Source organism: Streptomyces sp. NBC_00090, from assembly GCF_045160815.1.
Lineage (GTDB): Bacteria > Actinomycetota > Actinomycetes > Streptomycetales > Streptomycetaceae > Streptomyces.
On sequence record NZ_CP108224.1, the window covers coordinates 4964792 to 5021083 of the forward strand.

Genomic DNA, 56292 nt, shown 5'->3' on the forward strand with positions numbered 1-56292 from the left:
GCGATCCGGCCGTCCGCCGTGCGCTGCGCGTACATGTAGGCGTGCGCCATGTCCCCGAGGGTCTCGCGGCCCTCCCAGCCGATCGACTCCCACTGCGCGTCGGTGAGGGGCTCGGTGGCGATCATCGACGAGTTCATCGGGAGCCAGGTGCGGCGCTGGCCGGCCAGGGAGGCCGTGAAGCCCTCGGTGCAGCGCAGTACGTACGGGGCGCGGACCGTGCCGTACGGGGTGATCGCGTGCTTCGGTCTGATCTCCGTGACGGGGGTCGATTCGTGGATCGTGACGCCGAGTGCCTCGACCGCGTCCGCGAGGCCCTTGACCAGTTTCACCGGGTGGAGGCGGGCTCCGTGCGGCGTCCATGACGAGCCGACGGCGCCGGTGACGCGGATGCGGGCGGCCGTCTCGCGGGCGCCGTAGAGCTCGCGGTCCGATTCGCCGAAGGCCGCCTCGGCCGCGTGGAAGTCCTTCAGGCGGGACAGCTGGGCGGGGGAGAGGGCTACCTCCAGGACTCCTCCGCGGTGCTGGTCGGCCTCGATCTTCTCGGTCTCGCACACGTCGAGGACCTCGTCGACGGTGGCGTTCATGGCCTGCTGGAGGCGGACGGCGGCCTCGTGGCCGTGGAGCTTGGCGTAGCGGGCGCGTCCCGCGATGCCGTTGTAGAGCCAGCCGCCGTTGCGCCCCGACGCTCCGTAGCCGCAGAACTTGGCTTCGAGGACCGTGATGTTGAGGAAGGGGACGGCCTTCTTGAGGTAGTAGGCGGTCCACAGGCCCGTGTAGCCGCCGCCGACGATGCACACGTCGGCGGCGGTGTCGCCGGGGAGCGGTTCGCGGGGAGCGGGGGCGCCCTCCTGCGCGTACCAGAACGAGATGCCGCCGTTGACCGTACTCATGTGTCGTTCCTCAGTCCGTCTTCCGGGTGCGTGGGCGGGACGTTACCCGGGCCCTGGCACTGTGGATACGGGTCCATCGGCGGCGGTTCCCGGGTGGGGGCCGGCCTGGGTTCGAGGGTGTGGTTTCCGCAGGGTCTCGGCGCGGGCTGCGCGTGGATGCAGCGCAGGCGTCGCGAGCCCGGCCTGATCGACAGGACACCCCCTAGGGTCGGGGCGTGACTCACGTAATTCACGTACCCGAGGAACTCGCGCGGTCGCAGGCGAAGTACAACGGTGAGGCGGGGCGGGCGTTCGTCGCCGGACTGCCGGGGAGAGCCGAGGAGTTCCTCGGCCGGTGGGGGCTGCGGGTCACGGGGCCCTCGATGTACGGGGTGGCCTCACTCGTACTGCCGGTGGAACGGACCGCGGACGGCACCCGTGCGGCGCTGAAGATGCAGCTCCTCGACGAGGAGACCGAGGGCGAGCCCGTCGGCCTGCGAGTGTGGGACGGGGCGGGTGTGGTGCGGTTGCTCGATCACGACGCCGCGACCGGGACCATGCTGCTGGAGTGGCTCGACGCCGCCCGGCCGCTGTCCTCGGTCGCCGACACCCGGGAGGCCCTGCGGATCGTGGCGGGGCTGCTCGCCCGGCTCGTGGCCGTCCCGGCCCCGGAAGGGCTGCGGACGCTCGGCTCCATCGCCGCCGGGATGCTGGCGGACGTGCCGGAGGCCGCCGCACGGCTCGGCGCGGCGGACGCGGCGGTCCTGCGGGACTGCGCCGCGGCCGTACGGGAGGTGGCCGGCGAGCCGGGGGACCGGCTGCTGCACTGGGATCTCCACCTGGACAACGTCCTGGCCGCGGAGCGGGAACCCTGGCTGGCGATCGACCCGAAGCCGCTCGCCGGGGACCCCGGCTTCGATCTGCTGCCCGCGTTGATGGACCGGTTCGATCCCGATCCGGGCGAGGTGCTGTGGCGGTTCGACCTGCTGGCCGAGGTCGTCGGCGACCGGCGGCGGGCGGTGGCCTGGACGCTCGGCCGGGTGCTGCAGAACGGGCTCTGGGACGTCGAGGACGGGGAGCCGGAGCTGGACGGGGAACAGATGGCGGTCGCGCGGATCCTGCTGGCCCGGCGGGGGTGAGGGGGGTGGGTGGAGTTGGTCGGACGGGAGTGTGGTGAGGGGTGGGATCGAATTCGGCCGGGCGGGGCGCGCCGAGGGGTTCCTGTTGGCCAGGCGGGGGTGATCCGGGGGAGGCTGCTCCCGTGATCCGTACCGCCACGCCCGCCGATGTCCACGTCGTCTTCGCCATGATCCGCGACCTCGCGGAGTACGAGAAGGCCCTCCACGAGGTCCGTACGACCCCGGATCAGCTCCACGAGGCCCTCTTCGGCGACCGGCCCGCCGCCTTCGCGCACATCGCGGAGACGGAGACCGGCGAGGTGGCCGGCTTCGCGCTCTGGTTCCTCAACTTCTCGACCTGGCGCGGTGTCAACGGCATCTACCTTGAGGACCTGTACGTCCGCCCGGAGGCGCGCGGCGGCGGCCACGGGAAGGCCCTGCTGCGCGAACTGGCCCGCATCTGCGTCGACCGCGGCTACGAGCGCCTGGAGTGGTCCGTCCTGAACTGGAACAAGCCCTCGATCGACTTCTACGAGTCCCTGGGCGCCCGCCCGCAGAACGACTGGACGGTGTACCGGCTCACGGACGGGGCGCTGGCGGAACTCGGCGGAGCGGGAGTGTTGTAGGAAGGGGGGTATGGATATCGAGCAGCGGTTTCAGCGGATCACCGACTTCATCGAGGCGCGGTTGACGCCCCTCTTCGACCCCGCGAACGGGAAGGACCACGGGTTCGGGATGGACGACACGTCCCGGGCCCTGCGCGCCCTGCGCTACACCGTGCAGGCCGCCTCGGCGGTGAAGGGGCTCGTGGAGAAGCGGGAGTCGGCGCCCGAACTGCGGCCCGTCGTGGACCAGGCCCTTGAGCACAACTGGGACGTGCTGCGCTCCGCCGCCCGGATGTGGGAGGACCACGAGGACTTCCAGAAGGAGTTCAAGGCGCACTCCTGGGACGTCATCGGGGTCTGAGGCCCGCGACGGTCGTGGCTCCTGGGCCCGCGACGGCCGCCGCGGTCTCTACGGGACCAGGACCACCTTGCCCGTCGTGCCCCGGGTCTCCAGGGCGCGGTGGGCCTCCGCCGCGTCCGCCAGGGGGAAGCGGTGGACCGCCGGGCGGAGGCTGCCGTCGGTCGCGGCGGCGAGGGCGGCGAGTTCGAGGTTGCGGACGTCGCCGCCCGCCTTCTGGATCATGACGGGGCCGAGGACCGACTCCGAGGTGATGCCCCGCGCGGCGAGTTCCTCCGCGGTGTACGTCAGCGGCTCACCGTCGTGCAGGCCCGCGCCGGACCAGCCGAAGACGACGTGCTGTCCGCCCTTGCCGAGCAGGTCGACGGCGGCGCGGCCGGTGTCGCCGCCCACCGAGTCGAAGACGACGGTCGCGGAGCGCCCGCCGAGGTACGCGCGGACCTTCTCCGGCCAGTCCGGCTCCTTGTAGTCGACGGCCAGGTCGGCGCCGTTCGCCTCGACGAGGGCGACCTTCGCGGGGCCGCCGGCCAGGCCGATGACGGTGGCGCCGGCGTTCTTCGCGTACTGGACGAGCAGGGTGCCGATGCCGCCCGCCGCGGCGGGGACGACCGCGATCGAGTCGGGGCCGAGCTCGGTGAACTGAAGGATGCCCAGCGTCGTGCGGCCGGTGCCGATCATGGCGACGGCCTCCGCCTCGCCGAGGTGCCCCGGCAGGGCGTGCAGGCGGGTGGCGTCGGTGACGGCGAGCTCCGCGTAGCCGCCGGGGGCCATGCCGAGGTGGGCGACGACCCGCTTGCCGAGCCAGGACGGGTCGGTGCCCTCGCCGAGGGCGTCGACGGTGCCGGCGACCTCGCGGCCGGGGACCGTGGGGAGTTCGGCGGGCGCGGGGAAGGGGCCCGTCATCCCCTGGCGGAGGGCGGTGTCGAGGAGGTGCACGCCGGCGGCCGTGACGCGGATGCGGACCTGGCCGGGGGCCGGTACGGGGTCGGGCGTCTCCTCGTACGTGAGGTTCTCGGCGGGACCGAAGGCGTGGAGGCGGATGGCGTGCATGGCGGTTCCCCTGTCGTGTGCGTTGGCTGGTGGCTGGTGTCGGGTGTCGGGCGTCTGGCGGCTGGCGCGTGTCTTTGTCGTACGGGTGCGTTGCCGCGGTGCTCTTGCGGTGACAGGTAGAGCCTCTGACCTCAAGCGCGCTTGAGGTCAAGCAGTTCCGCGCGGACGGCCAGCGACACCGCCTCGATCGCGCTCGTGAACGACACCTCCGACAGCACTCCGGGCGCCGCCACCTGATCGCCCACCAGGTACACGCCGTCGCCCCGGTCGACGGCCGGCCGGTCGCGCCAGGTGGTGCCGGGCCGGTCCACCGCGCCCGTACGGCCCTGGGAAACCGCCTCGCGCCGCCACACCGTCCGCTCGCGCCAGCCCGGGAATCCCCGGTCGAGGAGCCGCTCGGCGTGGGCGACGCCGTCCGCCTTGGACTCGCCGGGGCCGATGGGCAGCTGGGCCTGGATCAGCTGCCGTCCTGCGGGGGCGAGGCCGGGGTCCTGTGCGGTGAACCGCTCGATCCAGCCGGGCGCGTCCAGGTCCGAGACGGCGAACGGGTCGCCCTTCCGGGTGCGCAGCGCCAGGTCCAGCAGGACCGTGCGGCCGCTCTCCCAGGTCAGCGACGGGTCGCCGAGGAGCCGGGCGGCGGCGGGCAGGGCCGTGGCGACGACCACCGGTCCCTCGCCGACCGGCAGGTCGTCGATCCGGGTCGAGGTCTCTATCCGGACGCCCATCTCCCAGGCGCGCGCGGCCATCCGCTCGATGAGCCGGCCCCAGCCGCCCCGGACGTACCGCGCCTCGGGCGGCAGGGAGCCGGACCGGTGCAGCCGCTCCTGCACGAAGCGGGCGGAGAGCGAGCCCGGGTCGTGGTGGAAGAGGGCGACCGCGCTGTAGGCGGCGGCGTCGTGGGCGGTCCGCTCGCCCGCGAGACCGGTGACCCAGGTGCGGAAGTCGAGGTCGACGGGGGCCTGCTCGGCGCTGCGGAGCGTCTGGCGCAGCAGGCCGAGCGGCGGGGTGCGGCGCAGGGCGCCGTCGCGGTGGAAGCGGAGGCGGAGGCTCTCGGCGGGCGGCAGCGGGGCGAGCGGGCCGAGGAGGCCGCGCTGCTTGAGCCAGGTCCAGTGGGGGCCGCCGTCGTAGAGCGCGTGCGGGCCTTCGTTGGTGCCGTACGGGCCCTCGGCGGTACGGGCCCGGCCGCCGAGCGTCCGGTGCGCCTCGTGCACGGTCACCCTGGCGCCGGCCTCGGCGGCGGTGATCGCCGCGGTCAGTCCCGCGAAACCGCCGCCGATGATCGTGAGCTTCCGCATGTCCGTCTCCCTCGTGTCCCGTTCCGTTCCCGGTCTCATGTGGGGGACGGACGGCGGCGGCGCGTTTGTGACATCGGGACGGGGGCGTTGTCAGTGGCGTGGATCACCATGGGGGCATGGCGACGACGCGGAAGAAGAAGCCGACAGCGGGAGCGGGAGCGGACACGGGAGCCAGGGCGGTGGCGGGAGCGCGGCGGCCGGAGGTGCGGCTGCCTCCCCTGGCGGTGTACGAGGGCGGGATCGAGGCGGACGGGGACTACGACGGGCTCGAACTGACCGGGCTCGACCTGGCGGGCCAGTCGGGGGCGGGCGCGCGGTTCCTGGACTGCGCGCTGCGGGAGTGCGGGCTCGACGAGGTGCGCCTCACGGGCGCGCGGTTCCTCGACTCGGTGCTGAGCGGTGTACGGGGGGTGGGCACCGATCTGGCCGGGGCGCAGCTGCGGGACGTGGAGCTCGTGGACGCGCGGCTCGGCGGGGCGCAGCTGCACGGGGCGGTGCTGGAGAGAGTCGTGGTGCGCGGCGGGAAGAGCGACTACCTGAATCTGCGGGCGGCGAAGCTGAAGGACGTCGTCTTCGAGGGGTGCGTCCTGAGCGAGCCGGACTTCGGCGGTGCCGTGCTCGAACGGGTCGAGTTCGTGGACTGCGTCCTGACCGGGGCGGACTTCTCCGGGGCGCGGCTGAAGGACGTGGACCTGCGGGGGGTGCAGCGCCTGGAGATCGCGCGCGGGGTGGAGTCGCTGGCGGGCGCGGTGATCTCGACGGCGCAGCTCCTCGACCTGGCGCCGGTGCTCGCGGCCCAGCTGGGGGTGCGGGTGGAGGAGTAGAGCGCTTGCTCCCCGGGGCCCGCTACGGGAGGCCCGCTACGGGAGGCTCGCTCCCGGGGCCCGCTACGGGACGCGGGGGAGGCCGGGGAGGCGGGGGAAGCGGGCCTGGAGGGACCAGATCGCCGGGTTGTCGGCGAGGCCCTCGTGCATGTCGGTGAGGTCGGCGATCAGGTCGTGCAGGAAGTCGCGGGCCTCGCGGCGGAGTTCGGCGTGGTTGAAGGTGACCGGCGGTTCGTCGCCGGGCATCCAGTCGGCCTCGACGTCGACCCAGCCGAAGCGGCGCTCGAAGAGCATCCGGTCCGTGGACTCGGTGAAGTCGAGTTCCGCGTACTGCGGCTGTGCGGCGCGACTGCCGCGCGGGTCCTGGTCGAGCTGCTCGACGATGTCGCACAGGGCCCAGGCGAAGTCGAGGACCGGCACCCATCCCCAGGCTGTGGACACCTCGCGGTCCGCCTCGGTGTCGGCGAGGTAGACGTCCCCGCAGAAGAGGTCGTGGCGCAGGGCGTGGACGTCCGCGCGGCGGTAGTCGGTCTGCGGCGGGTCGGGGAAGCGACGGGAGAGGGAGTAGCCGATGTCGAGCACGGGACCGATGGTGTCACGGCACCAGGCCCGCCTCGTACGCGAGGACCACGAGCTGTACCCGGTCGCGTGCGTCGAGCTTGCTGAGGAGGCGGGCCACGTGCGCCTTGGAAGTGGCCGCGCTGATGTGGAGCCGCTCCGCGATCTCGCCGTTGGACAGGCCGCGGCCGACGAGTGTGAGCACCTCCCGCTCTCGCGCGGTGACGCCGGTGAGCGGGGTGGCGGGGGCCGGGGGGTGTGCCGGCGCGCGGCCCGGTTCGGGGCGGGCCGCGAACTCCTCGATGAGACGGCGCGTGACCCCCGGCGCGATCAGGGCGTCGCCGGCGGCGACCACCCGGATCGCCGCGAGGATGTCGTCCAGGGCCATGTCCTTGACCAGGAAGCCGCTCGCCCCGGAGCGGAGCGCGCCGTACACGTACTCGTCGTCGTCGAAGGTGGTGAGGACGAGGACCCGGGGCGCGTCGGGGCCCGCCGTGACGAGCCGGGTGGCCTCGATGCCGTCCATGCCGGGCATCCGGACGTCCATCACGACCACGTCGGGCCGGAGCTCCCGGGAGAGCCGGACCGCGTCCGTGCCGGTGCCCGCCTCACCGACGACCGCGAGGTCGGGGCTGTCGGCCATCAGGACGCGAAGGCCCGCCCGGACCAGCGGCTGGTCGTCGACGAGGAGGACGCGGATCGTCGGGTTCACGGGGCGCGGGTTCCTTCCGGGGCTTCGGGGCGGGGCGTTCGGGGTGCCACTGGGGTCCCGGGTGCCTCCGAGGTCCTGGGTGCCCTGGGTGCCCCGGGTGTCTCGGGTGCCCCGGGTGTCTCGGGTGCCCCGGGTGTCTCGGGTGTGCTCAGCGTCTGCGTCCGTGCCTGCGCCTGTGCCTGCGCCTGCGCCTGCGGCAGCGGTAGTGGTAGTGGCAGTACGGCCGTCACGTGGAAGCCGCCGCCCGGGCGGGGGCCCGCGGAGAAGCGGCCGCCGAGGAGTGCCGCCCGTTCCCGCATGCCGACGATGCCGTACCCGTCCCCGACGGGCGTAGAGGGCGCGGCAGGGGCTGCGGGGGCGTCCGCCGGGCCGTCGTCGGTGATCTCGACGAGCAGCGCGTCCGCGCTCCGGTCCACCGTCACCCGGCAGGCCGGCGCCGACGCGTGGCGCACGACATTGGTCAGCGACTCCTGGACGATCCGGTACGCGGCCAGGTCGACCTCGGGCGGCAGCGGCCGGTCGGGGTCGCCGAGGTGCCGCACCTCGACCCGTACGCCCGCGTCCGCCGTGGACGCGGTGAGCCGGTCCAGGTCGGCGAGGCCCGGCGCCGGGTCGCGCGGTGCGGGGCCGTGGTCGGAGGCGTGCGCGGGGCCGTCCTTCGCGGAGGCCCGCAGCGCGCCCAGGGTGCGGCGCAGGCCGGCGAGGGTCTCCCGGCTGGTGGTCTCGATGGTGGCGAGCGCGTTGCGGGCCTCGGCCGGCTGGGTGTCGATGACCCGGCGCCCCACGCCCGCCTGGATGGCGATGACGCCGATGCTGTGCGCGATGACGTCGTGCAGCTCGCGGGCGATCCGCAGCCGCTCGGCGGTGACGGCCTCGGCCGCGGTCCGGGCGCGCAGCTCCGCCGCGTGCGTGCGCCGCTCGCGTACCGAACGGCCGAGCAGTGCGGCGGTGAGGAGTGCGAGGGCGAGCGCGACGGCCGTCGTGACGAAGACGTTCTGCCCCGAGGTCGTGTACGTCGCCGCGCCGATCTGCACGGCGAGCGTCAGCAGGGCGGCGGGCACCGCGACCCGCAGCGGACGCCGGGCCGCCAGCCACCCGACGCCGACGTCGGCGGCGAGGACCGGAAGGTAGAGCAGCTCGGGGGAAGGCCAGGTGGTCGCCGCCGCGAACAGGCCGACGAGGAGCAGACCGAGCGCCGCTTCCGGCCGGCGGCGGGCCAGGGGCAGGAGCAGGCCGACGCCGACGGCGGTGAGGAAGAGCCGCAGCTCCGTCGAGCGGTACGGGCCCGCCTGCACGCCGGCGAAGAGTGCGAAGGGGTGTGCGGCGGCCACGCACCAGGCCAGGACCGCCGACGCGCGACCGGCCGCCGGGACGGCGGTGGCGGTGGCGGCGGTGCCGGTCGCGGAGGCGGGAGGGGTGGTGGCGGGCATGGGCCGATCGTAGGCGGGGGCGCGCGGCCGGGCATCGGCCTCCGGGCGTACGCCCCGGGGCCACCCGACGGGACCGCTTGTGGCCGGCGGGCCGATGCCGGCGGGGGTGGGGTCACGGCACCGTGGGCCGGGTGATCGAAGTCCGAGAACTGACCAAACGTTATGGCCACGGCCGCAGCCGCAGCCACGGCGACGGCGACGGCCACGGCCGCAGCCCGAGCGGCCCTTCCGGCCCGGTGGGCACGAGCCTCGGCCCCGTGGGCCGCTTCCTCGCCCGTCGCGCACGCGCCGGGGACGGTGAGACCTCCGCCGGCGGCGGTCCGCGCTCCGGCGGCGAGGGCCCGGCCGCTGCCCGGGACCGCCGGCCTTCCACCGGTCCCGGCCCCGCCCCCGCCCCAGCCCGCGACCACCCGACCCCCGCCCCCGCCCCCGACCGCCCGACCCCCGCCCGCGACCGTCCGACCCCCGCCGGAGGCGTTCGTGCTGCCGTCGACGGGCTCAGTTTCACCGTGCGGACCGGGCGGGTGACCGGGTTTCTCGGGCCCAACGGGGCCGGGAAGTCCACCACCCTGCGGCTGATCCTGGGGCTGAACGAGCCCACATCGGGGAGCGCGACCGTCGACGGGCGGCGGTTCCGCGACCTGCCCCGGGGGCTGCGGCACGTCGGGGCGCTCCTCGACGCGCACGACGTCCACGGCGGCCGGACCGCCGAGGCGCACCTGGCCGCGCTCGCCCGCACCAACGGCATCCCGCGCCGCCGGGTCGGCGAGGTCCTCGACGAGGTGGGGCTCGCCGAGGCGGCCCGGCGCCGGATCGGCGGCTACTCCCTCGGCATGAGACAGCGGCTCGGGATCGCCGCTGCCCTGCTCGGCGACCCGCCGGTGCTGCTCTTCGACGAGCCGGTCAACGGCCTCGACCCGGAGGGCGTGCTGTGGGCCCGCGGGCTGTTCCGGCGGCTCGCCGCCGAGGGGCGCACGGTGTTCGTCTCCAGCCATCTGATGAGCGAGATGGAGCACACCGCCGACGACCTCGTGGTCATCGGCCGCGGTGCGCTGATCGCCGCGGAGAGCCTGGCGGAGTTCGCCGCGCGCGGCACGGGCGGCGGAGGGGTGACCGTGCGGACCGCCGACCCGGCCGAGGCGCCGGGCCTCGCCGCCGTCCTGACCCGGGAGGGGGCGACCGTACGGCCCTCGGGGGAGCCGGGCGGCGTGCTCACCGTGACCGGGATGGGCGCGGACCGGGTAGGGGCGCTCGCCTTCCGGTCCGGCACAGCGCTCACCGAACTGGCCGCGCGCGCCTCCTCCTTGGAGGACGCGTTCATGGAGCTGACGGCCGACAGCGTCGAGTACCGGCAGCGTCGGGTACCGGAAGAAGGGGGGAGCCGGTGAACGCCCGCTTCCGTGATCTGCTCGCCGCCGAGTGGATGAAACTGTGGTCCCTGCGCTCCACGCCCTGGGCCTTCGGGGTCGGCGCGTTCGCCGTCCTCGGCGTCAACCTGAACGCGACCTTCGCCGACTACCGGAACTACCCGCACTACGCCCAGGGCATCCGCGAACTGTTCGTGCCCATCTGGGCGATGCGGGACGCCTTCACGCTCGGCGGGGCCATGGTGTTCATGCTCGCGACCGGCTCCATCGGCGCGCTCGTGATCGTCGGCGAGTACGGCACCGGGCAGATCCGTACGACCTTCGCCGCCGTTCCCGACCGTCGGGCCGTGACGGCGGCGAAGACGCTGGTCCTCTCGGGCGTCATGCTCGGGTACGGGGCCCTGGTCGCCGCCGTCTCCTTCACCGCCACGCAGGCCGTGCTCTCCGGCCGGGGCGTCGGCATGTCGATCGACTACCCGGGCGCGCCGGCCGCCGTCGCCGCGTCCGCGCTGCTCGCCCCGGTGTGCGCGCTCGTCGGGTTCGGCCTCGGGGCGCTCCTGCGGCACACGGCGACCACGATCGTCACCCTCACCGGTGTCCTGCTCCTGCTGCCCGCGCTCGTCGACGACCGCTCCCGCTGGTCGGCGACGCTCCTGCACGCCCTGCCGCAGGGCGCGTGGCGGCGGCTCACGCAGGTGGGGGATTCGCCGGTGCCGGTGGACTTCCCGTGGACGACGGGTGGGGCGTGGACCGTGTACGCCGCCTGGTCGCTGGGCGCGGTGGTGGTGGCCCTGATCGCGGTCCACCGCCGGGACGTGTGACGGGCGACGGGTGACGTGTGACGTGAGTGGCGGCGTGCGGCCCTGCGGCCCTGCGGCCCTGCGGCTCAGCGGCGGCCGTGGACCGCGCGGGCGACCCGCGGGCCCAGCCAGCGCTTGAGACGGCGCAGCGCCTCCAGCTGTTCGGCGGCCCGGTCGATCCGGTAGTAGAGCTGCGGTGGGACGTGCGGGAGCAGCGGCGAGTGGCGCTGGCCGAGGAGCGCGAACATCTGCGCGGGCTCCAGGCGCATGTAGCGGGGGAGGTTCTCGTACCACTGGGCGCTGTAGCGGGCCGAGCTCTGGGCCGAGACGAGCTCGGCGCGGCGGCGCTTCCCGTACGAGGTGAGGGCGGCGTCGAGACCGGCGGGGGAGCGCAGCGCCTCGGGTGCGCGCAGGGCGTCCGCGAGGGCGAGCGCGTCCTCCAGGGCCAGGGTGGTGCCCGCGCCGATCGAGTAGTGCGTGGTGTGGGCGGCGTCGCCGAGGAGGACGAGGTTGCCGCGGTGCCAGACCCGGTTGGTGAGGGTGCGGAAGGTGAGCCACTGGGCGGCGCCGTCGGTCCGTTCCCGCCCGATGAGCTCGTGGCCGTCGAGGAGGTCGTGGAAGAGCTTCTCCAGGAGGCGGAGGCTGTCGGTCTCGCCGCTCGTGTCGAGGCCGAGGCCGGTCCAGGTCTCCGGGGAGCACTCGACGACGCAGGTGGAGCGCTCGCCGCTGAACCCGTAGGCGTAGCACCAGATCCAGCCGTGCTCGGTCTCCTTGAAGGCGAAGCTGAAGGAGTCGAAGACCTTGGTGGTGCCGAGCCAGATGTACTGGTTCCGTCCGGCGGTGACCTCGCTGCCGAAGTGGCCGGCGTGTGCCTCGCGCAGCACGCTGTTGACGCCGTCGGCGGCGACGACCAGGTCCGCGTCCGCGAGTTCGGGCGCACCCGGGCCGGTGACGTCGTGCTCGAACGCGACCCGTACGCCGAGCTCCTCGGCCCGGTCGGCGAGGAGCGCGAGCATCCGGCGCCGCCCGATGCCGAAGCCGGCGTCGCCGCGGTGGACGGTCCGCTCGTCGCGGACGATCGCGACGCCGTCGGTCCAGGTGACGGAGGCCTCGGCGACGGCCGCGGCGGACTCGGGGTCGCCCGCGCGGAGCTTGTCGAGGAGCCCTGCCCAGTAGGTGACGCCCCACCCGTACGTGGAGCCCTCCGGGTTCCGTTCGTACACCGCGATGTCGTGGGACGGGTCCTGCCGCTTCAGCAGGATCGAGAGGTAGAGGCCGGCGGGGCCGCCGCCGACGATGGCGAGCTTCACGTGCGCTCCCACGGAGACTGAGACTGAGACCGGGTCATGACACCTTGCGGTCGGATGGCAACGCACGGTAGCAGTGCGGGTCGGGTCTCGGGGGCAGGAAGCGATACGGGAGCGGCGAGCGTTCGAGCGCTACGGGAGCGGCGAGGGCTACGGCAGCAGGCGGCGTTCCTTCGCCACCGCCACGGCGCCCGCGCGGGTGTCGACGCCGAGCTTCGCGTAGATCCGGCCGAGGTGGGTCTTCACCGTCGCCTCGCTGATGAACAGCGCCCGTGCGATCTCGCGGTTGCCGAGCCCCCGCCCGAGCTGGCCGAGGATGTCCCGCTCGCGGTCGGTGAGGCTGGGCCCGGCCGCGCCCCGCATCCGGTCCATGACCCGGCTGGCGACCGGCGGGGAGAGCGCGGTGCGGCCCTGCGCGGCGGAGTGGATGGCGGCGAAGAGCTCCTCGGGCCGTTCGGCCTTCAGGAGGTAGCCGGTGGCGCCCGCCTCGATGGCCCGGGTGATGTCGGCGTCCGTGTCGTACGTGGTGAGGACGAGGACGTGGACACCGGTGGGCGCGATCCGGCGGGTCGCCTCCACACCGTCGATGCCCGGCCCGAGCTGGAGGTCCATCAGGACGACGTCGGGCTTCAGCTTGGCCGCCATGGCGACGGCCTCCTCGCCGCTGCCGGCCTCGCCGACGACCTCGATGTCGGGGGTGCTGCCGAGCAGGGCGAGCAGTCCGGCGCGGACGACGACGTGGTCGTCGCAGAGGAGGATCCGTACGGACATCACGACTCCAAGGACATGGGCAGGGGGTGAGGGGGGTCAGGGGGTCAGGAGGCGAGGGGTCAGGGGGATCGCGACGGAGAGGACCGTGCCCTCGCCGGGGGCCGACTCGACCGTCAGGGTGCCGCCGAGCTGCTGGGCCCGCACCCGCATCGCGGGCAGCCCGTGGCCGCGCTCGCCCGGCTCGCGCGCGAGCGACGGGTCGAAGCCGTGGCCGTCGTCGGCGATGTCCAGGACCACCTGGTCGTCGAGGTACGTCAGGGTCAGTGCGGCGGACTCGGCGCCCGCGTGCTCGCGGATGTTGGCGAGGGCGCCCTGCGCGATCCGCAGGAGCGCCGACTGCGCGCGGTCGGGCAGCGGCACCGCGATGCCGTCCACCCGGAAGTCCGCCGACTCGCGCGCGGCCAGGCCGCGCAGGGCCTCTTCGAGGCCGCCGCCCTCGGCGAGGTCGGCGGGGGCGAGGTCGTGGACGAAGCGGCGGGCCTCGGCGAGGTTGCGCTCGGCGATGGACTCGGCGGTACGGACGTGGCGCCGGGCGGTCGCCGGGTCGCTGTCCCAGGTGCGGTCCGCCGCCTGGAGCAGCATCTGCTGGCTCGACAGGCCCTGCGCGAGGGTGTCGTGGATCTCCATGGAGAGCCGCTGCCGCTCCGCGAGCGTGCCCTCGCGGCGCTCGATGGCGGCCAGTTCGCGCCGGGTGCGGATGAGGTCGTCGATGAGTGCGCGCTGGCGTGCGGCCTGCCGGTCGGAGTACACGAACACCCCGGTGGCGATGGCGGCGACGGCCGGTGGCGCGACGATCAGATTGGGGTCCCAGCCGCCGTGCGCGAGCTGCACCTGCGCGAAGACCACGAAGGCGGTGAGCAGGACGACCAGGCCGAGCGCGGCGCGCGGCGGGAGGGTGCGCAGGCCCGTGTAGAAGAGCGGCACCGCGCACCAGGCGAAGCTGGGCGCGAGGACGACGAGGACGATCCAGACGGCGACGACCGTGCCCAGCCAGGCGATCCGGCGCGGGGCGGCGCGGGTGCCGAGGACGGGGCCGAGGAGGTAGAGGGAGGCGAGCGCGCCGGAGAGGGCGACGATCCAGGGGCTGCGGTCCTCCCAGGGGTGGCGCAGCAGGAAGCGGGCGAGGGAGGCGCCGAGGAGGAGGAAGAACGCGATGTGCATGACGCGCGCGAGCCAGGGGGCGTCCGGGTCCTGCTCGGTGGGCGGCCGTGTCGCCTGCCTGGCTTCCATTCCGCCCTCCATACCGCCTTCCTGCCTTCCTGACCTGGGGATATCTCTCCATCCTGGCCCGTAGGGACCAGACCGGCATCAGCCGATCGGCTGACCCGGCCGTCCTCCAGTGTGCGCGAGCGGGGCAGCCGGAACGTGGACCGAATGGCCCGGGTTCCGGCCACAGGATGGATGCAGAGCGAACGAAACGCCTCCTCGGAAGCTCACCTCGGGCCACCTCACCTCGGGCCACCTCACCTCGGGCCACCTCACCTCGGGCCACCTCACCTCAGGCCACCTCACCTCGGGCCACCTCACCTCAGGCCACCTCACCTCAGGTCGCCGCGGGTCACCGCACCTCGCCCCATCTCACTTCACCTCACTTCACGGAGTCCCTCATGAAGAAGATCCTCTTCGGTGCCACCGCCGCCGCTCTCGTCGCCGCCGGTACCTTCGGCGCCGTCTCCGCGAACGCCTCCGCCCCGGCCGCCGCCCCCGCCGCCGTTGTTCGCGCCGACGCCGGCGACGACAACCTCCAGCAGTCGACGCACCTGACGATCGAGGCTGCGACGAAGGCCGCGCAGGCGACCCTGGACGCCGCCGAGAAGGAGAACCAGCGCGTCTCCGTCGCCGTCGTCGACCGCAACGGCAACACCATCGTCACCCTGCGCGGCGACGGCGCCGGCCCGCAGTCCTACGAGTCCGCCGAGCGCAAGGCGTTCACCGCCGTCTCCTGGAACGCCCCGACCTCCGTCCTCGCCGGCCGCCTCGCCCAGGCCCCGAACCTGAAGGACATCCCCGGCACCCTCTTCCTCGCGGGCGGCGCCCCCGTCACCGCCAAGGGCGCCCCCATCGCGGGCATCGGTGTCGCGGGCGCGCCCTCCGGCGACCTCGACGAGAAGTTCGCCCAGGCCGGCGTCGCCGCCCTCGGCAAGTAAGCCCCCAGCTGGTGGTGGCGCCCGGATCCCCCGCCGGGCGCCACCACCGTTTCCGTATCCGGCCCTCCGCACCCGGCCCCGCGGATCCGTCCTGCTTAGGATCGATACGTGTACGTGTACGTGACCCGGACCCGGACCCGGCGACGCACCACCCGGACCGCGGCCGCCGCGGGCCTCCTCGCCCTCGCGCTCCTCGCGGGCGGCTGCACGGAGGCGATCAGCGGAGTCCGGGGCGCACCCGGGGCCGCCGGGCTGCGCGACCCGTACTTCCCGAAGCTCGGCAACGGCGGCTACGACGTGCGGCACTACGCCCTGTCCCTCGCCTACGACCCGGGCACCGGGCGTCTCGACGGCACCGTCGAGATCACCGCCCGCGCCACCCAGGACCTGAGCGCCTTCAACCTCGACCTGGCCGGCCTCACCGTGGGCGGGGCCACGGTCGACGGCGACCGCGCCGCGTACAACAGGGCCGGGAACGAGCTGACGCTCCGCCCGCGCGAGGAGATCCGCGACGGCGCCGAGTTCCGGGCCACCGTCACCTATTCGGGCGTGCCGGAGCCGATCACGGACGCGGACGGCTCCGTGGAGGGCTGGCTGCGCACCGACGGCGGGGCGGTCGCGGTCGGCGAACCGGAAGGCTCCATGACCTGGTTCCCCGGCAATCACCACCCCTCCGACAAGGCCGCGTACGACATCTCGCTCACCGTCCCGGCCGGGCTCGAAGCGCTCTCCAACGGCGTCAGGACCGAGCGGCGGACGGAGGGGGACGGCCGCGTCACCACCGTGTGGCACGCGGCCGAGCCGATGGCGAGCTATCTCGCGACGGTCGCCGTCGGCCGCTACGAGACGGCGACGGAAACGGCGGCGGTGCCGGCCGCCGTCCCCGGTGCCCTGCCCGTCCTGACCGCGGCCGAGCCCCCGGTCGCGGCGGACAGCGCGGCGCTGCGCGGCGAGATCCCCGAGATCCTGGCCCGGCAGGTCGAGCGCTTCGGCCCGTACCCCTTCTCGGCCGCCGGGGCGATCGTCACCGTGGACGGGACGCTCGGCTACGCCCTGGAGACCCAGACCCGGCCCGTCTTCCCCGCCGCCTCCTTCGACCGGACGACCCTCGTCCACGAGCTGGCCCACCAGTGGTTCGGGAACTCGGTCACCCCCGAGACCTGGCGGGACCTGTGGCTGAACGAGGGCTTCGCGACGTACGCCGAGTGGCTGTACGCGGAGGAGTACGAGCACGTCCCCGCCCGGACGCGCTTCGAGCGGGCCTTCGCCCAGGAGGCCAACTGGGCCTTCCCGCCGGCCGCCCCGCCCGCCGCCGAGAACCTCTTCGACCCGCCCGTCTACCAGCGCGGCGCGATGGTGCTGCACAAGCTGCGCGAGACCGTCGGGGAGCGGACCTTCGGCGAGATCCTCCGCGGCTGGCCCGCGAAGTACCGGCACGCCAACGCCTCCACGGACGACTTCACGGCCTACGCGGAGAGCGTGGCGGGGAAGGACCTCGACGGGCTGTGGAAGGTCTGGCTGTACGGCGAAGGGAAACCGGACCGGCCGTAGGCGCTCAGGCCTGTTGCGGCAGGGACTTCCGCAGGACGACGCACGGGCGGCCGTGGGCGCGGTCCGGGCGGCGGTCGGTCTCCTCGTAACCGAGGGCGGTCCAGAAGGCCAGGGCCCGCGGGTTGTTCTCCAGGACGGCGAGCCGCAGGCCGGTGCGGCCCTCGGCGCGGAAGCGGTCCTCGACGTACGAGGCCAGCCGGCGTCCGTGGCCCGTGCGCCGTGCGTCGCCGTGGACCATGAGCAGTCCGAGCCAGGGTTCCGGTTCCGCCGGGTCGGGGTGGTGGCCGAGGGTCACCGCGAGGGCGACGAGCCGGCCCTCGGAGCGGGCGAGGAGGACCTCGGCTGAGGGCTCGGCGAGTTCGTCGGCGAGGGCGGCCGCGACCTGCTCGGGCCGGACGTCGGACGGGTCCGGGAAGTCGCCGCTGAGCTGGTGGAACTCCTCGTTGGACGCGTACAGCGCGGAGAGTTCGGTGAGCAGCGCGCCGGGGAGGGCCGCACCGTCCTCCAGGGCCTTGGGCGTGAGGGCTTCGACGATCACGCCGAAAGGGTAGAGCCCCGGCCGGGAATCCCGGCCGGGGCTCATCCGTGTCGATGCGTCAGACGGCGATACGCCAGAGGGCGTTACGCCAGACGGCGACGCGTGACGGCGATGCGTCACACGGCGCTACGCCAGACGGCGACGCGTGACGGCGACGCGTCACACGGCGAGGTGTCAGACGGCGATACGTCAGAGGTTGACGCCGAAGTCGCGGGCGATGCCCTCCAGGCCCGAGGCGTAGCCCTGGCCCACGGCGCGGAACTTCCACTCGGCGCCGTTGCGGTAGAGCTCGCCGAAGACCATGGCGGTCTCGACGGCGGCGTCCTCGGAGAGGTCGTAGCGGGCGAGCTCGGCGCCGCCGGCCTGGTTGACGATGCGGATGTAGGCGTTCCGCACCTGGCCGAAGTTCTGCGAGCGGGCGACCGCGTCGTAGATGGAGACCGGGAAGACGATCTTGTCGACGTTCGCCGGGAGGCCCGCGAGGTTGACGTTGATCTGCTCGTCGTCGCCGCCGCCCTCGCCGGTGCGGTTGTCACCGGTGTGGACGATGGTCTGGTCCGGCGTCGCCTTGTTGTTGAAGAAGACGAAGTGGGCGTCGGAGGCGACCTTGCCGGCGGCGTCCACGCCGATCGCGGAGGCGTCGAGGTCGAAGTCGGTGCCGGTGGTGGTGCGGACGTCCCAGCCGAGGCCCACGGTGACGGCGGTGAGGCCGGGGGCCTCCTTGGTCAGGGAGACGTTGCCGCCCTTGGACAGGCTCACAGCCATGGAAAGTCCCTTTCATCGTGGTGTCGTCGCCTGGTGAAACGCGCACGGGGCCCCAGCGGTTCCCGGTGGGTTCCCGGCGAAAAGAGGATGACTCCAACGGCCCACTGCGGGGAACATGGAGGGCATGTCCGGTCCCTATCCCATCCGCGGCTCCGTCTCGCTTCCCGAGGCCGAGCTCCAGTGGCGTTTCTCGCGTTCGTCGGGTCCGGGCGGGCAGCACGTGAACACCAGCGACTCGCAGGTGGAGCTCCGCTTCGACCTCGCGGCCACCGCGTCGCTCCCCGAGGTGTGGAAGGCGCGCGCCCTGGAGCGCCTCGCCTCCCGCCTGGTCAACGGCGTCGTGACGGTCCGCGCCTCGGAGCACCGCTCCCAGTGGCGCAACCGCGAGACGGCCGCGGTCCGCCTCGCCGCGCTCCTCGCCGAGGCGACGGCCCCGCCGCCGAAGCCCCGCAGGGCGACGAAGATCCCGCGCGGTATCAACGAACGCCGGCTGCGCGAGAAGAAGCAGCGCTCGGAGACCAAGCGGACCCGGCAGTCCCGCGGCGACTGGGGCTGAGCGCCCCGCCCGGTTCAGCTGAGGTGCCGGTACTTCCCCTGGAAGTACGTCAGCGGGCCGCTGCCGTCCGTCGAGGGCAGGCCCACCGTCAGGACCCGGCCGACGACCAGGGTGTGGTCCCCGGCCACGACACGGCTCTCCGTACGGCACTCCAGGACCGAGAGCGCGTCGCCGAGCAGCGGCGCGCCGCTCTCCTCGCCGCGGGTGTACGGGAGGTCGGCGAAGAGGAGCCGGTCGCTGACGCGGTTCTTCATCGCGAAGCGCCCGGCGATCTGCCGCTGGTGCTCGGAGAGGACCGAGACCGCCCAGACGGGGACCTCGGCGAGCAGGTCGTCCATGCGGGAGTCGTTGCGGAGGCTGACCAGGACCAGGGGCGGGTCGAGGGAGACCGACATGAAGGCGGTGGCCGTCATGCCGACGTCCTCGCCGCGCGGGCCCTCGTCGGGGTCGTGCGCCGTCACCAGGACCACGCCCGCGGCGAGGCGGGACATCGCCGCCCGGAACTCGTCGTTGCTCACCCCCTCAGCATGAGGGATGGCCAGATCGGACACGGGGGGCGGGGCGAGGGTCTTCTGCAGCACATCCGCACGCTAGTCCCGGCGGGGCCGGGGCCACATCGGGCCGGGGGACCAGTCCGCCACCCCCGACGGTCCTAGGACCCCCGGCCACCCGCTCCGGTGGCGCGTCCGGTGGCACGTGTCGGGTGGCACGTGTACCCCGGTGCGGACCACGAGGGCCGGACACGGCGGGATGGTGTGCACGACCCGCCATGACCTGCTGTGACTTGAGTCACAGAGGCCAGTATTTGCTGACCCTGTGTACCGGGTGCGCAGCTCGCTGTGATTCAGTGGCAGGGACAGTGCAGTACGAAGCCGATGAGAACCCTGGAGTTGCTGTCGAGGTCTCGGGGAGAGCGAGCGATGGAGACCGAGTCGGAGCCGTACGTCCGTCTCTCGACCCTGCGGCAGCTGCACACGGTCGTGGCGGACCTCAACACAGCCCGCAGCCTGGCGGACACCCTGCAGACCGTCGCCGACGGTGTGGTCGCCGGTCTCAACTACGAGCTGGCCTGTGTCAACCTCGTACGCCCCGACGGTGACCTCGTCGTCGCCGCCTTCGCCGGAAGCTCCGCCGCCGAGGCCCTGATCACCGGCCGGGTCGGCTCCCGCGCCTCCTGGGACCGCCGTCTCTCCATGGGCTCCGCCTGGGGCGACCTCCGCTTCATCCCGCACACCGAGGGCTGGGTCCTCATGGAGGACGACGTCCCCCAGTGGCACACCGACGGCCCCGCGCCCCGCTTCGAGGACGAGTGGCACCCCCACGACCGCCTTTACGCCCCCATGTACGCCTCCGGCTCCGGCCGTGAACTCCTCGGCGTCATATCCGTCGACCGCCCGCGCAACGGCCGCCACCCGGGCCCCTGGGGCCAGGAGGCGCTCCAGATGTACGCCTCGCAGTCGGCGATCGCGATCAGCAACGCCCGCCTCCGCTCCAACATGCAGCGCGCCCTGGTCCGGCTCGAACGGGAACAGCAGGCACTCCGCGCCAGCGAGGAGTCCTTCCGGCAGGCCTTCGAGTACGCCCCCTCCGGCATGGCCATCGCCGAGATGGGCGGCGACCAGCACGGCCGGCTGCTCCGTACCAACGACGCCCTGTGCCGGCTCCTCGGCCGGCCCGCCTCCGTGATGCGGCGCTACTCCTTCGCCGACCTCGTCCACCCCGAGGACATAGGGACCCTGCTCCGGACCTCCGCCGAGGGCGGCCGCGCCGAGCTGCGCCTCGGACGGCGCGACGGCACCTACGTCTGGGTGTCCCTGCGCAACTCGGTCGTCGCCGACACCGCCGACGGCCCCCGCTTCCTCCTCACCCACGTCGAGGACATCGAGGAGCGCAAGCGCCACGAGCTCCAGCTCGCCCACCGCGCCTCGCACGACGCCCTCACCGGGCTCCCCAACAGTGCCGAGCTGCGCTCCCGGCTCTCCGCCCGCCTCTGCGAGCGCCCCGCCCAGGCCGCGGGGTACGCCGGCTACGACGGCGGCGGGCACGACGGCGGCTACGACTCGGCCAGGGACGGCGGCTACGGCCCCGGCTACGGCCAGGGGCACGACGCCGGGCACGAGGCCGTCACGGGCGGCGAATCCCGCTACGAGTCGCCGTACGAGCACGAGCACGGCTTCGGTTTCGAACCGGCGAACGGCGCCGGCCCCTACGACCACCACGTCCACACCGTCGCCCCCTCCACGGGTGAGGTCGACGACGGGACGAAGGGGCTCGCCGTCCTCTTCTGCGACCTCGACGGCTTCAAGTCGATCAACGACCGCTTCGGTCACCACACCGGCGACGCCGTCCTCATCGAGGTCGCCCGCCGGCTCACCACCGGCGTCCGGGACGGGGACACGGTCGCCCGGCTCGGCGGTGACGAGTTCGTCGTCCTCGCCGACGGCCTCGGCGCGGCCGACGCCGCCGACCTCGCCGTACGCCTCCGGAACGCGATCATTCCGCCGATCCGGGTGGACGGGCGGGCGGTCCGTGTCGGGGCGAGTTTCGGCATCGGCTGGGCCGAGTGCGGCATGACCGTCGAAGAGGTCCTGAACTCCGCCGACCAGCGGATGTACATCGAGAAGCGCTCCCGCGCCAAGGTCCAGCGGCGGGCCGGCTGAGGCCACGGCCGCCCGGTCGCCTGTCAAGGCCCGCACCGTGCTCTGGTCCGTTCGGGGTAGGCTCGGCCCGGTCGGCGACGGCTGGCGAGCATGGATAGGAGTGACCCGGATGGCTGCCGGTAACGACGGCGCGAGCAAGCCCGAGGACGACGATCCGTTCGGCTACCTGTACGCGGATGGTCAGGCAGCGGGCGCCCAGGCACCGCAGGGCGGTGGCTACGGCTACCCCGGCCCCGCCCCCGCTCAGCCCGGCGTGCCCCGGACCTCGTACAACCAGGTCAGGACGGTCGGCGAGCGCCAGTACGGCCAGCACCAGCAGCAGCCCTACGTCCCGCCGCAGCAGCAGGCCCCGCACGGCCAGCCGCAGGCGCAGTACGCCGCCCCCGAGACCTACGGCGGCCCGCCGACCCGCCAGTCCCCGCCGCCGCCCCAGCGCGGCGGCTCCGGCCGCGGCCCCAACACCAGGGGCCTGCTGATCGGTGCGGTCGCGGTCGTCGCGGTCGTCGTCGTCGGCATCGCCGCCGCCGTGATCAGCAACTCGGGCAACAAGGACGACAAGGGCGACCAGGCCGGCGGCGGTACGCCGTCGACCGCGCCCTCCCAGGGCGGCTCCCAGGAGCCCAGCACCGAGCCCAGCACGGAGCCGACCCCGGTCGAGCTCCCGAAGCAGGACGCGGCGACGCTGAAGCTGGGCGGCTCGGCCGCCACGGAGAAGACCGTCAAGGGCGCCGAGGGCGTCGACGGCACCTATGTCTCGGGCTTCAACCAGGTCGGCGCCTCGGTGACGTGGAAGGCGACCATGCCGACGAAGGGCGGCTACCGCCTGACCGTGCGGTACGCGATCCCCGCGGTCGACGCCAACGCCACCCTGACGGTCAACGGCAAGGCGAACACGCTGCCGATCGGGCTGAAGAACTTCATCCACTCCACGGACGCGAACCTGGAGAAGAACTGGCAGACCACCTGGGCGCCGGTCACCCTCCAGAAGGGCGAGAACGAGATCAAGATCTCCTGCGAGACGGGCAATCAGTGCAACGTGCTGCTCGACTGGCTGGAAGTCACGCCGGGCGGCCCGAGCTGACCCCTCGGGGGTCTCAGGCGATCTCCTCCGTCACCTTCACGCGGGGCAGCAGCTCCGCGTAGGCCGTCGCGTCGTACTCCCCGGCCACCGGGGAGAGGACCGTGGCCGCCGAGAGGGCGACCGCCCGGGTGAGGCGCTCGGGCCAGGGGGCTCCGTCGACCAGGCCCGAGAGCAGGCCGGCGACGGCCGAGTCGCCCGCGCCCGTCGGGTTGCCCTTGACGGCGGCCGGCGGTGCGGCCCGCCACAGCCCCTCGGGGGTGGCGGCGAGCAGGCCCTCCGGGCCGAGCGAGGAGACCACCGCGTGGGCGCCCCGGCGGCGCGCGTCGAGGGTGGCGCGGTGGGGTTCGCGGGAGCCGGTGAGCTGCGCGAGCTCGTCGGCGTTCGGCTTCACCAGGTCGGGGCGGGCGGCGATGCCCCGCCGCAGGGGTTCCCCGCTGGTGTCGAGGAGTACGGGGACGGCGGCGGCGCGGGCGAGCCGGACGAGTTCCGCGTACGCCCCCACGTGGATGCCCGGCGGCAGGCTGCCGCAGAGGGCGACCGCCCGGGCCCCGTCGAGGAGTTCGGCGAAGCGGGTGCGGAAGGCGGCCCACTCGTCGGCGGTGACGGCGGGTCCGGGTTCGTTGAGCTGGGTCGTGTCGCCGCTCGCGGTGTCGACGACGGCGACGGTACGGCGGGTGGGGCCCGCGGTCGCCACGAGCTCGTCCCGGACCGGGGTCGCGGCGAGGAGGTCCTTCAGCATCGCGCCGGTGGCGCCGCCCGCGAAGCCGGTGACGACGGTCTCGTGGCCGAGGGCGGCGAGCACGCGGGCGACGTTGAGGCCCTTGCCGCCGGGGCGCTCGATGACCTGGGTGACCCGGTGGGAGGCGTGCGGGGTGAGGGCGGGGACCCGGTAGGTCAGGTCCAGTGCCGTGTTGAGGGTGACCGTGAGGATCACCTGTCCACCCCCCGTACTCCGTGTGAAGTCCTGCGGAACGCACGCTCCGACGGGCACCGATCATGCCAAAGGAAAGGCGGTTGGCCCAGACCCCCGGCCGACCGCCCTTCCGTATGACTCCTGATCAGACCGTGGTGGCGTCCGTCGGGTCGACGATCCAGGCGCCCTTGCGCATGACGCCCTTGAGGGTGAACTCGGCGTCGAGGACGACGATGTCGGCGTCCTTGCCGGGCTCCAGGGAGCCGACGCGGTCGTAGACGCCGAGCAGCCGGGCCGGGTTGGCGGAGATGGCCTGGACGACCGCATCGACGGGGAGGCCGTCGATGGTGGCGGCGCGCTTGAAGGCGCGGTCCAGGGTGAGGGTCGAGCCGGCGATGGAGTCGCCCTCGACGAGGCGGGCGACGCCGTCCTTGACCTCGACGGCGAGCGAGCCGAGGGTGTAGTGGCCGTCGCCGAAGCCGGCGGCGTCCATGGCGTCGGTGATGAAGGCGACGCGCTGGGGGCCCGCGTGGTGGAAGGCGAGCTCCAGTGCGGCGGGGTGGAGGTGGGTGCCGTCGTTGATGAGCTCGACGGTGATCCGCTCGTCCTCCAGGAGGGCGGCGATCGGGCCGGGCGCGCGGTGGCCGAGGGTGGGCATCGCGTTGTAGAGGTGCGTGGCGACGGTGGCGCCCGCGTCGATGGCGGCGACGGTCTGCTCGTACGTCGCGTCGGTGTGGCCGATGGCGGCGATCACGCCGTGCTCGGCGAGGAGGCGGACGGAGTCGATGCCGCCGGGCAGCTCGGTGGCGAGCGTGACCATCTTGGCCTGGCCGCGGCCGGCGTCGATGAGCTTGCGCACGTCGGCCGGGTCGGGGTCGCGGAGCAGCGTCTCGTCGTGGGCGCCCTTGCGGCAGGGGGAGATGAACGGGCCCTCGAAGTGGAGGCCGGCGATCTCGCCCTGCTCGGCGAGCTCGGAGAGCAGGCCGGCCCGCTGGGTGAGGAAGTCCATCTCGCCGGTGACGAAGGAGGCGACGACGGTGGTGGTGCCGTGCAGACGGTGGGTGTGGACGCCCTTGAGGACCTCGTCGACGGTGCCCGAGGTGAAGGAGGCGCCGCCGCCGCCGTGGTTGTGCATGTCGACGAAGCCGGGGACGAGCCAGTGCCCGGTCAGGTCGATGGCCGGGGCGCCTTCCGGCGCACTGCCGGTGATGCGGTCGCCTTCGACGATCACGCGTCCGTTCTCGACGATTCCGGTGGGCAGCACGACGTGTGCGCCGGCGAGAACCTGGTGATCGGCCATCAGGCGGAAACCTCCGAGTCGGTGGGGTGCTGGTCGGCGAGCAGGTCCCAGGCGAGGAGGCCCGCACCCAGGCATCCGGCGGTGTCCCCGAGGGCCGCCGGGACGATGGCGGGCAGCTTCTGGAACGTGACTCGCTCCTCCACCGCGGCCCGAAGTGGTGTGAACAAGGTTTCCCCGGCCTCCGCGAGACCGCCACCGATGATCAGTGTGCGGGGGTCCAGCAGGGTGAGCGCGGTGACGAGGCCGTCGGCGAGGGCGTCGACGGCGTCCTGCCAGACCCGTACGGCCGTGGGGTCGCCGGATTCGACGGCCTTGGCGCAGTCGGCGGCGTCGGCATCGGGGTCGCCACTGGCGGCGGCCCAGGCCTGCGAGACGGCGGAGGCGGAGGCGTACCGCTCCAGGCAGCCGCGCTGGCCGCAGCCGCAGTCGGCGCCGCCGGGGCGGACGACGATGTGGCCGATCTCGCCGGCGTAGCCGTGGGCGCCGGCCTCGATGCGGTCGCCGATGCCGATGGCGCCGGCGATGCCGGTGCCGAGGGGCACGAAGAGGAAGCGGTCGGCGCCGTTGCCCGCGCCGATGCGTCCTTCGGCGAGGCCGCCGGTGCGGACGTCGTGGCCGAGGGCGACGGGGATGCCGTCGAGGCGTCGGCTGAGGAGTTCGCGCATGGGAACGTCGCGCCAGCCGAGGTTGGCGGCGTAGACGGCGATGCCGTTCTCGGCGTCGACGATGCCGGGGACGGCGACTCCGGCGGCCGCGGCGGGCTCGCCGTACCGCTCCTGACCGAGGGCTCGGAGCTCCTCGGCGAAGCCGAGGATGGTCTCCACCACGGCCTCGGGGCCGCGGTCGCGCCCGGTGGCGCGGCGGGCCTCGTGGAGCAGGGTGCCGTCCGCCCCGACTAGGGCGGCCTTCATGCCGGTGCCGCCCACATCCAGGGCGATGACGTGTCTCACGGGGGACAGTTTGGCGTGTGGGTACCCAAAAGGTCTAGTCCACTGCCGGGGATTGTTGCGTACGGATACAAATTCGCGGCCCGTCATGGGTCCATGGTCCCGGCTGTGTTGCGGAAGTGATACCCAAGTGGTGTAGACCTCATGCCCGGCCGCAAGGGAGACTTGCGGCCCTGTGTAGAGCAAACACGCAGCTCAACGCAGCTCAACGACGAGCAGAAGGTGGATGAAGCCGTGGAGCGGCGACGATTCCTTGGACTGACCGCGGCCGCCGCCGCCCTCGGACTGACCGCCACGGTCTCCGGGTGCGGCCTCCTGGAGGGCGAATCCGGCGACGTGACCCTCAGACTGGTCGCCGCCGACTACGACCTGACCGGCGGTGACACGACCAAGAAGTACTGGACCGACCTCGTCGCCGCCTTCGAGGCGAAGCACCCCGGCATCAAGGTCGAGATCCAGATCGAGTCCTGGGACGACGTCGACCGCAAGGTCGCCGAGATGGTCAAGGCCGACAAGGCCCCCGACGTGGCGCAGATCGGCGCCTACGCCGACTACGCGGCCGCCGGAGAGCTCTACGCCGCCGACGAGGTCCTCTCCATCCCCGTCCAGGCCAACTTCCTCGCCCCGCTCGTCGCCGCGGGCGAGTCCAAGCGCACCCAGTACGGGATGCCCTTCGTCGCCTCCACCCGGCCGCTCTTCTACAACAAGGCCCTCTTCGAGTCGGCCGGGGCCAAGGCCCCCACCACCTGGGCCGAGCTCGCCGAGGCCGCCGAGAAGCTCAAGGACGAGGGCGTCCGCACCCCCTTCGCGCTGCCGCTCGGCCCCGAGGAGGCCCAGGCCGAGGCCCTGATGTGGATGCTCAGCGGCGGCGGCGGCTGGACCGACGCCAGCGACCACTACGCCGTCGACTCCGACGCGAACATAGCCACCTTCACCTGGCTGAAGGACAACCTGGTCACCAAGGGCCTCACCGGTCCCGTCGCCCCCGGCAAGCTCAACCGCAAGGCCGCCTTCGCCGCCTTCGCGAGCGGCGAGGTCGGCATGCTCAACGGCCACCCCTCGCTGCTCAAGGAGGCCGCGAAGAAGGGCGTCGAGGTCGGGCAGGTCGCGCTCCCCGGCATCGACGGCAAGCCCAAGAGCTCCATGGGCGTCGCCGACTGGATCATGGGCTTCAAGCAGAACGGTCACCGCAAGGAGATCGGCGACTTCCTCAACTTCGTCTTCAACGACGAGAACGTCCTGAAGTTCGCCGGGGACAACGACCTGCTGCCGGTGACCGTCAGCGCCTCCACCCGCATGGAGACCGACCCCGAGTACGCCAACCTGCGCGAGTTCCTCAAGGGGCTCCCGGACGCCCAGCTCCCGCCGGTCGGCAAGACCTCGTGGGCCACGGTCAGCGAGAACGTCAAGCAGAACATCGGCAGGGCCGTCACCCCGGCGGGCAGGCCCGCCGAGGTCCTCGGCAAGATCGGTCGGGCGGCGACGGCGGCCGAGAATGCCGAGTAATAGGTTGTTCGTATGACCGAAGAGCAGGGCGGGACGGACGGCAGCGGGCTCGGCGAGCGCGAGCGGGCCCTCCTCGCCGTCGAGCGCCGCTCCTGGCCCGGCCCCGGCGCCAAGGAGCGGGCGGTCCGCGAGGGCCTCGGCCTCTCCCCGACCCGCTACTACCAGCTGCTCAACGCCCTCCTCGACGACCCGCGCGCCCTGGAGCACGACCCGGTGACGGTCAACCGGCTGCGCAGGGTGAGGGCGGGGAAGCAGCAGAGGCGGTAGCGGGGGCGCCGGTGGTGAAATCGGCGGTAGCGGGCGCGGCAGCGGCGGTAACAGCGGTGGCGGTAGCGGCGGCGGTACGGGCAGTGACCCCGGCCACGCTGACGCGGCCGCCTCGCGTCGGTAGGGTCGTGAACATGGTCAGCAGCCTTCCGCACCCGACCACCTCCGCCGGCCGCGACGGTCTGGCCGCGCTCCTCGCGCGCCCCGCGAACGCCGTCGTCGCCCTCGACTTCGACGGCACCCTCGCCGAGATCGTCCCCGACCCCGAACAGGCCCGCGCCCATCCCGGCGCCGTGGCCGCCATCGCCGCCCTCGCTCCGCAGGTCGCCTCGGTCGCCGTGGTGACCGGCCGCCCCGCCGGGGTCGCCGTCCGCTACGGCGGCTTCGCCGGAGTCCCCGGCCTCGAACACCTCGTCGTCCTCGGCCACTACGGCGCCGAGCGCTGGGACGCCGTCACCGGTACCGTCCGGGCCGCCGCCCCGCACCCGGGCGTGGCCTCCGTCCGCGCCGAGCTCCCCGGCTTCCTCGACCGGGCCGGCGCCTGGCCGGGCGTCTGGATCGAGGAGAAGGGCCGGGCGGTCGCCGTCCACACCCGGCGCGCGCTCGACCCGGAGGGCGCCTTCGAGGCCCTCAAGGGCCCCCTCGGCGACCTCGCCGCCCACCACGGCCTGGTCCTGGAACCCGGCCGGATGGTCCTGGAGCTGCGGCCCCCGGGCATGGACAAGGGCGTGGCGCTCGCCGAGTACCTCCGGGAGACGGGCGCCGGGTCCGTGCTCTACGCGGGCGACGACCTGGGCGACCTGCCCGCCTTCGCCGCGGTCGAGAAGCTCCGCTCGGACGGCATGCCCGGCGTCCTGGTGTGCAGCGGCTCCAGCGAGGTCCCGGAGCTCGCCGACCGCGCGGACCTCTCGGTGGCGGGCCCGCCGGGCGTGGTGGCGTTCCTGGCGGAACTGGCGAGGGCGGTACGGGAGCGGGGCTGAGGTCCGGGAAACGGCGAGGGCGGTACGGGGGCGGGGCTGAGGTCCGGGAAACGGCGGGGGCGGTACGGGGAGCCGAAGCCCCCCGTACCGCCCCCTCAGGCCGTACCGGTGATCAGTGCGCGGCCGGGTTGGTCACGCTGATCGTCAGGTCGTCGCCGGCGTCGCCGGTGACCGTGACCCGTACGCCGTGTCCCGCGACCTTGACGCTGGCCTGCGGGGCAGTCGTGGCGTAGTACGCGTTCGGGTCGGTGTCGTCGAAGACCGGGATGCCCGGGACGGAGGGGGCGCAGGCCGCCTGCGTCTCGACGGTCTTGTTGCCGCCCTTGCCCACCAGGGCCTCCTTGTGGAGGCAGGTCGCGTCCGTGGCCTCCAGGCCGAAGGTCGCGTCGAAGGGCTGGCGCCGGTTGCTGGGCGCGGTCCCGTCCGGGTAGGTGAACGGGGCCGGGCGGGCGTCGACGGCCATGGCCTGGCCGCCGCCGGGGTGGTTGCTGACGTTGTTGTCGTCGAAGGACCGGTCGACGTACCAGACGAGCAGGCCGTTCTGGTAGCGGAACCACTCCACCCAGTCCGGCGCCGTGACGCCCTTGCTGAACTGGTACGGGCCCTCGGCGAGGAGCGCGTCGGCGCCGACGTACTCGCGGTTCTCCAGGAGGTAGTACCGCGGGGAGGTGGCGGTCTCGGTGCCGGTGGAGATCTTCCAGCGGCCCGTGGCCGTCCAGCCGCCGACGCCCTGCTCGACGTCGTCGGTCGTCAGGGTCGTACCGCCCGAGGTCAGCGTGATGTCGTCGAGGAACGCGCCGGCGAAGTGGACGCCGCCGTCCGTCTGGTAGCGGAACCGGAAGAGGGACGCCTTGCCCGCGGCGTCGTACGTGTACCGCAGCGTCGCCCACTTGCCGGCCGAGGAGCCGTCGACGGCCTCGCCCGCGCGGGCCCAGGTGGCCCCGCCGTCGAGCGAGTACTCGGCGAACAGGTAGTCGTAGTCCGCCTCGATCTCGTACCAGGCGCTCGCCTTGACGGTGACGCGCGGGGCGGCCGGCACCGAGCGGGTGAGGGACTGGTTGAGGCCGTCGGCCGAGCCGGTCCACCAGGCGTGGGTCCCCGAGGTGGGGGTGGCGTAGGCGGTGCTGGTCGTCTTGTCCGGGAGCGCGACGCGGACCGCCTGGTCCTTGCCGGTGACCTGGAGCTGTGCCGGGTTGAGGGTGTACGTGCCGGAGGCGCCGAGCGGGGCGTCGGTGTAGTCCAGCCAGCCGAGGAAGAGCTTCTCCTCGGCGCCCATGAGGCCCGGGTGGGTGCCGATGCCCGCGTTGGCGGCGGCGCCGTGGCTCAGCCACGAGCCGGAGCTCATGAGCGTCCAGAAGGCGGTGGAGTTCTCGCCGCCGTCGGTGTCGTAGTAGTCCGGCAGGCCGAGGTCGTGGCCGAACTCGTGGCAGAAGACGCCGAGTCCGCCGTTCTCGCCCTCGGTGGTGTAGTCGCCGAGCCAGTACTTGGACTGGCCGATGCGGGCGCCGCCGCCCTTGTTCTGGGTGCCGGAGACGTCCGGGCCGGTCAGGCCGTAGTCGTCGCCGTTGACGAACCAGCGGTGGGACCAGATGGCGTCCTCGCCCTGCGCGCCGCCGCCGGCGTCCTCGCCCATGCCGGCGTGCACGGCCTGGAAGTGGTCGATGTAGCCGTCGGCCTCGTTGAAGTCGCCGTCGTGGTCCCAGTCGTTGCGGTCCCAGACATCGAACTGCGCGAGGTACGCGTCGATCTCGGCGGGCGTCTTGCCCGCCGCGAGCTGCGCGTTCCACCAGGCGTCGCCGGTGTCCTGGATGAAGGCCCACGAACCGCCGGTGTCCTCGACGGCGTTGTCGCCGTAGAAGGAGGCGTTGTGGGGGACCTTGACCCAGTCCTCGACGACGTTGGTGACCGAGTAGCGGCCGCCGGAGAGCTTCTCGTAGTACGTCTTCATCGACTCGCCGGAGCCGTTGAAGAGGTTCTCGTAGTACGACTTGTCGAAGTCGGCGGTCCAGGCGTTGGAGTTGTCGACGCTCCGGTCCGGCTGGGCTATCTCGTTGTGCAGGGGGCCGGGGACGGTGCCGAGCTTGCCGGAGCCGTCCGTACCGAACTCGGAGAGGATCGTGAAGATCTTCTCCTGGCGCTGCTCGGTGGTGGTCTCGGTCTCGACGAACTTGCCGTCGGCGACCTCGACGACGCCGTCGGCGTTCGCCCGTGCCTTCCCCTTGGCGATCTTGTCGATCGCCTGTTCACGCAGCTCGGTGCGCTGCTTCGTGAGCGGTCCCGGACGGTTGTCGGACCGGTGCGCGGTTCCCGCGCCGGCCGGTGCCGTGTCCTGGGTCTCCTGCGCGGCGGCGGGGGTGAGCCCCGCGGCGAGGAGTGCGGTGAGCGCCGACCCGAGGGTCATGCCCACAACAATCTTCTTCACTTGCGATCCCTTCGCTCGCATGCGGATGTGCCGCATGGTTCGCGTGGTCCGTTTGGGGGTGACGGATCGCCTGGGGGAACGATCGCGGCGAGTGTGACACGAAAGGACCCGTGGGGAGGAGGGGTTGGGACAGGTAAAATTTCACTGTCTTCGGAGCGTTACCCGGAAGCAACGCGGCGCGGACCGTCAGCGCAGCAGCAGGTCCACCACGCCCGTCAGGTCCTCCTCGCCGCTGCTCTCGGTCAGGCAGCGGCGCATCAGCGCGAAGTACGGGCCGATCAGCTCCGGGCTCACGCCCTGCTGTTCGGCCGTGGCCAGGAAGGTGGGCGTGCCGGCCACCTGCATGGCGAGGCTGGAGACCACGTCCTTGCCGTATTCGCCGGTCGCCAGCTGCCGGGCGGTCTGTGTGACCGACGGACCGGCCATCGCCTTGATCCAGTCGCCGAGCAGCGGGGCGAACGCGACGGGGTCGATGTTCTCCTTCCGGATCAGGGCGAAGGCGTGCGTGGCCCCCGCGAACATCCCGTACATCGCGCTGAGCAGGGCGACGTCGTGCAGGGCCGCGTGGCCCGCGTCCTCGCCGACGTACGTGGTGCCCGCGGGGACGGCGAGGGTCTCCCGGTGCTGCTCGAACAGCTCGCCCGCGCCGCTGTAGAAGACGTACCCGCCGGCCTCCGGGACGCCGATCATCGGCGGGACGGCCATGATGCCGCCGTCCAGGTAGCGGGCCCCCCGCTCGCGCGCCCACTCGGCGCGGGCGCGGGCCTGGGCGGGGTCGGTGGTGGTCAGGTTGACGAGGTCCTTCCCCGCCAGGTCGGTGTCGGCGAGGGCCTCGCCGACCGAGGAGTCGTCCAGCAGGCAGACGACGACGAGGGTGCTCGCGGCGACCGCCTCGGCGGCGCTGCCGGCGACCTTCGCGCCCTCGGCGGCGACTCCGGCCGCGCGGCCCGGGGTGCGGTTCCAGACGGTGAGGGGGTGGCCGGCGGCGAGCCAGGCGCGGGCCAGGGCGGTGCCCATGGCGCCGAGGCCGAGCAGGGTGACGGGGGTCTTCTCCGAAGCGGTCTCAAGAGTCTTGTCTGTCGTGTTCGCTGTCATGACCGCAAGGCTGGTCCAGGGCTCTGACCTGCTCAAGTACCCACTTGGAAGTGGGTGGTTACCCTGAGGTGAGCGAGCAGGTCAGGAGGGTGGGCACATGGCGACGCTGAACCGGCCAGGAGCCGAGGACGGGCACGTCTGCGGGATCGACACCACGATGGAGGTGATCGGCGGCAAGTGGAAGGTGCTCATCCTGTGGGCGCTCCACGAACCCCCGCGGCGCCGCTTCGGCGAGCTCCGCCGCCTCGTCCCGGGCATCACCGAGAAGGTGCTCGCCTCCCACCTGCGGGAGATGGAGGCGGACGGGATCGTGGACCGCGTCTCGTACGACGAGGTCCCGCCCCGCGTCGAGTACGGCCTGACCAAGGACGGGACACGCCTCAACGACGCCCTCGAACCGCTCGCGGCCTGGGGACGCGAGCGGAGGGAGCGGGCGTCCGGCTCCTGAGAGACTCCAGCCCGGTCGGCCGGATCGGCGCGGTGTTCCGGCGCTCCGGCCGGCAGGCCTGGCGGTCGACCCCTCGCGCAGATTTAGCCCGGCGTGACCAGCCGGTCCACAATGGAATCGGTGACTACGTGCGGCGCGGCGCCCGCCTCCGAACGCCTCGTCGAATCGTCGAACGACACGACACCGGACGAGGAGGACCCATGTACGTCGTGGTCCAGCACAAGATCTTGAACCCCGAGACGGCGTTCCCCCGTGGCCAGGCCCTCATCGACGGCACCGGAGCGCCCGAAGGCACCCGGGTGCTGCAGTTCTACCCGCACGTCGACGGATCCGTCGTAACGTGCCTGTGGGAGACGGAATCGGTAGCGGACGTCCAGGGCTTCGCCGACACCATTCTCGGTGACTCGAGCGTCAACGTGTGCTACGAGGTCGACGCGGAGAAGGCATTCGCCGACCGCCCTGGTGGCCTGAGGTCGAAGGTGGCTCCCGTCACCTAGGGGGTGTGTCGAAAGTAGCCCGTCCGCCCGAAGGGCAGGCCCGGCGGTGTCCGTTGCGTGCGCTCGCAAGGCGGAGTTCGCCGAGCAGGTCGGCATGTCCCGGTCCTCGGTGTCTCGCGCTCTCTGCCAGCTCACCGACCAGGGTTCATCTACGCCGACGGCCGGAACTGGCGCCCGCGCGCCGACTTTCGCTGGTCGATCCTGTGCGGGAGTAGTACTCGCCACGAGCTTCGGTCAGTTGCCGCGCAGCGCCTCCAGCTGGTTCAGGAACCAGCGCTGCGGCGGCAGGGCCGTCGCCGCCGCGGCGAGGCGCTTCGAGCGGTCGGCGCGCTCGGACGCGGGCATCGACAGGGCGGTGTGGAGGGCGTCGGCGGTCTCCGTCACGTCGAAGGGGTTCACGGTGAGCGCGTCCTCGCGGAGCTCCGCGTAGGCCCCCGCCTCCCGCGACAGGACCAGCGCGCAGCCGGCCTCCGAGACGACCGGTATCTCCTTCGCGACCAGGTTCATGCCGTCGCGCACCGGGTTCACCAGGGCCACGTCCGCGAGCCGGTAGGCGGCGAGGGAGCGGGTGAAGTCGTCCTGCACCGAGACCAGGACCGGCTGCCACTCCGCCGTGCCGAACTCGGCGTTGATCTCCCCGGCCAGCTCCGCCACCGCGGCCGTGTACTCCCGGTAGGTCGTCAGATCCTGCCGGGACGGGTAGGCCGAGGCCAGGTGGACCACCCGGTCGCGCCACTCGGGGTGGACGGTCAGCAGCTCCCGGTAGGCGAGCAGGCCGCGCAGGATGTTCTTCGACAGCTCGGTGCGGTCGACCCGGACGATGGTCTTCCGGTCGCCGACCTCCTCGCGGAGCCCGGCCAGCCGCTCGTCCACCTCGGGGCGGTGGGCGAGGGCCCGCAGCTCCTCGCCGTCGACGCCCAGCGGGTACGCCGCGACCCGGGTGCGGCGCTTCGGGCCGCCCCGCCGCCGGTGCTCGACCCCGCGCCAGGGGTCCTCGCTCCGCAGACTGCCCTGGGCCGTCCCGTCCGCGCTGTCGATGGCGGCGCCGCCGATGAACGTCGACGCCCATCCCCAGGTGTGGAAACCCAGCTCGTCCGCGCCGAGCATCCCCCACAGCAGCTCCTCGCGGATGTCGTCCGGCAGCATCCGCAGATACGCCGACGAGCCCCACGGGGTGTGCGTGAAGTGTCCGATCCGCAGGTCGGGGCGGAGCTCCCGGAGCTGTCCGGGGACGAGCGCCAGGTGGTAGTCCTGCACCAGGACCGCCGCGCCCTCGGCCGCCTCTGCGGCCAGCGCCTCCGTGAAGGCGCGGTTGTAGCTCCGGTACGACTCCCAGCGGCGCCGGAACTCCGCGTCGAAGACGGGCTCGCGCGGGATGTCGTAGAGATGGTGGTGGAGGAACCACAGCACCGAGTTCGCGATGCCGTTGTACGCGTCTGCGTACACGTCCGGGGCGATGTCCAGCATCCGTGTGCCTGGCTCGCCGACCCCGCGCCGCACCGCCTCCCGATCGCCCTCGCCGAGCGCCGCGCACACCCACAGGCTGTCCTGCGAGGAGAGCGCGCTCAGCCCGGAGATCAGCCCGCCGCCGCCCCTGCGGGCGTCGAGCGAACCGTCCTCGCCGAGCACGTACGAGACCGGGCCCCGGTTGGATGCGACAAGCACAGTAGCCATGTGGCGAACCTAGCCCGTCCCGTAAACGCTCAAACGTACGTATACGAGACGGGCCGATCCGGCCACGGTGCGTGGTCGTCGGATCGGCCCGTCAGGGGATCGGTGGGGGGCGGCGGGGTCAGAGGTCGCGTCGGCCGCGCATCGCGGCCTTCGCCACCAGGCCCGTCGCCGCGAGTGCCACGCCGAGCGCGCCGAGCAGCCACAGCCGCTCACCGTTGCTGCCCGTCTCGGCCATCGAGCCGTCCTGCCCGTGGGGTCCCGGGGCCGGGGCCGGGGGGACCGGGGAGGACGCGCTCGCCGAGGCGGAGGCCGAGGCCGAGGGGGACGGGGAGGCGGGCTCCGACGGGTCCACGGGCTCGGAGGCCGTCGGCTTCGGAGGCTCCGTCGGATCCACCGGCGTCGGCGACGGGCTCGGCTTCGGCCTGTCGATCACCGGGGCCGCCGCGCAGGCCGGGTCCGCGCTGCCGTCGCCGCAGTTGGAGCGGGGGGTCTCCACCTCGACGCTGTTGCGGAGCCTGCCGTCCCCGGTCGCCGGGTCCTTGATCTTCACCGAGTACGTGACGGTCGCCGTCTTCCCGGCGGGGATGTTCCCGACGTACCCGATCCTCGGCTTCGTGTACGACACCGTGCCGAGGTCCGTCCGCACGTCGCCGTTGTAGTCGGCGTCGTCGAGGTTCCCGGTCAGGTCGTCGCCGAACTTGGCGTTCGGGTAGTCGAGCGTGCTGATGTTCTTGGCGGTGATCGTGTACGTGAGGGTGCCGCCCGGCTTCACCGTGCGCGGGCTCGCCGTCTTGGTGATCTCCAGGTCGGGCACCGGCACGGAGAAGGCGAGCGCCGACGGCACGTAGGTGTCTCCGCTCGTGGAGAAGGTCAGATCGGCCGAGGTCGCGCCCGGCGGGATCGCGCCGGGCGGGAGGTCGAAGGCCACGGCGTCGATGCTCAGGTTGTTCTCCCACTTCGGGGAGACGGCGCCGTCGCTCGCGCTGACCAGGAAGTTCCGGGTGCTGCCGGTGTGCGGCTCGGTGACGTTCCTGCCGTCGACGAGGAACCTGTCGCCCGGCGTGCCCCGGTCGCCCTCGTACGCGGTGACGCTCGCCCGTGCCGTGCCGCCGCTCCGGTGGAAGCCGTCGACGGTGATCGTGGTGGCGGGGGAGGTCGAGCGCTGGAGGACGTGGCCGCCGTAGACGTACACGTTCCGCCGCTCCGGGGCGCGGACCGGGTCGGGGCCGGGGAACCTGTGGACGACGGTCAGGGACCAGCCCGCCACGCAGCCCTTGCCGTTCGGCGCCCAGATGTTGCCCACCGCCACCTGCGCGTCCGTCCCCGAGACGCCCGCGAAGGCGGCGGTCACGTCCGACTCGCCCGTGTAGTAGTGCGGGCCGTTGGTGTCGGACGGGTCGGCGACCAGGCTGTCGATCGAGACCGGGGTCGCGGGCCCCGTCCCGACCTTGATCACCGGGGCGGTCGTCGCCGGGTCGCCGGGCGAGGCGACGGTGTCGGCGCCGGAGCTGTCGCAGCGCTGGAGCTGCGCCCCGCCCGGCCCCTTGTACGTGCCGTCGTTGCCGCCCCAGAACAGCCGGGCGTAGGCGACCTCGGCGCCCGCCGGGATCCTGACGTGGCCGGTGCTGGAGCCGAAGTCGGGCACCGCGCCGGCCGGGCCCGCCGCCAGGCCGGCGGCGTCGAGCCGCCGCATCACGAAGGTGTTGTTGTTGTCGGAGCCCTGGCCGCTCGCCGCGGTCGCGCAGCGCGCGGCCATGTCCGCCGGGGCGGTGGGGCAGCCCATGACCGTGTTGCCGAGCGTCGTGAAGTCGCCGTAGAGCGATTCGTCGTACCGCTTGCCGAAGGGCTCGACGACGTCCGCCGCGGCCGGGCCGGCCACCGAGACCGCGAGCGAGGCCGCCGCGAGGCCGATGACCGCCGCCACTCCGCCCAGCCGTCGCCCCCGGCCCTGGTGTTGTTGTCTGAAGCGCATAAAAGGGCAATGTAGGCAAAACGGATCATCAGTGGGCGTTACGCCACGCGGCGGCGCGCGTACTCCGTGATGTCGAGCATCGGCGGCCGCTCCTCCGTGTCCACCTCGTACGTCCGCGGGACGAACCCCTCCTCGCCCCGCTCGAACTGGGTCAGCCGCGGCCGTACGAGGTGCCCGCGCGAGAGCCGCAGCTGCGCCGTCCGGTAGATCGCCGCCGCCATCCGGCCCAACGCCCGCTCGTCCTGGTGCCGGTGCTTGCGCACGCCCACGTCCACCTGGGCGAGCGCGTCCAGGCCGACGGTGTGCAGGGCGTCGACGAGCAGCCCCAGCTCCACTCCGTAACCGACGGGGAAGGGCAGCCGTTCGAGGAGGGAGCGCCGCGCCGCGTACTCGCCGCCCAGCGGCTGGACGAAGCCGGCCAGCTGCGGCCAGTGCAGGTTGAGCAGGGGGCGTGCCACCAGCTCCGTCACCCGACCGCCCTGACCGGGCGTCTTGCCGGAGGCGAGCTGGTCGGACGCAGTGCCGGAGGCGAGCTGGTCGGACGCAGTGCCGGAGGCGAGCTGATCGGACGCAGTTCCGAAGGGGCGGTCGTACGTCGCCTTGACGAAGTCGATCCCGGGATCGGTGAGCAGCGGGCCCACGATCCCCGTCACGAAGTCCGCCGAGAAGTCCCGCAGGTCCGCGTCGACGAAGCACACGACGTCCCCGCTCGTCACCATGAGCGACCGCCACAGGACCTCGCCCTTGCCGGGGACGGCCGGTATCCGCGGGAGTATCGCGTCCCGCGCGACCACCCGGGCCCCGGCGGCCGCGGCGACCTCCGCCGTACGGTCGGTGGAGCCCGAGTCGATGACGACCAGCTCGTCGACGAGGGGCACCGCCTCGGTCATGAGTTCGCGGCGGATCACGGCGACGATGTCCCCGACCGTCGCCTCCTCGTTCAGCGCAGGCAGCACGACGCTGACCCTCGTGTTTCGCTTGGCGGCGAGGATCCGCTCCATCGGCCGGTCAGCCACGGACCAGGACCGCCGGTCCAGCCAGCGCTCCACCTCTTCCAGCACGTGATCTCCATCTCGCGGTACGGACGGCCCGTCCAAGCGCCAGGGCCTTCGGTTACAGTCTTGAACAACGCGGATGCCCGATGCACGTCGGGGTGCCGCCCGCGTCGGAGCGCAGGAACGAAGTCCAGCGCGCTTCACAATCGAATACCGCTCATCCAGAGGGGCAGAGGGAAACGGCCCGTTGAAGCCCCGGCAACCCTCCAGTCGGTTACTCGCCCACCCGTCTCCCGGCCACCACCCCTGGTGGAGCCCTGACGGGCACAGCTTTTTTGCGCGAGGCTCCCGGCTAGGGAAGGTGCCAAATCCGTCTCATGACGAAAAGTTCGTCATGGGAAAGATGAGGAGAAAGGGCCTCGCCTCCATGGCTGCACAGACTGTCGCCTCTGCCACCACCGTCGACCTCGGTCCCGCTTCAGGGCTTTCCTGTCGCGAATGCGGTGAAGTGTTCGCCCTCGGTCCGATCTTCGCCTGCGAACTCTGTTTCGGACCGCTCGAAGTCGCGTACGACCTCCCCACCGGTGACCCCGAGGCGCTGCGCAAGCAGATCGAGGCCGGCCCCGCCAACATCTGGCGCTACGCCCCTCTGCTGCCCGTCCCCGCCGACGTCGCCGAGAAGCCGAACCTGAACCCGGGCTGGACCAAGCTCGTCCAGGCCGACAACCTCGCCCGCGAGCTCGGGGTCGCCCCCGGCAAGCTCTTCGTCAAGGACGACTCGGGCAACCCGACCCACTCCTTCAAGGACCGGGTCGTCGCGCAGGCCCTCGAGGCCGCCCGCGCCTTCGGCTTCACCACGCTCTCCTGCTCCTCCACCGGCAACCTGGCCGGCGCCGTCGGCGCCGCCGCCGCCCGCGCCGGCTTCCGCTCCTGCGTCTTCATCCCGCACGACCTGGAGCAGGGCAAGGTCGTCATGGCCGCCGTCTACGGCGGTGACCTCGTCGGCATCGAGGGCAACTACGACGACGTCAACCGCTTCTGCTCGGAGCTCATCGGCGACCCGCTCGGCGAGGGCTGGGGCTTCGTCAACGTCAACCTCCGCCCGTACTACGGCGAGGGCTCCAAGACGCTCGCGTACGAGATCTGCGAGCAGCTCGGCTGGGTCATCCCCGACCAGCTCGTCATCCCGATCGCCTCCGGCTCGCAGCTCACCAAGATCGACAAGGGTCTGCAGGAGCTCATCAAGCTGGGCCTCGTCGAGGACAAGCCGTACAAGATCTTCGGCGCGCAGGCCGAGGGCTGCTCCCCCGTCTCCGCCGCCTTCAAGGCCGGCCACGACGTGGTCCGCCCGCAGAAGCCGAACACGATCGCCAAGTCGCTCGCCATCGGCAACCCGGCCGACGGCCCGTACGTCCTCGACATCGCCCGCCGCACCGGCGGCGCCGTGGAGGACGTGAACGACGAGCAGGTCGTGGACGCGATCAAGCTGCTCGCCCAGACCGAGGGCATCTTCGCCGAGACCGCGGGCGGCGTGACCGTCGGCGTCACGAAGAAGCTCGTCGAGGCGGGTCTGATCGACCCGAACCTCACCACCGTCGTGCTGAACACCGGCGACGGCCTCAAGACCCTGGACGCCGTGGCCGAGAGCTCGCAGGCGACCGCCACCATCCGCCCGAGCCTGGACGCGTTCCGCGACGCGGGCCTGGCCCTCTGAGAGGTACGAAGACATGGCCGTGAACGTCCGCATCCCCACCATCCTCCGCACCTACACGGGCGGTCGGTCCGAGGTCCAGGCCGAGGGCGCGACCCTCGCCGAGGTCATCGCGGACCTGGAGAAGAACCACACGGGTATCGCCGCCCGCGTCCTGGACGACCAGGGCAAGCTGCGCCGCTTCGTCAACGTCTACGTGAACGACGACGACGTGCGCTTTGAGCAGGGTCTGGAGACGGCCACCCCGGCCGGCGCGGGCGTCTCGATCATCCCGGCGGTCGCAGGCGGCTGCTGAGTCGTTGTCTGTCCCGTCTTTCTTGAATTGCCCCTTCCGCGCCATAAAGCGGAAGGGGCAATTCTGTATGGTTGAGCGGGGTAGAGTTGGGGAAGTCCCCTCCGCTGCTCATGCCGGGCGCATATGAGAATGCGCCCCTGCGCGTCAGGAAGCAGCCAAAGTGCGTGCGCGTTGTGTACGATCTGCGCGTTTTGCCGGGCCCGACTTGCCCCGTAATTCAAGGGATTCCCCCTAATTCCCCTTTCTGCCGTGCCCAGAATTCTCGCTCGAATGACCTGTTGCAGAGGGCAGTTGGGCAGATACATTCAGCGGCGGTCGACGCGTTCCGGCGCAGGGTCTGACCCGGGTCCGCGAAGTGCGGTCCCGCGCAAGGGCCAGTAATAGGGGAGTTAGGCATGGCTCAGGGCACCGTCAAGTGGTTCAACGCGGAGAAGGGCTACGGCTTCATCGCGGTCGACGGTGGTGCGGATGTTTTCGTCCACTACAGCGCGATCCAGATGGATGGCTACCGCAGCCTCGAAGAGGGGCAGCGGGTCGAGTTCGAGATTTCGCAGGGCCAGAAGGGTCCGCAGGCGGACATGGTCAAGCTCGCCGTCTGAGCGCGGCGCGATCGGCCACCGACGCAACGCCGTCGAGGGGCCCGCATCCCTGAGGGGAAGCGGGCCCCTCGCGTGTTCCCGGACCACTGCCGCCGCGCCGCGCCCCCATGACTACTCCCGCCGCGCCCCCATGACTACTCCCGCCACGCCCCCGTGACCGCTCCCGCCGCGCCCCCATGCTCCCTCCCGTCACGCCCCCATGTCCCCTCCCTCCACGTCCCCATGACCCCTCCCGCCGCGCCCCGACGACCTCTCTTGGTACGTCCCGATCGTCGAGAGTCGCTTGCACTCTCCTAGGGCGAGTGCTAATCATTGGCGTTAGCACTCGGAAGGTGAGAGTGCTACGAGGATCGGGCAGACGAGGCCGCCGGCCGGGTGGGGCAAGGAACCACGCGGAGTATCGGAGGCCGTCCGTCGCGGGCGTCGGCGCGGTCCTGGAGCGTTATCCACCCCATGTCCGGGAGGACCACTTCACATGGCCAAGATCATCGCGTTCGACGAGGAGGCCCGGCGCGGTCTCGAGCGCGGCATGAACCAGCTCGCTGACGCCGTCAAGGTCACCCTCGGCCCCAAGGGTCGCAACGTCGTCCTCGAGAAGAAGTGGGGCGCCCCCACGATCACCAACGATGGTGTCTCCATCGCCAAGGAGATCGAGCTCGAGGACCCGTACGAGAAGATCGGCGCCGAGCTGGTCAAGGAAGTCGCCAAGAAGACGGACGACGTCGCCGGCGACGGTACGACCACCGCCACCGTCCTCGCCCAGGCGCTCGTCCGCGAGGGCCTCCGCAACGTCGCCGCCGGTGCCAACCCGATGGCCCTCAAGCGCGGTATCGAGAAGGCCGTCGAGGCCGTCTCCGGCGCCCTGCTCGAGCAGGCGAAGGATGTCGAGACCAAGGAGCAGATCGCTTCCACGGCCTCCATCTCCGCCGCCGACACCCAGATCGGCGAGCTCATCGCCGAGGCGATGGACAAGGTCGGCAAGGAAGGCGTCATCACCGTCGAGGAGTCCCAGACCTTCGGTCTGGAGCTGGAGCTCACCGAGGGTATGCGCTTCGACAAGGGCTACATCTCGGCGTACTTCGCCACCGACATGGAGCGCATGGAGTCGTCGCTCGACGACCCGTACCTCCTGATCGTCAACTCCAAGATCTCCTCCGTGAAGGACCTGCTCCCGCTCCTGGAGAAGGTCATGCAGTCGGGCAAGCCGCTGCTGATCATCGCCGAGGACGTCGAGGGCGAGGCCCTGTCGACCCTGGTCGTCAACAAGATCCGCGGCACCTTCAAGTCCGTCGCGGTCAAGGCTCCGGGCTTCGGCGACCGTCGCAAGGCCATGCTGAACGACATCGCCATCCTCACCGGCGGCACGGTCATCTCCGAGGAGGTCGGCCTCAAGCTGGAGAACGCGGGCCTCGACCTGCTGGGCCGCGCCCGCAAGGTCGTCATCACCAAGGACGAGACCACCATCGTCGACGGTGCCGGTGACAGCGAGCAGGTCGCCGGTCGCGTGAACCAGATCCGCGCCGAGATCGAGAACTCGGACAGCGACTACGACCGCGAGAAGCTGCAGGAGCGCCTGGCGAAGCTCGCCGGCGGTGTTGCGGTCATCAAGGCCGGTGCCGCGACCGAGGTCGAGCTCAAGGAGCGCAAGCACCGCATCGAGGACGCCGTTCGCAACGCGAAGGCGGCCGTCGAGGAGGGCATCGTCGCCGGTGGCGGCGTGGCTCTGCTCCAGGCCTCCTCGGTCTTCGAGAAGCTCGAGGCCGACCTGTCGGGCGACGAGGCCACGGGCGCGAACATCGTGAAGCTGGCCCTCGAGGCCCCGCTGAAGCAGATCGCGGTCAACGCCGGCCTCGAGGGCGGCGTCGTGGCGGAGAAGGTCCGCAACCTGCCCGTCGGCCACGGCCTCAACGCCGCGACCAACGAGTACGTCGACCTCATCGCCGAGGGCATCATCGACCCGGCGAAGGTCACGCGCTCCGCGCTGCAGAACGCCGCGTCGATCGCCGCGCTGTTCCTCACCACCGAGGCCGTCATCGCCGACAAGCCGGAGAAGGCGTCCGCGCCGGCCGGCGGCGGCATGCCGGGCGGTGACATGGACTTCTGATCCTCCGGGATCGGTGGTTCATCGCTGAACGCGCAAGCCGAACGCGAAGAGCAGACCGAGGGCGGCACTCCCCATCAGGGGGGTGCCGCCCTCGGGCGTCTCCGCCGGAGGTGACGTGGGGGAGAGGCGGGGCGATCCTGGAATGGGCCCTTCGTGAAGGGAACGGACCATGGTCACGCTGCTGACGACGCCGGCCGATCGCGAGCTGGTCATCACCCGGACCTTCGACGCCCCGCCGGGCATGCTCTGGGCGGCGTGGACGCGCCCCGAGCACGTGCGTGAGTGGTACGGGGTCTGGGGGCTGACCACGACGGTCGTCGACATCGACCTGCGGGTGGGCGGCGCCTGGCGCTGGGGCCAGACCGCCCCGGGCGGCCAGGAGATCGTCTTCTCCGGTACGTACGAGGAGGTCGTCCCGGCCGAACGGCTCGACTACACGGAGGTCTTCGAGCAGATGCCGGACGCCGACCCGGTCCGGGTCACCCTCACCTTCGACGCGACCCCCGACGGCGGCACGGCCCTGACCAGCACCTCGCTCTGGCCCTCGAACGAGATCAGGGACCAGGCGCTGGCGGCGGGCATGGAGACGGGGGTGCGGGAGCAGTACGACCGGCTGGCGGAGCATCTGCGGTCGATGTGAGGACGGGGCCGCGGGCGGGGCTCAGGCGGGTGTCGGGTGGGTGTCAGGTGGGCCTCAGGTGGTGCCCGAATACTTGTGGAACGCCAGGCCGCGGGCGCGGGCGTCGGCCGTGTCCGCCTTCAGCTCGGAGAGGGTCCGGGGCCGGTAACCCGGCCCGCCGCAGCAGCTCTTGTGGAAGCGGACGCCCGCGTGGAGGAGGGTCGAGAGCACCCGCCAGGCCGAGGTGTCCCGGCGGCGGGGCGGTGCGAAGGCCGATCCCACGTGGATGAGCGTGCGCGCGCAGCGCGGGCAGCGCCGCTCACGGTCACGGTCGTACGGCTGCTTGTACGAGGCCCGGCACGGCAGGCAGACGTACGAGGTCTTGGCATGGCCCATGGGGCCAGGGTAGGGGCGCGGGGGCGGGGGCTCCACGGGGTTTCCGGCGCCCCCGGTTCCGAGCCATGCCCGCCCCCCGGCGGCTCAGCGGCGGAAGAGGGCCGTCCAGAGGAAGGGTTCGCCGAAGCTCGGCGATCCGGCGGGCTCGTCGCGCATCCGGCGGAGGTCGATCTCCGTCAGGTCGGCGAAGAGCGCGCGCAACTCGCCGTCGGTGTAGGCGAGTCCGCCGTCCAGCCTGCCCTGCCGGTAGAAGTCGGCGTCCGGCAGCTCCGAGCCCATGCCGCCCTCCCCGGCCGCGAACGCGGTGAGCGCGAAGTGCCCGCCGGGCGCGAGGGCGCGGTCCAGGAGGGCGAGGTAGCTGACGCGGCGGTGCGGGGGCAGGTGGTGGAAGCAGCCGGAGTCGTAGACGAGGTCGTACGGGCCGCCGTCGAGCGCGGTGTCCAGGGCGCCGGCGAAGGCGTCGCCGCACACGAACCGCACGTCCCGCGCGCCCTTTGCGGAGGCCTCGGCGGCCCGCTCCTGCGCCCAGCCGATCGCGGTGGCGGAGAGGTCGACGGCGTCCACCTCGTAGCCGAGCGACGCGAGGTACAGGGCGTTCCGCCCGGGCCCGCAGCCGAGGTCGAGGGCCCGCCCGCCGCCGGCCGGGAGCAGTCCCCGCTCGACGTACGACACCAGGTTCTCGTCCGGCTTCGCGACGAAGAACGGCACCGGCTTGTCGCGGTCGGCGTAGAACCCGTCCCACCAGTCGGCTCCGCCCTCCGTCCACCGGTCGGCGCCGGGCGCGAACAGCCCGTCGAGCAGGCGCAGCACGTCGTCGACGGTACGGATGTCACGGTTGTTCAGGTCCATCGGGATCCCCCTCCGAGTCGATCTCCAGGGTAGGGGGAAGAGAGGTAAAAGCCCAGGTCAAAGGTGGTGTGCGGAGTGGCTGTACGGGCCCTGGGCGGCCCACGGGCGGGGGTGCGGGCGCCGGGGGGCGGGCCCCGTGCGTGGGCCCGTCCGAGCCCGCTCCCAGGCCCGGGAAGAGGCCTTCCCGGGCCCCGCCGACAGATGTTTCTGGCGCAGTCGAATCGCGTGAATGTACGATCCGGCTGCCGACAGGGGGGGTCCCGCCGGCCCCAGGTCCGCGCGGTCCACTCCGCCCTGTCCTGCCTGCCCGTCGTGCCACCCTCCCGTGTCGCTCCCGCTTTCACGCTTCACGCCCGTACGAGGGGACACACGTACTTGTCCGTCCGAAGAGCCGTCGCGCTCGCGCTGAGCGCGGCCCTTGGCATCACCGGCCTGACGGCCACCACAGCACCCGCACCCGCACTCGCGGCCCCGGCCGCGTCCGACGCGCCGTACGAGGTGACGATCGATGCGCTGCCCGACAGGACACCGCCCGCGGCGGCCGTTCTGGGAGCCGGTGCCGGTGTCCAGCTGTCCTACGGCGGGCACGCCCGCTGGCAGAGCCTGAGCGACGGGCGGATCGCCCACGCGCCGGGCTGTGACGCGGATGAGCCGTTCTCCTTCGGCGACGTGTTCGTCTGCGTCGACCCCTACACCGAGGAGGCCGTCGTCCATGACTTCACGACCGGTGTCACCTCCTCCCGGACCGCGGACCTCGGCACCACGTGGCTGCCCCTCGTCAGCGGCGGCCACCTGGTGCGGTCCGAGCCCGGGGACGGGGGCGTCACCCTGCACTTCCTCGGCTACGGCGAGGACGCCCCGGCCGACCGGGAGGTCTTTCTGACCGGTGCCGCCTCGGAGCCGTCGGTCCTCGCTCAGGACGAGACGGGCGCGGTCCTCAGCTACCTCGTCGGCGAGGCCCCGGTCACCGTGCTCCTCGACTTCGCCACCGGCACCGTCACCCCGCTGCCCGCGCTGCCGTTCGCCCCGGCGGCGCGCGCCGCCGCTCTCAGTGCCGACCGGATCGTCCTGTACGGCGAGCCGGACACGGACCAGGCGTTCGTCCTCTCCCGTACGGACCTCGGCGCTCCCGGCCGGACCGTGCGGCTGTCGGAGGACGGGTCCGCCGCGGACGGTCTGCTCGCCGTCGTCGGTGACTGGATCGTCAGCCGCGACGGGCTCCCCCCGTCCGATGACGGCTACGACTACGGCCTCGCGCAGCTGCGCGTCGCGCCGGTCGCGGGCGGGACACCGCGTGACCTCGGCGTCACCGTCCTGGCCGGGGCGTCGTTCGCGACCGGCCCGGACGGTGCGCTGTACGTGTTCGGCGACACCGCCTCCAGCCCGTGGGGCGTGCGGCGGGTCTCCCCGGGCGCCGACGGCGCGCCGGTCACCACGCAGGTGTCCGTGGCCGCCGATCAGCTGCCCACGCGGGCCGGCCTCACGCTGTCCCACGGCAGGGTCGTGACGGAGAGCGAGACCGAGGGGAGCGAGCCGAAGCTCCAGGGGTACAGCCTGTCCCTGACCGGCACGCATGCGGCGACGCCCGCGTGGAACTGTGCCTCCCTCGCTGCCGCCGTGAACTGCCCGTCGCTCATTGCGTCCTCCCTTTTCGGATCCGGACGCTGGTGGGCGGAGACGGGCGACGGCCGTCTGATCACCCTGGAGCAGGTGAACCGTCCGGCCTCCGGCGGTCAGCCGGCCTGCTCGGACTGCGCCGTCACGGTGCACACGACCACACCGGGTACGGGAGGCGGCACGCGCAGCGTCCTGATCCGGTACACGGCTCCGCTCGACCTGGGACGTCTCGTCGGGGTCTCCGGCCGCTACGTGCACTTCCGCGCCGAAGCGGGCTCCGTGACGCGTTCGATGGTCGCGGACATCGAGACGGGCGCGGTGCTCAGGGAGTCCACCAACCTTCAGCAGGCGCTGTGGGGCGGACGGCTGTGGACGGCGGCCGCGACGGGCGGCACGCTCTCCGCGGTCGACGTGCGCACGGGCGCGACCGTCGAGACCGCCGATCTCGGGACGAGCTGCCCGTTCACCGGACTCGAGGTCGTCGGCAAGTGGATCTACCGGCGGTGTGCCTCGGACCCGGGCGCGGTGCTGGTGTACGACCGCGAGACGAAGACTCCGGTCTGGTCCCGGATCCCCCGCTCCAGCACGCCGCGTCTCGGCGACGGCTTCCTCGCCTTCCCCGCCAGCGGGATGACCGACTCGCTCTACGTGGAGGACGTCCGTTCCGGTGAGGCGGAGGAGCGACTGGTCGGCGGGCTCGCGTACGACCGGCTCGACTACGACGGTCAGGGGTGGACGGTCGACCGCTTCGGCGGTGGCGTCGCGTTCATCGACCCCTGGGAGGCGGTCCGCGTCGTCGGCCTCGGTGGCGTCACCAGCCGGCTGACCGCCATCGACTCCGACACCCCCGCGGCCAACCTCATGTCCGCCTCCTGGAAGCCCCGCTGGTGGCTCTCCAAGCCCGCCGCCTCCTGGTCCCTCTCGCTCAAGCACAAGGCGACCGGCAAGGTCGTCCGGACGCTGACCGGGGGTGAGGCCCGGGGCCTCGTCGCCCCCTCGTGGGACGGGAAGGACGCCGCGGGGCGGTTCGTCGCCAACGGCGCGTACACCTGGACGCTGACCGCGAAGGCCGTGGACGGACAGGGTGCCGACCTGTCGGTGACCGGGACCGTCCCGGTGTCCGGTGCGGCCGCCGTCCGGCGTGACCTCGCCGGGAGCGACGGCTTCGGCGACCTGCTGGTGATGGACACGGCCGGCCTGGTCTCGATGTACCGGGGGACCGGTACGGGCACGGTCTCGGCGAAGATCGCCGGCACGGGCGCGAAGTTCCCGACGACCTCGGTGTTCGTCCCCACGGGCGACCTGAACGGCGACCGCTGCGCCGACGTGTACGCACGCGTAGGGGACCAGCTGCGGGCCTACCGGCCCGGCTGCGACAAGGTGCTTTCCGCCTCCTCCCCGTACACGCTCGTCGGCGCCGGCTGGAGCCCGTACGACGTCCTGACGTCCTCCGGCGACGTCAACGGCGACGGGTACGCCGACCTGATCGCCCGCGAGGCGTCCAGTGGTGACGTCTACTTCTACGCGGGCACGGCGGACCACCGGGTCAAGGCCCGGGTCCGGATCGGCACGAACTGGAAGCTGTACAAGAAGATCGTCGGCGCGGGTGACCTCAACGGCGACGGCCGCGGCGACCTGCTCGGCGTCGACGCCTCGGGCGTGCTGTGGCGCTACTACGGCACGGCCACCGGCGGCGTGACGGCCCGCGTCAAGGTCGGCGGCGGATGGGGCGGTTACTCCTCCCTGGTCGGCGTCGGCGACCTGTCCGGTGACGGGCGCGCGGACCTCCTCGCCCGTGACACGGCGGGCAGGCTCTACGGCTACAAGGGCACCGGCACCGGCCTCTACGCCCCCCGCGTGCTGATCGGCTCCGGCGGCTGGAACGGCTTCAAGGGCCTGTACTGACCGTCACTCCTGATCCCTGATTCCTGAGCGATCCGCTCCGAGGGCCCGGCCGCACGGCCGGGCCCTTCGCGTTCCCGGAGGCCGTTCCGCGCTACGGCGCCAGCAGCGCCGGGTCCTGGCCCGCGCGTCGCAGCGCGTCCGCGACGAAGCCGTTCGCCTTCAGCTCCTCGACCGTGTCGCGGAGGAACGCGACGGTCTCCGGGAGGCGGTCGACGGTCGTCCCGACCGCCTGCCGGATCTCCATGAACCGCCCCTCGATCAGCCGTACGGCGTCCGGGTGCGCGGCGGCGTACGCGGCCATCGGCTGCCGGATTCCCGCGCCCGCCTCCAGGCCCTCGGCGCGGAAGACGTCGACGCCCTCCTCGCCGCGCACGACGGTCGCGTGCGCGAGGGAGCGGGAGAGGAACAGGTCGTACGCCGAGCCCTGCTTGACGCCGATCCGGACGCCGGGGGCGTCCACCTCCTCGACGGTGGTGAGGGCCGAAGCGCGCGGCACCGCGTACACGCCCTCGATGACGGCGTACGGAGCCGTGAACGCGACCTCCTTCTCGCGCGCCGGATCGACGGCCAGGAAGCAGAGGTCGGCCCGCCCGTCCGCCATCGCCTCGAACGACTTCCGCGCCGCGTCGAAGCAGAGCAGCTCGACGGGCAGACCGAGGCGCGCCCCCAGCTCCCGTGCCAGGTCCACCGTGATCCCGGTGGGGGCGTCGGGGGTGCCCTGGGCGAGGACGGGGTTCCCGAGGTTGACGGAGGCGCGCAGGGTGCCGGTGGGGGCCAGGTCGGCGGCGATGTGCGCGGGGTGGTCAGGCGTGGTCGTCATGGGTGGGGAGTCCAGGAGGGCGGGGCCGCGGTCCGAATCGCCGGGGAAACGATGCCTCAGGTGGTGGTCCGGTGCAGGTCGTTCAGGAGGGTCAGGTCCTCGGGGGTGAGGCGGAGGGCGCCCGCGTCGACGTTGGCGGCGAGGTGGGCGGGGTCGCCGGTGCCGGGGATGGCGAGCAGGTGGGGGCCCTGGTGGAGGGTCCAGGCGATACGGACCTGGGCGGCGCTCGCGCCGTGGGCCTCCGCGACGGCGAGGACCTCGGGGCTCTCGGGGGCGGTCGCGCCGGTCTCGCGGCCGGCGGCGGCGATCGCGTAGAAGGGGACGAAGGCGACGCCCTGCTCCCCGCAGAGCCGGACGAAGTCCTCGTACTCGGGGCGGACCCCGATCCCGTACATGTTCTGCACGCAGACGACGGGGGCGATGGCCCGGGCCTCGGCGAGGTGGGCCGGGGTGATGTTGGAGAGGCCGAGGTGGCGGATGAGGCCGGCCTCGCGGAGCTCGGCGAGGGCGCCGAAGCGTTCGGCGATCGAATCCGTGCCGAGGACACGGAGGTTGACGACGTCGAGGTGGTCGCGGCCGAGCTGACGCAGGTTCTCCTCGACCTGCGCGCGCAGCGCGGCGGGGGTGCGGGCGTGCTCGCTCCAGGCGCCGGAGGGGTCGCGGCCGGGGCCGACCTTGGTGGTGATGACGAGGTCGTCGGGGTACGGGCCGCCCAGGGCGCTGTTGATCAGCTCGTTCGCGGAGCGGAGCGGCGAGAAGTAGAAGGCCGCCGTGTCGATGTGGTTCACCCCGAGCTCGACGGCCCTGCGCAGGACGGCGATCGCGCTGTCGCGGTCCCTGGGTACGGCGTTCTCGACGAGGGCCGCGCCGCGCTGGGGCAGTCGCATGGCACCGAACCCGACCCGGTTGACGGTGAGTTCACCGCCGAGGGTCCAGGTGCCGGAGGCGGAGGCGTGGGGCGTGGTGGTCGAGCTGGTGGTGGTGGTCATGGCGGGGATGATCTCCTGGCGGCGGCATCGGCGCCAGCGGGTTACCGTCCCGCCGTCGGGCGGCCTTCGCCGTCCTGGAACCCGAGTCCGGGTGGGCCGGCCCCGTATGCCTCGTGCGCGCTCATGCCTCGGGTCAACCGGACCCGAACGCCCGGGGGTTGGCCCCACCCCGGACCCGCCGGTCTGCCGGATGGGGGCCGCGGGGCCGTTCCGCGAGGCTGTGCGCATGACAACGAACCGCGGTCGCAAGGCCCTCCTCCTCGCCCTCTCCGCCGCCGCCGTCGCGGGGGCCGCCCTCACCGGAGGCGGTGCCACCGCCGCTGCCGCCGAGGCCGCGACCGGGCTGACGTGGGGCGACTGCGCCCCGACCGTGCGGCCGCTGCCCGGGCAGCGGTGCGCCACGCTCTCCGTACCCCTGGACTACGCCGACCCCGACGGGGAGCAGATCCGGCTGGCCGTCTCCCGGCTGCCCAGCACGCGGCCCGAGGCGCGCCGCGGGACCCTGATGGTGATTCCGGGCGGGCCCGGCAGCTCCGGGGTCCAGCGGCTGGCGCAGAAGGGTGCCGCCCTGGCGGAGGAGATGGACGGGGCGTACGACCTCGTGGCCTTCGACCCGCGGGGGATCGGCGGCTCCGACAAGGCGCGGTGCGGGCTCGCCGAGGACGACCGGTGGATGATGACGCTGCGGTCCTGGCCCGGTGCGGACGGCGGGATCGAGGAGAACGTGGCCCGGTCGAAGCGGGTCGCGGAGGCCTGTGCCCGCAACGGCGGTGCGATGCTGCGCGGTCTGACGACGGCCAACCAGGTGCGGGACCTGGAGCGGCTGCGGCAGGCGCTCGGCGAGCGGAAGCTGTCGGCGTGGAGCGTGTCGTACGGGACGTACGTGGCGGCCGCGTACGCGGAGAAGTACCCGCACCGGACCGACCGCTGGGTCCTGGACAGCAGCAACGACCCGGACCCGAAGCGGGTGGCCCGGGGCTGGCTGGAGGGCATGGCGCGGGGCGCCGAGGACCGGCTCCCGGACTTCGCGGCCTGGGCGGCGCACCCGGACCGCGCCGACGAGGGGCTGCGGCTCGCGGAGCGGCCCGAGGACGTACGGGGAGTGCTCATGGATCTGGCGGCCCGGCTCGACCGGGAGCCGCACGCCTCGGTGGTGCCCGGAGCGCCGGGGGCGCCCATGACGCCCGGGCCCCCGCTGACGGGGTCCATGCTGCTCCAGGCGTTCCAGCTCGCTCTCTACTCCGACGGGTTCTTCCCGGCCTTCGCGCAGCTGGTGACGGAGGCGCTCGACCCGGAGGGTGAGCCGGTCCTGCCGCGCGAGCTGGCCGGCGCGATGCCGGACGACGCGGCGGCCGTCACCGTGGGCGTGATCTGCAACGACGTGGACTGGCCCGCGTCCGTGCCGGCGTACGAGCGGGCCGTCGCGGCCGACCGGGTGCGGTACCCGCTGACGGCGGGGATGCCGGCGAACATCACGCCCTGCTCCTTCTGGAAGGGCGGGGCCGTGGAGAAGCCGGTCCGCATCACCGACCGGGGGCCGTCGAACATCCTGATGATCCAGAACCTGCGGGACCCGTCGACCCCGCACTCCAAGGGGCTGCGGATGCGGGCGGCGCTCGGTGACCGGGCGCGGCTCGTCTCGGTCGACCACGGCGGGCACGGGGTCTACCTGGGCAACGGGAACGCGTGCGGGGACGCGGCTGTGACCCGCTACCTGACCGAGGGCGTGCGGCCGTCGGAGGACGTCCTCTGCCGGTGACGGGGGGAAGGGGGGAGGGCCCGGGTGGCTGTCGCCGCCCGGGTCCTTCCGTACCGCCGTGGGGTAGTGCTGTCCGATGTCAGACCTTCGCCGGTTCCGGCTCGGAGGTCGGGGTCTGCGGCGTCGGGGTGGCGCCGCCCGCCGCCACCGGGGCCTCGATCTCGGGGGTCACCCGGGCGACCGTGCCGGGGCCGAGGACGATCTGGTACGGCCTTGCTGTGCGGGGGTGGGGGAGATCCCGGCGGCGGTCGGGTCGCGCCGGGTCAGGTGGTGGTCGTCGCGTGCAGCGCCGCACGCAGGTGACCCTGGGAGACGGTGAGCCGGCGGGCGGCCGTGGGGGCGTCGACGTCGGCGAGGATCATGAGGATCGCGTTCTTCACCTCGCCGTCGGCGGCCGCGAGGGCGGACTCGATCTGCTCGTCCGGCGCGCCGGTGGCCAGGGCGACGATCCGCCGCGAGCGGGCCTGGAGCTTCTCGTTGGAGGCGCGGACGTCGACCATCAGGTTCCCGTAGGTCTTGCCGAGGCGGATCATCGTGATCGTCGAGATCATGTTGAGGACGAGCTTCTGGGCGGTGCCGGCCTTGAGCCGGGTGGAGCCGGTGAGGAGCTCGGGGCCGGGGACGACCTCGATGCCGTGCTCGGCGGCGGCGGCGAGCGCGCTGTCCGCGTTGCAGGAGAGCCCGATGGTCAGCGCGCCGTGCGCGCGGGCGTGCTCGACGGCGCCGACGGCGTACGGGGTGCGGCCGGAGGCGGAGACGCCGACCACGGTGTCGTCGGCGGTGAGCCCGAGCGCGGTGAGGTCCTCCACCGCGAGCTCCTTGGAGTCCTCGGCGCCTTCGACGGCCTTGACCATGGCCGAGGGGCCGCCCGCGATCAGCCCGACGACCTGGGAGGGGTCGGTGTTGAAGGTGGGCGGGCACTCGCTGGCGTCGAGGACGCCGAGCCGGCCGGCGGTGCCGGCGCCCAGGTAGATCAGCCGGCCGCCGCGGGCCATGCGCTCGGCGGTGGCGTCGATCGCGGCGGCGATGGCGGGCAGCTGCCGGGCGACGGCGGCGGGGACGGTCTGGTCCTCGCCGTTCATGGTCCGGGCGATCTCCAGGGTCGGGAGCCGGTCGATCTCGGCGAGCTCGGGACGGAACGCCTCGGTGGTGAGGGTGGCCAGCTGGGCGCGGAGCTCGGAGTACGTGGCGGAGGCCGCCGACGTGGCGGACGTGCCGGAGGTGGCGGACGTGCCGGAGGTGGCGGAAGTGGACATGTGCGGCTCTTTCGGTGCGTGGACGTCGTCGGCGTCGTTGGCGGTCGACGTGTGACGCTCGGCGGGCGGGTTCCGTCGGGGCCCGGGGTCAGCGGGTCCGGGGCGAGTGGCGGTGGGCGAGGGCTTCGTACGAGGCGGCGAGGGCAGGGGCCGCCGTCTCGTACGTGCGCTGCGTGACGCAGGTGAACAGGCAGTCCACGACCAGCAGTTGGCTGGTGCGGGACGACATGGCCGCGGGGCGCAGTTCGCTCTCGCGCGCGGTGGAGGTGGTCAGTATGTGGTCGGCGTACTGCGTGACCGGGCCGTCCGGGCGGCCGGTGATCGCGACCGTGGTGGCGCCGTGGTCGAAGGCGACCCGCAGCGGCTCGATGACGTCGCCGGTGGAGCCGGAGTGGGTGATGGCGATGGCGACGTCGCCGGAGCGGAGCTGTACGGCGTTGGTGACGGCGAGGTGCGGGTCGCTGTGGGCGTGCGCGATCAGGCCGATGCGGAGCAGCTTCTGGCCGAGGTCCTGGGCGACGAGACCGGAGGCGCCGACGCCGTAGATGTCGATGCGGCGGGCGGTGGCCAGGGCGGCGACGGCGGCGCCGAGCTGGACGGTGTCGAGTCCGGCGGCGGTGTCGGCCAGGGTCTGCTGCTCGTCGTAGGCGAGCTTGGCGACGACGTCGGCGATCGGGTCGTCGACGGCGATGTCGGCGGTGACGGCGGGCGCGCGGCCGGACTGCTGCTGGGCGGCGAGCCCGGCGAGGGCGAGGCGCAGGTCGCGGTAGCCGGGGTAGCCGAGGAGCCGGGCGGTGCGGACGACGGTCGCCTCGCTGGTGCCGGTGAGCTCGGCGAGGCCGGTGACCGTGAGGGCGGCGCAGCCGGCCGGGTCTCCGGCGACGGCTTCGGCGACCCGCTGCATCGAACGGGTCATGGAGGGCGCGAGGGTCCGCACCTTGGCCGCGAGGGCGGCGGGGGCGGGGGGCGCGTCGCCAGTGAAACTTTCCTTCACGTCATTGGTCACATCTGAAAGATACTTTCGGCCGGGTGGGCCGACAAGACCCCGTCGGTCCCGGATCGGTCCCGGAAACGGCCGGGACCTTCGCCCCTGCCCGGCGCCGGGTGACAATGAGTGCATGGACGAGATCGACCCCGTGGAGCAGGCGCTGCACGCCGCTCGCGCGCTGGTACTGGCGGACCTGGTGGCCCGGGAGGTGGCCGCCGCCGAGGTCGTGTCGATGGTGGAGGACGCGGTGACCCACCGGCGCTGGTGGGTCGAGCAGTGGCCCGAGGGCATGTCATACGTCGCCGGGCTCGTCGCCCAGGACGTCCAGGACGCGCTGCTCGAACGGTACGGACGCTGGCCGATCTGCCCGGTCTGCGCCTCGGGTGACCCGCACGCCCTCGACGTGGAACCGGAGCTCGGCCCCGACCCGCACTGGGTCTGCGGCAAACAGGGAGTGGTGATCGCGCCGGTGGGCGGCCTGACGTGAGCCTCTACATCGACCCGCCGACCTGGCCGGGGCACGGCCGCATGTGGTCGCACCTGGTCAGCGACGTCTCCTTCGAGGAGCTGCACGCCTTCGCCGCGGCGATCGGCGCCCCGCCGCGCGCCTTCGAGCGGGACCACTACGACATACCGTCCGACCGTTACGCGGACGCGGTGGCGGGCGGCGCGGTCGAGGTCGGCTCGAAGGAGCTCCTCCGCCGCCTCACGGAGGCGGGTCTGCGCCGCCCGAAGAGCCGCCCGAGCGCGTAACGGGTCGGACGGGCTGCGGCGGCTCGCCTGTGGAGAGCTGCTGGTGCGAGTCGGCCGCTCGCCTGTGGAGAGCTGCTGGTACGCGTCGGCCGCCCGTCCGCGTACGCCCGCTCGTCCGCTTAAGGCTGCCCGTCCGTGTACGGCTCAGGCGTCCGCCCGTACGGCCTCCTGCTTCTTCGGCGTACCCGAGGTCACCACGCGGGACGGGGACGTGTGGATCCGCAGGGCGAGGGTCACCACTCCGAGGGCCACCGCCGTCATCGCCGCGCCCGCCCAGGCGGTGGAGGCGTACCCGAGGCCGGCGTCGATGACGGTGCCGCCGAGCCAGGGGCCGCCGGTGTTGCCGAGGTTGAAGGCGGCGGTGGTCGTGGCGCCCGCGAGGGTGGGGGCGGCGCCGGCGACGTTGAACATGCGGGCGTTGAGGGCCGGGGCCGTGTAGAAGGCGGAGACGCCGAGGAGGAAGGTCAGCACGATCGTGGCGACCGGGCTGGGGGCCAGGAGGGCCAGGGCGACCAGGAAGACGGTCGAGGCGGCGATGCCGCTGAGCAGGACGCCGAAGAGGTGGGCGTCGGCGACGCGGCCGCCGATCGCCGTACCGACGACGGCGCCGATCCCGAAGAGCGCGAGGACGCCGGAGACCCAGCTCTCGCCGAGTCCGGAGACGTCGGTGAGGAGCGGGGCGAGGTAGGAGAAGGCGCAGAAGACGCCGCCCGCCGCGAGCGCGGTGACGGCGATCGCGAGCAGGACCTGCCGGTCGCGGTAGATGGCCAGCTCCCGCTTGAGTCGCGGTTTCACCGCGGGGAGGGGGATGTGCGGGATGCGGGTGAGGACGCCGATGAGGGCGATCCCGGAGGCGAGGGCGACCGCCCAGAAGGCGGAGCGCCAGCCGAGGTGCTCGCCGAGGAAGGCACCGGCGGGGACGCCGAGGACGTTGGCGATGGAGAGGCCGCCGATCATCACGGCCATGGCCCTGGCCCGCGATCCCACCGGGACCATCGCGATGGCGACGGCCGCGCCGACCGCCCAGAATCCGGCGCAGGCGAGGGCGCTGATGATCCGGGAGGTGAAGAGGATCGCGTAGTTGGGGGCGAGCGCGCCGGCTATCTGGCCGAGGCCGAAGAGGGTGATGAGGGTGACGAGGGTCGTCTTGCGGGGCAGCCGGAGCGTGGCGACGGCGAGGAGCGGCGCGCCGACGACCATGCCGATGGCGAAGGCCGAGATGAGCAGTCCGGCGCGGGGGATGGAGACGTTCATGTCCTCCGCGATGGGCGGGAGGAGTCCCGAGAGCATGAATTCGCTCGTGCCGAGCGCGAAGACGGAGAGGCCGAGGATGTAGACGGCCAGGGGCATCCGGGTGGGGGCGGGCGGGGTGGCGGCGGATGTCGTGGGCTCGGCTGTCGCGGGCTCGGCTGAGGAAGACGGCATGACATGCGTCAACCTGCGATTTGTTGCTGTCATTCCTCGGTGGCCGGATTTCTTGGGATGTGAGACGGCCGAATGTGTCGAATGTGGGGGCGGAGGCGCGTGTCCGCCTTCGGTGTGCCGCGTGCGGGGTCACCTTTACGCCCGGTAACAACATGATCAATTAGGGGGCCGGTTTGCCCTTCGGTGGGCTCCCGTGAGGGGTTTGTGGAGATTATTTGATCTTCTCTTGGGGGTCCTGCGCGTGGCATCGTCACGGAGCAAGCGGTAGCGCCGGTTCGTGGGGGGCGAGCGTGCCGGCAGTCGCGTCACGGGGGAGTGTGTCCTGGGCGCCGAGCCGCTGTTCTGTCATGCCCATGTCCATATTCAGGTGCTGCCGGACGATCGAGAGATTGCCAGGCAGAACATGTCATTGTTCAGAGACGTCGGCAGACGCCGGCGTCGCATACGGTCGGCCTTGACCAGGGCGACCAGTACGACAGCCCTCCTGACGGTGTCCGCCGTCCTGACGGGCACGATCCAGGCCTCGCCGGTCGCCGCCGAGACGGAGCCGGAGCAGGACACCGGCCTCTACCGCAACAGCATCGGCAGCGACCGGCGCCTCGACCGCTGTCTCACCGCCGTCGCGCTGCACGTCGGCGGGCCCCAGATGAAGGCCAAGGCCATCGAGGGCCTGACCGGCACGGAGGACCAGCTCCGTGAGGCCGTCGGAAACCTCATGTGGATCGGGTACGGCCCGCTGGGCGTGGCCTCCAAGGCCGACCAGGAGGCCGCCGGCGTCTACTCCAACATGGTCAGGGAACGCAACGACGCCCTGACCACCGCCAACAAC

The 56292-nt window shown here is 72.8% G+C and carries 52 protein-coding genes, 1 pseudogene and 1 riboswitch (2 of these 54 only partly in view); of the genes and pseudogenes, 26 read left to right on the top strand and 27 right to left on the bottom strand.

The annotated features are described in order from the left end of the window. Nucleotides 1–890 carry the 5' portion of an NAD(P)/FAD-dependent oxidoreductase gene (locus tag OG361_RS22225; protein ID WP_405856077.1) on the bottom strand. It extends 502 nt beyond the left edge of the window, so only the first 890 of its 1392 coding nucleotides appear in the window; it begins with the start codon at nt 888–890; its stop codon lies off the left edge, out of view. 215 nt (nt 891–1105) lie between these two features. On the opposite strand from OG361_RS22225, the gene OG361_RS22230 reads away from it, so the two are divergent. The 3 genes from OG361_RS22230 to OG361_RS22240 all read left to right on the top strand — a co-directional run bounded on the left by OG361_RS22230 (nt 1106) and on the right by OG361_RS22240 (nt 2953). Next, on the top strand, nt 1106–2008 hold the full coding sequence (locus OG361_RS22230; protein WP_405856079.1) for an aminoglycoside phosphotransferase family protein: 903 nt from the start codon (nt 1106–1108) through the stop codon (nt 2006–2008). A 122-nt stretch (nt 2009–2130) separates the two neighbouring features. Continuing rightward, on the top strand, nt 2131–2613 hold the full coding sequence (locus OG361_RS22235) for a GNAT family N-acetyltransferase (RefSeq protein ID WP_384575390.1): 483 nt from the start codon (nt 2131–2133) through the stop codon (nt 2611–2613). Between the two features lie 10 nt (nt 2614–2623). Continuing rightward, nucleotides 2624–2953, top strand: a complete 330-nt coding sequence (locus tag OG361_RS22240; RefSeq protein ID WP_384575393.1) for a hypothetical protein — start codon at nt 2624–2626, stop codon at nt 2951–2953. A 48-nt stretch (nt 2954–3001) separates the two neighbouring features. Here the strand turns inward: OG361_RS22240 and OG361_RS22245 are convergent, their stop codons facing one another. Next, complete coding sequence (locus OG361_RS22245) at nt 3002–4000, bottom strand: zinc-binding dehydrogenase (RefSeq protein ID WP_405856082.1); 999 nt, start codon at nt 3998–4000, stop codon at nt 3002–3004. A 131-nt stretch (nt 4001–4131) separates the two neighbouring features. Next, nucleotides 4132–5295, bottom strand: coding sequence for an NAD(P)-binding protein (locus tag OG361_RS22250; protein ID WP_405856084.1), 1164 nt, complete (start codon nt 5293–5295; stop codon nt 4132–4134). 116 nt (nt 5296–5411) lie between these two features. On the opposite strand from OG361_RS22250, the gene OG361_RS22255 reads away from it, so the two are divergent. Next, nucleotides 5412–6119, top strand: a complete 708-nt coding sequence (locus OG361_RS22255; protein ID WP_405856086.1) for a pentapeptide repeat-containing protein — start codon at nt 5412–5414, stop codon at nt 6117–6119. 63 nt (nt 6120–6182) lie between these two features. Here the strand turns inward: OG361_RS22255 and OG361_RS22260 are convergent, their stop codons facing one another. The 3 genes from OG361_RS22260 to OG361_RS22270 form a co-directional block, all read right to left on the bottom strand. Continuing rightward, on the bottom strand, nt 6183–6701 hold the full coding sequence (locus OG361_RS22260; protein ID WP_384575405.1) for a hypothetical protein: 519 nt from the start codon (nt 6699–6701) through the stop codon (nt 6183–6185). 13 nt (nt 6702–6714) lie between these two features. Continuing rightward, the gene (locus OG361_RS22265; RefSeq protein WP_405862388.1) at nt 6715–7320 is read right to left on the bottom strand and encodes a response regulator; all 606 of its coding nucleotides are present in this window, start codon (nt 7318–7320) and stop codon (nt 6715–6717) included. A 65-nt stretch (nt 7321–7385) separates the two neighbouring features. Continuing rightward, nucleotides 7386–8819 (bottom strand): histidine kinase, encoded by a 1434-nt coding sequence (locus OG361_RS22270; RefSeq protein ID WP_405856088.1) that lies wholly within the window; start codon nt 8817–8819, stop codon nt 7386–7388. A 473-nt stretch (nt 8820–9292) separates the two neighbouring features. Between OG361_RS22270 and OG361_RS22275 the strand changes: the two are divergent. Beyond that, nucleotides 9293–10207, top strand: a pseudogene (locus OG361_RS22275) (ATP-binding cassette domain-containing protein); the annotation flags it as partial. Further along, entirely contained in the window at nt 10204–11007 is an 804-nt protein-coding gene (locus OG361_RS22280) for an ABC transporter permease (RefSeq protein ID WP_405856090.1), read from the top strand. The pseudogene OG361_RS22275 and the gene OG361_RS22280, both read left to right, overlap by 4 nt. Nucleotides 11008–11072: 65 nt before the next feature. On the opposite strand, the gene OG361_RS22285 is transcribed toward OG361_RS22280, so the two are convergent. The 3 genes from OG361_RS22285 to OG361_RS22295 form a co-directional block, all read right to left on the bottom strand. Next, nucleotides 11073–12296 (bottom strand): FAD-dependent monooxygenase, encoded by a 1224-nt coding sequence (locus tag OG361_RS22285; RefSeq protein WP_405856092.1) that lies wholly within the window; start codon nt 12294–12296, stop codon nt 11073–11075. Nucleotides 12297–12443: 147 nt separating this feature from the next. Then, on the bottom strand, nt 12444–13064 hold the full coding sequence (locus OG361_RS22290; protein WP_150504086.1) for a response regulator transcription factor: 621 nt from the start codon (nt 13062–13064) through the stop codon (nt 12444–12446). A 36-nt stretch (nt 13065–13100) separates the two neighbouring features. After that, entirely contained in the window at nt 13101–14294 is a 1194-nt protein-coding gene (locus OG361_RS22295; RefSeq protein WP_405856094.1) for a sensor histidine kinase, read from the bottom strand. 377 nt (nt 14295–14671) lie between these two features. Between OG361_RS22295 and OG361_RS22300 the strand changes: the two genes are divergently transcribed. Continuing rightward, complete coding sequence (locus tag OG361_RS22300) at nt 14672–15211, top strand: heme-binding protein (RefSeq protein ID WP_384575424.1); 540 nt, start codon at nt 14672–14674, stop codon at nt 15209–15211. 108 nt (nt 15212–15319) lie between these two features. Next, entirely contained in the window at nt 15320–16762 is a 1443-nt protein-coding gene (locus OG361_RS22305; RefSeq protein WP_405856097.1) for a M1 family metallopeptidase, read from the top strand. A 4-nt stretch (nt 16763–16766) separates the two neighbouring features. On the opposite strand, the gene OG361_RS22310 is transcribed toward OG361_RS22305, so the two are convergent. After that, complete coding sequence (locus OG361_RS22310) at nt 16767–17300, bottom strand: GNAT family N-acetyltransferase (RefSeq protein WP_405856099.1); 534 nt, start codon at nt 17298–17300, stop codon at nt 16767–16769. Between the two features lie 189 nt (nt 17301–17489). After that, nucleotides 17490–18065, bottom strand: a complete 576-nt coding sequence (locus OG361_RS22315; RefSeq protein ID WP_405856101.1) for a TerD family protein — start codon at nt 18063–18065, stop codon at nt 17490–17492. Between the two features lie 115 nt (nt 18066–18180). On the opposite strand from OG361_RS22315, the gene arfB reads away from it, so the two are divergent. Beyond that, nucleotides 18181–18621 (top strand): alternative ribosome rescue aminoacyl-tRNA hydrolase ArfB, encoded by a 441-nt coding sequence (gene arfB, locus OG361_RS22320; protein WP_384572767.1) that lies wholly within the window; start codon nt 18181–18183, stop codon nt 18619–18621. 14 nt (nt 18622–18635) lie between these two features. On the opposite strand, the gene OG361_RS22325 is transcribed toward arfB, so the two are convergent. Continuing rightward, complete coding sequence (locus OG361_RS22325) at nt 18636–19202, bottom strand: flavin reductase family protein (RefSeq protein WP_405856103.1); 567 nt, start codon at nt 19200–19202, stop codon at nt 18636–18638. A 339-nt stretch (nt 19203–19541) separates the two neighbouring features. Here OG361_RS22325 and cdgB point away from each other — a divergent pair, with 339 nt between their 5' ends. Continuing rightward, nucleotides 19542–21281, top strand: coding sequence for a diguanylate cyclase CdgB (cdgB, locus tag OG361_RS22330; RefSeq protein ID WP_405856105.1), 1740 nt, complete (start codon nt 19542–19544; stop codon nt 21279–21281). A 109-nt stretch (nt 21282–21390) separates the two neighbouring features. Next, entirely contained in the window at nt 21391–22362 is a 972-nt protein-coding gene (locus OG361_RS22335) for a CBM35 domain-containing protein (protein ID WP_405856107.1), read from the top strand. Nucleotides 22363–22375: 13 nt separating this feature from the next. Here OG361_RS22335 and OG361_RS22340 read toward each other — a convergent pair whose 3' ends face one another. From OG361_RS22340 to OG361_RS22350, 3 genes are all read right to left on the bottom strand, one after another. Further along, complete coding sequence (locus OG361_RS22340; protein ID WP_405856109.1) at nt 22376–23296, bottom strand: 1-phosphofructokinase family hexose kinase; 921 nt, start codon at nt 23294–23296, stop codon at nt 22376–22378. Between the two features lie 124 nt (nt 23297–23420). Further along, entirely contained in the window at nt 23421–24575 is a 1155-nt protein-coding gene (gene nagA, locus OG361_RS22345) for an N-acetylglucosamine-6-phosphate deacetylase (RefSeq protein ID WP_405856111.1), read from the bottom strand. Beyond that, entirely contained in the window at nt 24575–25525 is a 951-nt protein-coding gene (locus tag OG361_RS22350) for an ROK family protein (protein WP_405856113.1), read from the bottom strand. The genes nagA and OG361_RS22350 overlap by 1 nt, the downstream gene beginning before the upstream one ends. Nucleotides 25526–25744: 219 nt before the next feature. Between OG361_RS22350 and OG361_RS22355 the strand changes: the two genes are divergently transcribed. The 3 genes from OG361_RS22355 to otsB all read left to right on the top strand — a co-directional run bounded on the left by OG361_RS22355 (nt 25745) and on the right by otsB (nt 28275). After that, on the top strand, nt 25745–27028 hold the full coding sequence (locus OG361_RS22355; RefSeq protein WP_405856115.1) for an extracellular solute-binding protein: 1284 nt from the start codon (nt 25745–25747) through the stop codon (nt 27026–27028). 12 nt (nt 27029–27040) lie between these two features. Continuing rightward, on the top strand, nt 27041–27295 hold the full coding sequence (locus OG361_RS22360) for a DUF3263 domain-containing protein (RefSeq protein WP_405856117.1): 255 nt from the start codon (nt 27041–27043) through the stop codon (nt 27293–27295). 134 nt (nt 27296–27429) lie between these two features. Continuing rightward, the gene (gene otsB, locus OG361_RS22365; RefSeq protein WP_405856119.1) at nt 27430–28275 is read left to right on the top strand and encodes a trehalose-phosphatase; all 846 of its coding nucleotides are present in this window, start codon (nt 27430–27432) and stop codon (nt 28273–28275) included. Nucleotides 28276–28387: 112 nt separating this feature from the next. Here the strand turns inward: otsB and OG361_RS22370 are convergent, their stop codons facing one another. Together OG361_RS22370 and OG361_RS22375 are read right to left on the bottom strand one after the other, a co-directional pair. Further along, on the bottom strand, nt 28388–30697 hold the full coding sequence (locus tag OG361_RS22370; protein WP_405856121.1) for an immune inhibitor A domain-containing protein: 2310 nt from the start codon (nt 30695–30697) through the stop codon (nt 28388–28390). 186 nt (nt 30698–30883) lie between these two features. After that, a complete protein-coding gene (locus OG361_RS22375; protein ID WP_405856123.1) occupies nt 30884–31792 on the bottom strand; it encodes an NAD(P)-dependent oxidoreductase in 909 nt (302 codons plus the stop codon). A 97-nt stretch (nt 31793–31889) separates the two neighbouring features. On the opposite strand from OG361_RS22375, the gene OG361_RS22380 reads away from it, so the two are divergent. Together OG361_RS22380 and OG361_RS22385 are read left to right on the top strand one after the other, a co-directional pair. After that, nucleotides 31890–32240, top strand: a complete 351-nt coding sequence (locus OG361_RS22380; protein ID WP_405856125.1) for a winged helix-turn-helix transcriptional regulator — start codon at nt 31890–31892, stop codon at nt 32238–32240. 200 nt (nt 32241–32440) lie between these two features. Further along, nucleotides 32441–32737: a hypothetical protein gene (locus tag OG361_RS22385; protein ID WP_405856127.1), complete on the top strand. Its 297-nt coding sequence runs from the start codon at nt 32441–32443 to the stop codon at nt 32735–32737. 234 nt (nt 32738–32971) lie between these two features. On the opposite strand, the gene OG361_RS22390 is transcribed toward OG361_RS22385, so the two are convergent. From OG361_RS22390 to OG361_RS22400, 3 genes are all read right to left on the bottom strand, one after another. Beyond that, a complete protein-coding gene (locus OG361_RS22390; protein WP_405856129.1) occupies nt 32972–34411 on the bottom strand; it encodes a trehalose-6-phosphate synthase in 1440 nt (479 codons plus the stop codon). A gap of 118 nt (nt 34412–34529) precedes the next feature. Further along, a complete protein-coding gene (locus tag OG361_RS22395) occupies nt 34530–36383 on the bottom strand; it encodes a hypothetical protein (RefSeq protein WP_405856131.1) in 1854 nt (617 codons plus the stop codon). Between the two features lie 38 nt (nt 36384–36421). Beyond that, complete coding sequence (locus OG361_RS22400; RefSeq protein WP_405856133.1) at nt 36422–37444, bottom strand: glucosyl-3-phosphoglycerate synthase; 1023 nt, start codon at nt 37442–37444, stop codon at nt 36422–36424. Nucleotides 37445–37592: 148 nt separating this feature from the next. Next, nucleotides 37593–37788, top strand: a riboswitch (SAM riboswitch). Between OG361_RS22400 and thrC the strand changes: the two genes are divergently transcribed. The 5 genes from thrC to OG361_RS22425 all read left to right on the top strand — a co-directional run bounded on the left by thrC (nt 37782) and on the right by OG361_RS22425 (nt 42727). Next, nucleotides 37782–39092, top strand: coding sequence for a threonine synthase (gene thrC, locus OG361_RS22405; protein ID WP_384572811.1), 1311 nt, complete (start codon nt 37782–37784; stop codon nt 39090–39092). Its footprint overlaps the riboswitch before it by 7 nt. 13 nt (nt 39093–39105) lie before the next feature. Then, nucleotides 39106–39384 (top strand): MoaD/ThiS family protein, encoded by a 279-nt coding sequence (locus OG361_RS22410; RefSeq protein WP_015035244.1) that lies wholly within the window; start codon nt 39106–39108, stop codon nt 39382–39384. Nucleotides 39385–39779: 395 nt separating this feature from the next. After that, a complete protein-coding gene (locus OG361_RS22415) occupies nt 39780–39983 on the top strand; it encodes a cold-shock protein (RefSeq protein WP_015035246.1) in 204 nt (67 codons plus the stop codon). 475 nt (nt 39984–40458) lie between these two features. After that, entirely contained in the window at nt 40459–42087 is a 1629-nt protein-coding gene (groL, locus tag OG361_RS22420; RefSeq protein ID WP_017238234.1) for a chaperonin GroEL, read from the top strand. A 169-nt stretch (nt 42088–42256) separates the two neighbouring features. After that, nucleotides 42257–42727, top strand: coding sequence for an SRPBCC domain-containing protein (locus tag OG361_RS22425; RefSeq protein ID WP_405856137.1), 471 nt, complete (start codon nt 42257–42259; stop codon nt 42725–42727). Between the two features lie 54 nt (nt 42728–42781). On the opposite strand, the gene OG361_RS22430 is transcribed toward OG361_RS22425, so the two are convergent. Together OG361_RS22430 and OG361_RS22435 are read right to left on the bottom strand one after the other, a co-directional pair. Continuing rightward, nucleotides 42782–43102, bottom strand: coding sequence for a deoxyxylulose-5-phosphate synthase (locus OG361_RS22430; protein ID WP_405856139.1), 321 nt, complete (start codon nt 43100–43102; stop codon nt 42782–42784). A gap of 84 nt (nt 43103–43186) precedes the next feature. Then, the gene (locus tag OG361_RS22435) at nt 43187–43951 is read right to left on the bottom strand and encodes a class I SAM-dependent methyltransferase (protein WP_405856141.1); all 765 of its coding nucleotides are present in this window, start codon (nt 43949–43951) and stop codon (nt 43187–43189) included. Nucleotides 43952–44326: 375 nt separating this feature from the next. Here OG361_RS22435 and OG361_RS22440 point away from each other — a divergent pair, with 375 nt between their 5' ends. Then, a complete protein-coding gene (locus OG361_RS22440; protein WP_405856143.1) occupies nt 44327–47473 on the top strand; it encodes an FG-GAP-like repeat-containing protein in 3147 nt (1048 codons plus the stop codon). Nucleotides 47474–47564: 91 nt separating this feature from the next. Here OG361_RS22440 and OG361_RS22445 read toward each other — a convergent pair whose 3' ends face one another. Together OG361_RS22445 and OG361_RS22450 are read right to left on the bottom strand one after the other, a co-directional pair. Next, nucleotides 47565–48293 carry a transporter substrate-binding domain-containing protein gene (locus tag OG361_RS22445; RefSeq protein WP_405856145.1) on the bottom strand — a complete coding sequence of 243 codons (729 nt, stop codon included), beginning with the start codon at nt 48291–48293 and terminating at the stop codon, nt 47565–47567. Nucleotides 48294–48349: 56 nt separating this feature from the next. Further along, entirely contained in the window at nt 48350–49282 is a 933-nt protein-coding gene (locus OG361_RS22450) for an aldo/keto reductase (protein ID WP_405856147.1), read from the bottom strand. Between the two features lie 226 nt (nt 49283–49508). Between OG361_RS22450 and OG361_RS22455 the strand changes: the two genes are divergently transcribed. Beyond that, entirely contained in the window at nt 49509–51041 is a 1533-nt protein-coding gene (locus tag OG361_RS22455; protein ID WP_405856149.1) for an alpha/beta hydrolase, read from the top strand. Nucleotides 51042–51304: 263 nt separating this feature from the next. Here the strand turns inward: OG361_RS22455 and murQ are convergent, their stop codons facing one another. Together murQ and OG361_RS22465 are read right to left on the bottom strand one after the other, a co-directional pair. Beyond that, nucleotides 51305–52297 (bottom strand): N-acetylmuramic acid 6-phosphate etherase, encoded by a 993-nt coding sequence (gene murQ, locus OG361_RS22460; RefSeq protein WP_405856151.1) that lies wholly within the window; start codon nt 52295–52297, stop codon nt 51305–51307. 88 nt (nt 52298–52385) lie between these two features. Continuing rightward, on the bottom strand, nt 52386–53303 hold the full coding sequence (locus OG361_RS22465; RefSeq protein WP_327163478.1) for a MurR/RpiR family transcriptional regulator: 918 nt from the start codon (nt 53301–53303) through the stop codon (nt 52386–52388). A 112-nt stretch (nt 53304–53415) separates the two neighbouring features. On the opposite strand from OG361_RS22465, the gene OG361_RS22470 reads away from it, so the two are divergent. Together OG361_RS22470 and OG361_RS22475 are read left to right on the top strand one after the other, a co-directional pair. Next, the gene (locus OG361_RS22470) at nt 53416–53772 is read left to right on the top strand and encodes a hypothetical protein (RefSeq protein WP_405856154.1); all 357 of its coding nucleotides are present in this window, start codon (nt 53416–53418) and stop codon (nt 53770–53772) included. Next, entirely contained in the window at nt 53769–54038 is a 270-nt protein-coding gene (locus tag OG361_RS22475; RefSeq protein ID WP_384572839.1) for a DUF4031 domain-containing protein, read from the top strand. Before OG361_RS22470 ends, OG361_RS22475 begins: the two co-directional genes overlap by 4 nt. Before the next feature lie 144 nt (nt 54039–54182). On the opposite strand, the gene OG361_RS22480 is transcribed toward OG361_RS22475, so the two are convergent. Further along, nucleotides 54183–55388, bottom strand: a complete 1206-nt coding sequence (locus OG361_RS22480) for a Cmx/CmrA family chloramphenicol efflux MFS transporter (RefSeq protein ID WP_405862390.1) — start codon at nt 55386–55388, stop codon at nt 54183–54185. Nucleotides 55389–55917: 529 nt separating this feature from the next. On the opposite strand from OG361_RS22480, the gene OG361_RS22485 reads away from it, so the two are divergent. Then, nucleotides 55918–56292: the 5' portion of a hypothetical protein gene (locus tag OG361_RS22485; RefSeq protein ID WP_405856156.1), read on the top strand. 6792 nt of this gene lie beyond the right edge of the window; the window shows 375 of its 7167 coding nt (coding positions 1–375); it begins with the start codon at nt 55918–55920; the stop codon falls past the right edge of the window.

Excerpts from the sequence above, each read along its gene's own strand:
- OG361_RS22240 (WP_384575393.1), top strand. The coding sequence starts at position 2,624 with ATGGATATCGAGCAGCGGTTTCAGCGGATCACCGACTTCATCGAGGCG.
- OG361_RS22245 (WP_405856082.1), bottom strand. The coding sequence starts at position 4,000 with ATGCACGCCATCCGCCTCCACGCCTTCGGTCCCGCCGAGAACCTCACG.
- OG361_RS22250 (WP_405856084.1), bottom strand. The coding sequence starts at position 5,295 with ATGCGGAAGCTCACGATCATCGGCGGCGGTTTCGCGGGACTGACCGCG.
- OG361_RS22255 (WP_405856086.1), top strand. The coding sequence starts at position 5,412 with ATGGCGACGACGCGGAAGAAGAAGCCGACAGCGGGAGCGGGAGCGGAC.
- OG361_RS22265 (WP_405862388.1), bottom strand. The coding sequence starts at position 7,320 with ATGGCCGACAGCCCCGACCTCGCGGTCGTCGGTGAGGCGGGCACCGGC.
- OG361_RS22270 (WP_405856088.1), bottom strand. The coding sequence starts at position 8,819 with ATGCCCGCCACCACCCCTCCCGCCTCCGCGACCGGCACCGCCGCCACC.
- OG361_RS22290 (WP_150504086.1), bottom strand. The coding sequence starts at position 13,064 with ATGTCCGTACGGATCCTCCTCTGCGACGACCACGTCGTCGTCCGCGCC.
- OG361_RS22295 (WP_405856094.1), bottom strand. The coding sequence starts at position 14,294 with ATGGAAGCCAGGCAGGCGACACGGCCGCCCACCGAGCAGGACCCGGAC.
- OG361_RS22300 (WP_384575424.1), top strand. The coding sequence starts at position 14,672 with ATGAAGAAGATCCTCTTCGGTGCCACCGCCGCCGCTCTCGTCGCCGCC.
- OG361_RS22315 (WP_405856101.1), bottom strand. The coding sequence starts at position 18,065 with ATGGCTGTGAGCCTGTCCAAGGGCGGCAACGTCTCCCTGACCAAGGAG.
- arfB (WP_384572767.1), top strand. The coding sequence starts at position 18,181 with ATGGAGGGCATGTCCGGTCCCTATCCCATCCGCGGCTCCGTCTCGCTT.
- cdgB (WP_405856105.1), top strand. The coding sequence starts at position 19,542 with ATGGAGACCGAGTCGGAGCCGTACGTCCGTCTCTCGACCCTGCGGCAG.
- OG361_RS22335 (WP_405856107.1), top strand. The coding sequence starts at position 21,391 with ATGGCTGCCGGTAACGACGGCGCGAGCAAGCCCGAGGACGACGATCCG.
- nagA (WP_405856111.1), bottom strand. The coding sequence starts at position 24,575 with ATGGCCGATCACCAGGTTCTCGCCGGCGCACACGTCGTGCTGCCCACC.
- OG361_RS22360 (WP_405856117.1), top strand. The coding sequence starts at position 27,041 with ATGACCGAAGAGCAGGGCGGGACGGACGGCAGCGGGCTCGGCGAGCGC.
- otsB (WP_405856119.1), top strand. The coding sequence starts at position 27,430 with ATGGTCAGCAGCCTTCCGCACCCGACCACCTCCGCCGGCCGCGACGGT.
- OG361_RS22375 (WP_405856123.1), bottom strand. The coding sequence starts at position 31,792 with ATGACAGCGAACACGACAGACAAGACTCTTGAGACCGCTTCGGAGAAG.
- OG361_RS22380 (WP_405856125.1), top strand. The coding sequence starts at position 31,890 with ATGGCGACGCTGAACCGGCCAGGAGCCGAGGACGGGCACGTCTGCGGG.
- OG361_RS22385 (WP_405856127.1), top strand. The coding sequence starts at position 32,441 with ATGTACGTCGTGGTCCAGCACAAGATCTTGAACCCCGAGACGGCGTTC.
- OG361_RS22390 (WP_405856129.1), bottom strand. The coding sequence starts at position 34,411 with ATGGCTACTGTGCTTGTCGCATCCAACCGGGGCCCGGTCTCGTACGTG.
- OG361_RS22395 (WP_405856131.1), bottom strand. The coding sequence starts at position 36,383 with ATGCGCTTCAGACAACAACACCAGGGCCGGGGGCGACGGCTGGGCGGA.
- thrC (WP_384572811.1), top strand. The coding sequence starts at position 37,782 with ATGAGGAGAAAGGGCCTCGCCTCCATGGCTGCACAGACTGTCGCCTCT.
- OG361_RS22410 (WP_015035244.1), top strand. The coding sequence starts at position 39,106 with ATGGCCGTGAACGTCCGCATCCCCACCATCCTCCGCACCTACACGGGC.
- OG361_RS22415 (WP_015035246.1), top strand. The coding sequence starts at position 39,780 with ATGGCTCAGGGCACCGTCAAGTGGTTCAACGCGGAGAAGGGCTACGGC.
- groL (WP_017238234.1), top strand. The coding sequence starts at position 40,459 with ATGGCCAAGATCATCGCGTTCGACGAGGAGGCCCGGCGCGGTCTCGAG.
- OG361_RS22425 (WP_405856137.1), top strand. The coding sequence starts at position 42,257 with ATGGTCACGCTGCTGACGACGCCGGCCGATCGCGAGCTGGTCATCACC.
- OG361_RS22430 (WP_405856139.1), bottom strand. The coding sequence starts at position 43,102 with ATGGGCCATGCCAAGACCTCGTACGTCTGCCTGCCGTGCCGGGCCTCG.
- OG361_RS22435 (WP_405856141.1), bottom strand. The coding sequence starts at position 43,951 with ATGGACCTGAACAACCGTGACATCCGTACCGTCGACGACGTGCTGCGC.
- OG361_RS22445 (WP_405856145.1), bottom strand. The coding sequence starts at position 48,293 with ATGACGACCACGCCTGACCACCCCGCGCACATCGCCGCCGACCTGGCC.
- OG361_RS22450 (WP_405856147.1), bottom strand. The coding sequence starts at position 49,282 with ATGACCACCACCACCAGCTCGACCACCACGCCCCACGCCTCCGCCTCC.
- OG361_RS22455 (WP_405856149.1), top strand. The coding sequence starts at position 49,509 with ATGACAACGAACCGCGGTCGCAAGGCCCTCCTCCTCGCCCTCTCCGCC.
- murQ (WP_405856151.1), bottom strand. The coding sequence starts at position 52,297 with ATGTCCACTTCCGCCACCTCCGGCACGTCCGCCACCTCCGGCACGTCC.
- OG361_RS22470 (WP_405856154.1), top strand. The coding sequence starts at position 53,416 with ATGGACGAGATCGACCCCGTGGAGCAGGCGCTGCACGCCGCTCGCGCG.
- OG361_RS22480 (WP_405862390.1), bottom strand. The coding sequence starts at position 55,388 with ATGCCCCTGGCCGTCTACATCCTCGGCCTCTCCGTCTTCGCGCTCGGC.